Annotated in this window: 52 protein-coding genes (1 of these 52 only partly in view); 17 read left to right on the forward strand and 35 right to left on the reverse strand. The window is 65.3% G+C overall.

The genetic code is table 11. The features are described 5' to 3' along the window. The first annotated feature begins 741 nt into the window (after positions 1-741). Entirely contained in the window at positions 742-1065 is a 324-nt protein-coding gene (locus OSH10_RS13760; RefSeq protein ID WP_266332385.1) for a hypothetical protein, read from the forward strand. Between the two features lie 122 nt (positions 1066-1187). Here OSH10_RS13760 and OSH10_RS13765 read toward each other — a convergent pair whose 3' ends face one another. The 4 genes from OSH10_RS13765 to OSH10_RS13780 form a co-directional block, all read right to left on the reverse strand. Beyond that, entirely contained in the window at positions 1188-3467 is a 2280-nt protein-coding gene (locus OSH10_RS13765; protein WP_266332386.1) for a histidine kinase dimerization/phosphoacceptor domain -containing protein, read from the reverse strand. Positions 3468-3529: 62 nt separating this feature from the next. Next, complete coding sequence (locus tag OSH10_RS13770; RefSeq protein ID WP_266332387.1) at positions 3530-5101, reverse strand: glycosyltransferase; 1572 nt, start codon at positions 5099-5101, stop codon at positions 3530-3532. Then, positions 5098-6261: a glycosyltransferase family 4 protein gene (locus tag OSH10_RS13775; protein ID WP_266332388.1), complete on the reverse strand. Its 1164-nt coding sequence runs from the start codon at positions 6259-6261 to the stop codon at positions 5098-5100. The genes OSH10_RS13770 and OSH10_RS13775 overlap by 4 nt, the downstream gene beginning before the upstream one ends. Beyond that, entirely contained in the window at positions 6258-7199 is a 942-nt protein-coding gene (locus OSH10_RS13780; RefSeq protein ID WP_266332389.1) for a glycosyltransferase family 2 protein, read from the reverse strand. Before OSH10_RS13780 ends, OSH10_RS13775 begins: the two co-directional genes overlap by 4 nt. A 375-nt stretch (positions 7200-7574) precedes the next feature. On the opposite strand from OSH10_RS13780, the gene OSH10_RS13785 reads away from it, so the two are divergent. Beyond that, the gene (locus tag OSH10_RS13785; protein WP_266332390.1) at positions 7575-7778 is read left to right on the forward strand and encodes a hypothetical protein; all 204 of its coding nucleotides are present in this window, start codon (positions 7575-7577) and stop codon (positions 7776-7778) included. Positions 7779-7855: 77 nt separating this feature from the next. On the opposite strand, the gene OSH10_RS13790 is transcribed toward OSH10_RS13785, so the two are convergent. Continuing rightward, positions 7856-8062 (reverse strand): tautomerase family protein, encoded by a 207-nt coding sequence (locus tag OSH10_RS13790; protein WP_266332391.1) that lies wholly within the window; start codon positions 8060-8062, stop codon positions 7856-7858. Between the two features lie 303 nt (positions 8063-8365). Between OSH10_RS13790 and OSH10_RS13795 the strand changes: the two genes are divergently transcribed. Next, positions 8366-9499, forward strand: a complete 1134-nt coding sequence (locus OSH10_RS13795) for an MraY family glycosyltransferase (protein WP_266332393.1) — start codon at positions 8366-8368, stop codon at positions 9497-9499. Here the strand turns inward: OSH10_RS13795 and OSH10_RS13800 are convergent. Further along, on the reverse strand, positions 9463-10761 hold the full coding sequence (locus OSH10_RS13800; protein ID WP_266332394.1) for a glycosyltransferase family 4 protein: 1299 nt from the start codon (positions 10759-10761) through the stop codon (positions 9463-9465). The two genes, OSH10_RS13795 and OSH10_RS13800, sit on opposite strands and share 37 nt — an antisense overlap. A 239-nt stretch (positions 10762-11000) precedes the next feature. Here OSH10_RS13800 and gmd point away from each other — a divergent pair, with 239 nt between their 5' ends. Then, entirely contained in the window at positions 11001-12074 is a 1074-nt protein-coding gene (gene gmd / locus OSH10_RS13805) for a GDP-mannose 4,6-dehydratase (RefSeq protein ID WP_266332395.1), read from the forward strand. Further along, positions 12058-13029 carry a GDP-L-fucose synthase family protein gene (locus tag OSH10_RS13810; protein ID WP_266332396.1) on the forward strand — a complete coding sequence of 324 codons (972 nt, stop codon included), beginning with the start codon at positions 12058-12060 and terminating at the stop codon, positions 13027-13029. The genes gmd and OSH10_RS13810 overlap by 17 nt, the downstream gene beginning before the upstream one ends. A 186-nt stretch (positions 13030-13215) precedes the next feature. On the opposite strand, the gene OSH10_RS13815 is transcribed toward OSH10_RS13810, so the two are convergent. Beyond that, entirely contained in the window at positions 13216-14673 is a 1458-nt protein-coding gene (locus tag OSH10_RS13815) for a lipopolysaccharide biosynthesis protein (protein WP_266332397.1), read from the reverse strand. 277 nt (positions 14674-14950) lie between these two features. Between OSH10_RS13815 and OSH10_RS13820 the strand changes: the two genes are divergently transcribed. Both OSH10_RS13820 and OSH10_RS13825 read left to right on the forward strand, forming a co-directional pair. Beyond that, positions 14951-16015, forward strand: a complete 1065-nt coding sequence (locus OSH10_RS13820) for an NAD-dependent epimerase/dehydratase family protein (protein WP_266332864.1) — start codon at positions 14951-14953, stop codon at positions 16013-16015. A 50-nt stretch (positions 16016-16065) separates the two neighbouring features. Then, on the forward strand, positions 16066-17340 hold the full coding sequence (locus tag OSH10_RS13825) for a DUF4910 domain-containing protein (RefSeq protein WP_266332398.1): 1275 nt from the start codon (positions 16066-16068) through the stop codon (positions 17338-17340). Between the two features lie 12 nt (positions 17341-17352). Here OSH10_RS13825 and rfbC read toward each other — a convergent pair whose 3' ends face one another. After that, a complete protein-coding gene (gene rfbC, locus OSH10_RS13830; RefSeq protein WP_266332399.1) occupies positions 17353-17880 on the reverse strand; it encodes a dTDP-4-dehydrorhamnose 3,5-epimerase in 528 nt (175 codons plus the stop codon). A gap of 18 nt (positions 17881-17898) precedes the next feature. Then, positions 17899-18897 carry a glycosyltransferase family 2 protein gene (locus OSH10_RS13835; RefSeq protein WP_266332400.1) on the reverse strand — a complete coding sequence of 333 codons (999 nt, stop codon included), beginning with the start codon at positions 18895-18897 and terminating at the stop codon, positions 17899-17901. A gap of 322 nt (positions 18898-19219) precedes the next feature. Here OSH10_RS13835 and OSH10_RS13840 point away from each other — a divergent pair, with 322 nt between their 5' ends. The 7 genes from OSH10_RS13840 to OSH10_RS13870 are packed head-to-tail and all read left to right on the forward strand — an operon-like array spanning position 19220 to position 26781. Next, entirely contained in the window at positions 19220-20506 is a 1287-nt protein-coding gene (locus tag OSH10_RS13840) for a class I SAM-dependent methyltransferase (protein ID WP_266332401.1), read from the forward strand. Next, positions 20506-21318 (forward strand): sugar phosphate nucleotidyltransferase, encoded by an 813-nt coding sequence (locus tag OSH10_RS13845; protein ID WP_266332402.1) that lies wholly within the window; start codon positions 20506-20508, stop codon positions 21316-21318. The genes OSH10_RS13840 and OSH10_RS13845 overlap by 1 nt, the downstream gene beginning before the upstream one ends. Further along, on the forward strand, positions 21315-21968 hold the full coding sequence (locus OSH10_RS13850) for a PIG-L deacetylase family protein (protein WP_266332403.1): 654 nt from the start codon (positions 21315-21317) through the stop codon (positions 21966-21968). Before OSH10_RS13845 ends, OSH10_RS13850 begins: the two co-directional genes overlap by 4 nt. 29 nt (positions 21969-21997) lie before the next feature. After that, positions 21998-23329, forward strand: a complete 1332-nt coding sequence (locus OSH10_RS13855) for a glycosyltransferase family 4 protein (RefSeq protein WP_266332404.1) — start codon at positions 21998-22000, stop codon at positions 23327-23329. Then, a complete protein-coding gene (locus tag OSH10_RS13860) occupies positions 23326-24243 on the forward strand; it encodes a glycosyltransferase family 2 protein (protein ID WP_266332405.1) in 918 nt (305 codons plus the stop codon). The genes OSH10_RS13855 and OSH10_RS13860 overlap by 4 nt, the downstream gene beginning before the upstream one ends. 37 nt (positions 24244-24280) lie before the next feature. Then, complete coding sequence (locus OSH10_RS13865; protein WP_266332406.1) at positions 24281-25546, forward strand: hypothetical protein; 1266 nt, start codon at positions 24281-24283, stop codon at positions 25544-25546. Further along, the gene (locus tag OSH10_RS13870; RefSeq protein WP_266332408.1) at positions 25543-26781 is read left to right on the forward strand and encodes a glycosyltransferase; all 1239 of its coding nucleotides are present in this window, start codon (positions 25543-25545) and stop codon (positions 26779-26781) included. The genes OSH10_RS13865 and OSH10_RS13870 overlap by 4 nt, the downstream gene beginning before the upstream one ends. Before the next feature lie 2 nt (positions 26782-26783). On the opposite strand, the gene OSH10_RS13875 is transcribed toward OSH10_RS13870, so the two are convergent. From OSH10_RS13875 to OSH10_RS13915, 9 genes are all read right to left on the reverse strand, one after another. Further along, a complete protein-coding gene (locus tag OSH10_RS13875) occupies positions 26784-28079 on the reverse strand; it encodes a glycosyltransferase family 4 protein (RefSeq protein WP_266332410.1) in 1296 nt (431 codons plus the stop codon). Then, positions 28076-29326 (reverse strand): glycosyltransferase, encoded by a 1251-nt coding sequence (locus tag OSH10_RS13880; RefSeq protein ID WP_266332411.1) that lies wholly within the window; start codon positions 29324-29326, stop codon positions 28076-28078. Before OSH10_RS13880 ends, OSH10_RS13875 begins: the two co-directional genes overlap by 4 nt. 33 nt (positions 29327-29359) lie before the next feature. Next, positions 29360-30589, reverse strand: a complete 1230-nt coding sequence (locus tag OSH10_RS13885) for a polysaccharide biosynthesis/export family protein (protein ID WP_266332412.1) — start codon at positions 30587-30589, stop codon at positions 29360-29362. Continuing rightward, positions 30590-32854 carry a GumC family protein gene (locus tag OSH10_RS13890; RefSeq protein WP_266332413.1) on the reverse strand — a complete coding sequence of 755 codons (2265 nt, stop codon included), beginning with the start codon at positions 32852-32854 and terminating at the stop codon, positions 30590-30592. It lies immediately after the preceding gene. A 23-nt stretch (positions 32855-32877) separates the two neighbouring features. Beyond that, entirely contained in the window at positions 32878-33804 is a 927-nt protein-coding gene (locus tag OSH10_RS13895; protein ID WP_266332414.1) for a response regulator transcription factor, read from the reverse strand. 38 nt (positions 33805-33842) lie between these two features. Next, positions 33843-34445 (reverse strand): thermonuclease family protein, encoded by a 603-nt coding sequence (locus OSH10_RS22965; protein ID WP_407660714.1) that lies wholly within the window; start codon positions 34443-34445, stop codon positions 33843-33845. Between the two features lie 64 nt (positions 34446-34509). Next, positions 34510-34755, reverse strand: a complete 246-nt coding sequence (locus OSH10_RS13905; RefSeq protein ID WP_266332416.1) for a hypothetical protein — start codon at positions 34753-34755, stop codon at positions 34510-34512. A 151-nt stretch (positions 34756-34906) separates the two neighbouring features. Next, the gene (locus OSH10_RS13910) at positions 34907-35128 is read right to left on the reverse strand and encodes a hypothetical protein (protein WP_266332418.1); all 222 of its coding nucleotides are present in this window, start codon (positions 35126-35128) and stop codon (positions 34907-34909) included. Between the two features lie 116 nt (positions 35129-35244). Continuing rightward, positions 35245-35454, reverse strand: a complete 210-nt coding sequence (locus OSH10_RS13915) for a cold-shock protein (protein ID WP_018181610.1) — start codon at positions 35452-35454, stop codon at positions 35245-35247. A gap of 297 nt (positions 35455-35751) precedes the next feature. Here OSH10_RS13915 and mazG point away from each other — a divergent pair, with 297 nt between their 5' ends. Then, positions 35752-36579 (forward strand): nucleoside triphosphate pyrophosphohydrolase, encoded by an 828-nt coding sequence (mazG, locus tag OSH10_RS13920; RefSeq protein ID WP_266332420.1) that lies wholly within the window; start codon positions 35752-35754, stop codon positions 36577-36579. A gap of 42 nt (positions 36580-36621) precedes the next feature. On the opposite strand, the gene hflX is transcribed toward mazG, so the two are convergent. From hflX to dusB, 8 genes are all read right to left on the reverse strand, one after another. Continuing rightward, positions 36622-38076, reverse strand: coding sequence for a GTPase HflX (gene hflX, locus OSH10_RS13925; protein ID WP_407660715.1), 1455 nt, complete (start codon positions 38074-38076; stop codon positions 36622-36624). After that, a complete protein-coding gene (hfq, locus tag OSH10_RS13930; protein WP_018181607.1) occupies positions 38077-38331 on the reverse strand; it encodes an RNA chaperone Hfq in 255 nt (84 codons plus the stop codon). It lies immediately after the preceding gene. Positions 38332-38478: 147 nt separating this feature from the next. Then, the gene (locus OSH10_RS13935) at positions 38479-39357 is read right to left on the reverse strand and encodes a D-amino-acid transaminase (RefSeq protein WP_266332421.1); all 879 of its coding nucleotides are present in this window, start codon (positions 39355-39357) and stop codon (positions 38479-38481) included. Positions 39358-39438: 81 nt separating this feature from the next. Further along, the gene (gene ntrX, locus OSH10_RS13940; protein WP_266332422.1) at positions 39439-40803 is read right to left on the reverse strand and encodes a nitrogen assimilation response regulator NtrX; all 1365 of its coding nucleotides are present in this window, start codon (positions 40801-40803) and stop codon (positions 39439-39441) included. Positions 40804-40817: 14 nt separating this feature from the next. Continuing rightward, the gene (locus tag OSH10_RS13945; RefSeq protein WP_266332425.1) at positions 40818-43091 is read right to left on the reverse strand and encodes a sensor histidine kinase NtrY-like; all 2274 of its coding nucleotides are present in this window, start codon (positions 43089-43091) and stop codon (positions 40818-40820) included. Between the two features lie 134 nt (positions 43092-43225). Then, positions 43226-44668 carry a nitrogen regulation protein NR(I) gene (gene ntrC, locus OSH10_RS13950; protein ID WP_266332426.1) on the reverse strand — a complete coding sequence of 481 codons (1443 nt, stop codon included), beginning with the start codon at positions 44666-44668 and terminating at the stop codon, positions 43226-43228. Between the two features lies 1 nt (position 44669). Then, positions 44670-45794, reverse strand: a complete 1125-nt coding sequence (locus tag OSH10_RS13955) for a two-component system sensor histidine kinase NtrB (RefSeq protein ID WP_266332867.1) — start codon at positions 45792-45794, stop codon at positions 44670-44672. 8 nt (positions 45795-45802) lie between these two features. Further along, positions 45803-46855: a tRNA dihydrouridine synthase DusB gene (gene dusB, locus OSH10_RS13960; protein WP_407660720.1), complete on the reverse strand. Its 1053-nt coding sequence runs from the start codon at positions 46853-46855 to the stop codon at positions 45803-45805. Between the two features lie 135 nt (positions 46856-46990). Here dusB and OSH10_RS13965 point away from each other — a divergent pair, with 135 nt between their 5' ends. Both OSH10_RS13965 and OSH10_RS13970 read left to right on the forward strand, forming a co-directional pair. Then, positions 46991-48202 carry a bifunctional 2-C-methyl-D-erythritol 4-phosphate cytidylyltransferase/2-C-methyl-D-erythritol 2,4-cyclodiphosphate synthase gene (locus tag OSH10_RS13965; RefSeq protein ID WP_266332429.1) on the forward strand — a complete coding sequence of 404 codons (1212 nt, stop codon included), beginning with the start codon at positions 46991-46993 and terminating at the stop codon, positions 48200-48202. Beyond that, on the forward strand, positions 48199-48696 hold the full coding sequence (locus tag OSH10_RS13970; protein ID WP_266332430.1) for a CinA family protein: 498 nt from the start codon (positions 48199-48201) through the stop codon (positions 48694-48696). The genes OSH10_RS13965 and OSH10_RS13970 overlap by 4 nt, the downstream gene beginning before the upstream one ends. 8 nt (positions 48697-48704) lie before the next feature. Here the strand turns inward: OSH10_RS13970 and OSH10_RS13975 are convergent, their stop codons facing one another. The 9 genes from OSH10_RS13975 to OSH10_RS14015 form a co-directional block, all read right to left on the reverse strand. Further along, positions 48705-50894: an SLC26A/SulP transporter family protein gene (locus OSH10_RS13975; protein ID WP_266332431.1), complete on the reverse strand. Its 2190-nt coding sequence runs from the start codon at positions 50892-50894 to the stop codon at positions 48705-48707. Between the two features lie 123 nt (positions 50895-51017). Next, the gene (locus tag OSH10_RS13980; RefSeq protein ID WP_266332432.1) at positions 51018-51485 is read right to left on the reverse strand and encodes a type II toxin-antitoxin system RatA family toxin; all 468 of its coding nucleotides are present in this window, start codon (positions 51483-51485) and stop codon (positions 51018-51020) included. A gap of 7 nt (positions 51486-51492) precedes the next feature. Next, positions 51493-52455: a lipoyl synthase gene (lipA, locus tag OSH10_RS13985; RefSeq protein WP_266332433.1), complete on the reverse strand. Its 963-nt coding sequence runs from the start codon at positions 52453-52455 to the stop codon at positions 51493-51495. Between the two features lie 18 nt (positions 52456-52473). Beyond that, positions 52474-52722, reverse strand: coding sequence for a GlsB/YeaQ/YmgE family stress response membrane protein (locus OSH10_RS13990; RefSeq protein WP_266332434.1), 249 nt, complete (start codon positions 52720-52722; stop codon positions 52474-52476). Positions 52723-52801: 79 nt separating this feature from the next. Further along, positions 52802-53056 carry a GlsB/YeaQ/YmgE family stress response membrane protein gene (locus OSH10_RS13995; RefSeq protein ID WP_266332436.1) on the reverse strand — a complete coding sequence of 85 codons (255 nt, stop codon included), beginning with the start codon at positions 53054-53056 and terminating at the stop codon, positions 52802-52804. A gap of 13 nt (positions 53057-53069) precedes the next feature. Further along, on the reverse strand, positions 53070-54509 hold the full coding sequence (gene lpdA / locus OSH10_RS14000; protein WP_266332437.1) for a dihydrolipoyl dehydrogenase: 1440 nt from the start codon (positions 54507-54509) through the stop codon (positions 53070-53072). 75 nt (positions 54510-54584) lie between these two features. Beyond that, entirely contained in the window at positions 54585-55955 is a 1371-nt protein-coding gene (locus tag OSH10_RS14005; protein ID WP_266332438.1) for a pyruvate dehydrogenase complex dihydrolipoamide acetyltransferase, read from the reverse strand. A gap of 7 nt (positions 55956-55962) precedes the next feature. Continuing rightward, the gene (locus OSH10_RS14010) at positions 55963-56259 is read right to left on the reverse strand and encodes a DUF5076 domain-containing protein (protein WP_266332439.1); all 297 of its coding nucleotides are present in this window, start codon (positions 56257-56259) and stop codon (positions 55963-55965) included. 4 nt (positions 56260-56263) lie between these two features. Then, positions 56264-56784, reverse strand: partial view of a pyruvate dehydrogenase complex E1 component subunit beta gene (locus OSH10_RS14015; protein WP_266332440.1) — the 3' end only. 877 nt of this gene lie beyond the right edge of the window; 521 of the gene's 1398 nt are visible here — the last part of the coding sequence; its start codon lies off the right edge, out of view — the gene reads right to left on this strand; the stop codon is at positions 56264-56266.

Below are 56784 nucleotides of genomic sequence, written 5' to 3' on the forward strand. Positions count from 1 at the left end.
CACCTCCGCAGAGGCCAAGGGAATCACATTCGAGTGAATCCGCAAACCGCTGATTGAGTACGGAGCCTAGAGCGCCATAGCGTAGACATAGGGATTGTCTTGGTCGGCTTCGGCCCGCCATTCAAGTCCCTGAGCGCGCCCCATCTGAACGCCAGTTTTTCCGGTGGCCGCCTATAGCAACCAGGTCGCGGAACCCGCGACCTGGCCGTCGTCAGTGAGACGAGGACCCACACGCCGGCGCTCTACGAAGTCGCCGCCGGCCGCCCAGAGTCGGTCGGGTTGCCTTACGGAAGTGGGGGAGAAACTACGCCGGTAAACGCACCGTGCCTGTCACGCGGCGCCTTCCTGCGGCATCGGGGGCGGTCCGGCTTTCCTCCATCCACGAGGAGTGCACCTCGCCTTCCGGCGCACAAGCGATCGCCCTCGCAAATTGGAGGACGCAAAACGCCCGCACTCGGTCCCGCCCGCTCATAACTGCCTATCCCTCCCACCGTCGCGCCAGGAAGCGAGGCGGGCCCTCGATCGAACCGGCGCCCATGACAGTCATGCCCCAAACCCGATCGCGCCGGCAGGATCGCCAGAAAAAACGGCCAGGAAATGCAGGCGGAAGATGCGGAACCAATCGCCCAGAGTGAAGTTGTTTATTCGATATGTCTAGCAGAGCAATCAGCCTGATCGGCAGTTCAAGCCGACAGGTTTATCTAAGCGATAATCTGTGTCTATATTGAACCGGAGGAAGAAATGAACAGCTTCAAGCATATTCTTGCCGCCAGCGCGGTGGCTATTCTCGCTGCGTCGCCGGCTTTCGCGCAAGATGCTCCAAGTGCACCGACCACGCCGACCGCACCGGCCGCCAGTTCCAATCCGGGCGCCCAGACGAGCGGCACCGATTCCCAGGTCCAGATCAAGGACGAGGATGTCTTCGGCTATGACATCACCATGGGCGCTGCCAATCTGACGCCGGAGCAGTTGCAGGCCGCCAAGAACACCTGCAACCAGAACGTCACGGCGGAGCCGCTGCGCTACTCGGCTGCCGTCAAGTCTTTCTGCACGTCGATCCAATAACCGGCGATTGCCCGGATCTGCCTGCGAAGCCCTGCCCTTGGCAGGGCTTCGTCTTTTGGCGTCCCGATCGAAGAAGGCGATGGCGCTCGCGCTTCGCCCACAACCAACCGCACGCGGTCACGTCACGGCTTGGCTGTACCGGGCGCAATAACCGGCATCGACACGACGGCACGCAAACCCGGTGCATTGTCGACATAGGTGATGCGACCCTGTAGCTGATCGATCAGCGCACCCAGCATGCGGGATCCAAATCCCGTTCCCTTGGTGACAGGGCCCTTCCCTTCGCCGTGATCCGAGACGACGACCCGCAGCATGTCGCGGTGTTGCTCGATCGTGACCGTCAGCGGCCCCGGTGCGCCGCGATAGGCATACTTGGTCACGTTGGTGATGAGTTCATTGACGATCAGGCCGATGCTGATCGCGCGATCGGTGGTCACCAGCACCGGCGCGAGGTCGAGTGTAATGTGACTGGCCCACGTCTTGTCCATCGCCGTCAGGATCTCGGTACATAGCTCGCCCAGATAGCGCGAAAGGTCGATGATCGAGATGCTGTCCGCCTGGTAAAGCCGCCGATAGACGAGGCTTACCGCGGTCAGCCGGCGCTCCGCTTCCTCGAGCTGCGTCTTGACGTCGGCGCTGGCGCCGCGCCGCTGCATTCGAAGGAAGCTCGACACGAGGGACAAGCTGTTCTGAACCCGATGGTTGACCTCCTGCAACAGGAAGTCCTTCTGCGACAGCAGGCTCTCATTCTCGCGCAAGGTAGCCGTCAGTTCACGGTTCAGGCGCCGCACCCGCTGGTTGTTGCGGGTCTCGAGCAACTGGCGAACGATACGGGCGCAGGATTCGACTTCGGCCAGGCTCCACTCTCGAGAGCGCCCGCGCACGCTTTCCGCCCAAGCCTCGAAAGACGCGCGGGGCATCAGAGTCGCGCCTGGCGTCAGAGCCACGTTCGCGTGCGGATTGCCTGCCCATTTCACGGTCTGAAGCTGCTCGGCGCGGAACCACATCAGCACGATGGGCTCCTCCGAAGACATGACCGAGGCCAGGAGTCCGCTCGCCAGTTCACGATGGTTGCCGGCGGAGGGCAACTCCCGGCTCAGTTCATTGGTGACCCACGGACCGGGAACGCCGCGGCTGAGCGCCACCTTGGCGACGTCGTGCACATCGAGCGGATCGGGGCACTCACCGTGAACGAACAGGCTTGAGCCGCACAGCGCGGCGAAACCGTCGGCCTGCAGCAGCCTCGCCAGTTGGGCTCCGGATCGATCGAGGAAGTCAGACAGTCCATCCTCGCTTCCGAGCTCGGCGAGAATGACGTCCTCCTGGGAACGCAGTCGGATGCGCTCGCGATAGAGTTCATTCTCCTCGCGTGCCTTGATCTGGCGCGACAGGCCGGCTGCCAGAGCCTGGCAGGCCAGCCGGGTCGTAAGCGTCAGAGAGCGGGGCTCATGATGATGGCAGGCGACGAGCCCCCACAGCACGCCATCCATCACGATCGACATAGAGGCGGAAGCCGCGACCCCCATATTCTTGAGATACTGGATATGGATCGGCGAGACGCTGCGCAGCGTGGAGTCGCTGAGGTCGATCGTGGCGAGGCCCGGATCTATGCCGACGATCGGGACGGGGGTGTAGTTCACATCCGCGATGACACGGACGGGGTTGCGAACGTAAAGGGCCCTCGCCTGTCGCGGAATGTCCGAAGCAGGAAAATGGTGGTTCATGAAGCTCGAGGAAGGACCGGAGAGGCTCTCGCCGACCACGACCCCCGCATCATCATCGATGAAGCGATAGACCATCACGCGGCTGTAGCCCGTGAGCCCCTGAAACGCCCGCGCCGCCTGCTGACACAACTCGTTGAGCGACGAGGACCGCTCTAGCGCGCCCCCCACCGATTGCAGTTCGGCGAGGAACGATGCGTCCAGGCTCTGGCGGGTGCCCTTGTCGGTCACCTCGACCACGAGATGCTCGCCGCTGCGAAAGGCGACAGCATCCATCAGGGTCCCCGCGAAGGAAACATCGCCAATGACCTTGGCGCCGGTGGCGGGAAAAGGGCCCGATGAGACGTCTGTCCCGACATCGATCACGGCATCCAGGGAAAGGCCGACAACGCTGCTGTCGACGCGGTCCTCCCCTCGCGCGGCGTAACCCACGATCAATTTCGACGCAACATCCGCGATCAGCATGAAGCCCTGAGGCTGAATTGAACCCGGAATGTGAATCGGTTCCGCGTCGCAACTGACGATTTCGATAGTCAAATCCGGTGATGTCCCGCGCTTGAAGAATTTGAAACTTCCTTCAACAACGAAAATGGCGAAGAGAAGTTCAATTGAGACAAAATGGACTGCCGCACTCTTCGAAGTCATCGCCCGCTTGTCGAAAGCTGGGATGAAGACATTCATCCAAACGCCTATGACGCGCTCGTTCGACGCGGGACCGTCGGGTCACCGCGTCCTTCAATGCCTCAGTGATCGGCGTGACGGGTCTGCAGCTGCGGGAGGCCGACCAGCTCGACGCCGTGGTGGCGGGCGAGCGCCGCGAACGCTTCCGTCTCGATCAGGCGGCGATATGGCGTATCGGGAAAGACGATGCCCGCACGATGGATGTTGGCATCGACCAGAAGCATCGTGCCGCCGACTGAATCCAAGCGGACCCGCGGCAGATAGCGCAGGTCATGCATGTAGAGCCGAAGATGATGCGCGGGCGGTTGGTAGAGTCCGTCATGCACGTGCTTGATCCACTGGTGATCTTCCGGCTCGCGGACCGAGATCCACGCATTCTGATCAAAGCTCCGGCCATCCTTCTCGCGCACGGAATCCGGATGCACGACGCGGGCCCGCTCGGCCAGCATCCGCTTCAGGACATCCTTTGGGAAGTCGATGATATCGGCGTCGATCCACAGCACCCAATCTTCGGCCAGCAGCCCCTCGCGAAGCAGCAGGTTGCGGGCCCTGGCGATACGGCTGCGACGCTTCCGCTGAAGAGAGAGGCTCCAACGCGGCCCCTGCCCGCTCATGGGGAAATCGTGCTCCAGCAGCGTCGTGCGGGAAAAGCGGCTGCGATGGCGCTCCAGGAAAGCCTGGATCAGAGCAAGGCTGTCGTCGCTCGAATTGCCGACCAGAAAGGCGATGGCCAATCTCTCGGGCGGGAAATCGAGCGCAAGGATCCGCGCGAACAGCGCATCGAGCGTGCTGGCCGCATCCCGCACGGGAATGGCGATCAGGACAGAGCCATTGGCCGGCGCATGCCGGGCCAACGCAACGCGATCGACGGCATCCTCCCGCAGGGCCGGGCTCTCCGTCCCGCGCTCGCGCCATCGCAATCGCACCTTGCGCAGGGCGGTCTTGATCCGGACGCTGCGCGAGAGCGGCTGTTCCTCGGGGATCCAGCTGTGACACCAGTGATGCTGCGCCAGCGCCGGCACCGCATCGTTCCGATCGGCGCAGGGGCGGCCATATTTATCCTTCGGCGAAAACATGTAGCCCGGTATGACATCCGGCCGGATGCGGACGCTGGTCGCGTCGACGGCGCCGGTCAGCAGGAACGGGCCAGTCGCGTCGAGCGGATCGAGCGCATGCCGGCACAGCACCGCGAGATCGATCGCCACATCCCAGAAGGGATGACGGGCAGGCGAGACCATGACTGCGTTCGAGACGATCCGTGCCGTCAGGCCGCGCACGATCGCCGGCTTCTCCGCCAGATGGCTGCGCGGCTCCTCGGCAAAGAGCGGCCGGTCCTGCTGCAGCAGGACGTCGAAGGATCGCAGCGCCTCCGCATCGAGATCCGCATAGACGCCGCCTTGATGGTGCAGGACGAGATAGCGGCCGAGATCGGCGCGCTGGATGGCGCGCGGGTATCCGAAATACTGCTCCGCCAGATGCGGATATTCCTGCCGCACCAGCAAGGCCAGATCGTCATCCGTCCAGAGCCTTATCTCCCAACCGGGATGCAATCGCGGCCAGCTGGCGACGTAGCCTTGCAGGGATGGCGGGATGTTTCGATCGCGCCACGTCTGGTGGATGATCGTGGGTATCATCGCGCGGGCACGGCTTTCATCGCGTCGAGGACCGCTTGATCGATCCGTTCTGGTCCAAAGCGTTCCCATGCCGTGGCGTGAGCCTGGGTCCGAAGGGCCGCACGGCGGGCCGGATCCTGCCAGAGGGCGGTGATGAGACTGGCCAGTCCGTCGTCGCTTTCGGCAAGCAGAATGTCATGGCCGTCGCGCAGGCCGAGGCCCTCGGCCGCCAAGGGTGTCGCGACAACGGGAATGCCCCACGCCATCGCCTCGATGATCTTGAATCGTGTACCGCCGCCGCTCCGCAACGGCACGATTGCCATATGAGCGCCCCGCAGCAGGGGGGCCAGATCATCGGGATTGGCGACGACCCGCACATCAGCGCGCGCCAGGCGCCGGACCTTGCGGGCGGGGTCCCGTCCGGCCAGCGTGACGCGCGCCTGGCCCAAGCTGCGCCTCAGCCTCGGCAAGATCCGGCGGGCCAGCGACCTACAGGCCACGACGTTCGGGGTGTAGCCGAGATGGCCGATGAAGAGCAGTTCCGGTCCGTCGGCATCCGGCTGCAGAGGCAAGGAACGCGGCGCGACGCCGGCCCGCGGCAACCCGTTCGGAACGACGGAGACGGGGCCAAGTCCCCGCTTCGCCAGCCGGGCCGCATCTTCTTCGGAGCAGACCCAGACCGCATCGACCTCGGCCAGGACCTGCGCTTCGAGCGCGGCGACCGTCCGCTGTTCGCGGCGCCGCCTTGCGCCGAACCAATCGCGCTTCTGGCTTATTTGGCCGGCGAGATCGGATTCGACATTGTGCATGTCGAGAACCAGCCGCGCCCCGCACTGCCGCAGCATCGGCAGGAACGGGTGCAGGCCCAGATGCTCGATCACGACAAGGTCGGGCCGGAACTCCCGGACGACGCGCTCCAGAGCCTCGATTCTGCTGGGATCGATGACGAGATCGATGGACGCACTTCCTGGCGGCAGGCGGTACAACGCCTCTGCGTCGCTTCCGAGATGGCTCGTGGTCAGCCTCGCAACGCTGGTAACCCCCTCGGGGCCAGCGATCACGGAGACGAGCCGGGCCTCGCTGACCTGCGCCGCGGCGGAGGCATTCTGCCAGTTGCGCAGGTCCGCGCCCGTCACGGCCGGGAAGGCCGGATGGGCGGTGAGAAACAGACACCGCATCATGTTGGGACGCTGCCGCCGGATCGCCGCAGCAGCGCGAGCTTCAGCCGGAACCGCAGCCAGCGATAGGCATCGGCCAGCGTCTTCGGAGTCGTCCTTGCAACCGACAGAAAATGCGCCGCCTCCACCAGTTCGCCGCGCCGCATATGAATCCGCGCCACCCGGATCGCCATAAAGGCCTCTCGGCGCCGCAACGCCGCGCGAGAGATCCCAAGACTCTCGAGGGCGAGCAGACTTTCGCGCCATCGCTCGAAGCGGCTTCGCGATTCATGAACGAGCCGATCATCCGATCGCTGCAAGCTCACGTTATAGGTCATTACCGCAACGTCAATGATGGCCGTCCGGCAACTCGCCAGAAGGGTTGTCCAGAACAGCGTATCCTCGTCATAGGCCAGAGAATCGGGAAAGCGCCGGGTGTCCAGCGCGTCTCGCCGGATGAGACTGCTGCCCATGACGATGACGACGGCGCGATCCGCCAGATACCGTTCCGGCGACAGCCACTCGTGCCGGTGGCCGAAGCGGTCTCGGGCCCGGCCTTCCCGCTGGATGAAATAGGAACCAAGCACGAGTTCAGGTGCCAGAGGCCCCTCGCCGGTCGTCACCAGATCGCGGAGACCGCCCGCTTCATGGAGGTCGTCCGCATCCAGGAAATAGACCCATTTCCCCGAGGCGTGGGAAAGACCATGGTTGCGCGCGGCGCCTGGATCGAGGCAGCGAACGGACAGCAGCCGGACGGGGAAGCCAAACTCGACGGCGCAAGCCCGAACGACCGCCGCGGTCTCGTCAATCGACCCATCATCGACAACGATGCATTCGAGAATGGCGGATCGTTCACTGAGGAGCGAGGCAATCGTTTGGGTGATCGTCTTCGCTGCATTGTGAGCAGGTATGACGACACTAACACAACCAATGGTAAATTCGGGTAAGGAATTGGCAGGCATACGGTTTTTTAGTGCGCCAGAGCTCGGACTGAACGTCGCACTCATACCAAGTCGGTCCCGCTAGGGAAACAAGTCAGCGCCCGGTCGGGAGGGGAATCGGATGATTTTTGTCATCCGGCCCCGGGCGCGCATTGCCCTCGCGCGGGGCCGCGGCCCGCGCGAGCCTGCCAAGCCGATAGCGGCATTGCCAGGCTGGCCCGTACGGGCCCGGTGCAATCCGGCCTCGTCCAAGGCTATCGCTCGAGGTGCCCTTGACCCTGTTGGGGGGCACGCCTAAACGTCCGATCCGGAGGGTTCCGACGGATCGCACGCCGCCGGAGGAGCGCCGTCGAGCCATCGCGTCGATGGTCCGGCGCGCAGCATGAGGATCCTGCCTTGCCACGCGCTGACGAACTCCGGGCTGCTCTCCTCGCCGAAGGCATCGATCCGGCCATCGCCGAAGCCGCCGCCGGACTGCCACCCCTGAAAATCAGCACGCCGGAAGAAATCGCTGCCCGGCGCGCCGAGCGGCGGGAGCGCATCGCGCGCGAGAAGGCGGAAGGGAAGCGCAACGCCGACGGCTCGAAGATCGAGCCGTAAGCCTTTTGCGTGAGCGCGGCTGCACGAGCGAATGGCGGCCAGTCCTGCGTCGAACTCGTCGCCATGCCCGTATTGAATCAGAGTTTCCGCAGGGTCGCGACATCGGTTGGGCCGATAAACCAGTCCCGTGCAAGCACCTCCTCGAACACGATCCAGACATCGCTATCGGCCAGGCCGGTTGCTTCCGTGATCGCTTCGGTCACCTTGGCTGCGATCGCCGCCTTCTTTCCCTCGGGGTCGCTGGCGATGACTTCCTTGACGAGGCGGATGTTGACGAACGGCATGCTTCTCTCCCATGGCGGCAATATTGCCCAGGCGGCAAGGCATCCTTGAACGCGCCTCGTCCGCTCGACGCCAATCTGCAATCCCTTCCCGATCTTCGCCAGCCCCTCCTTGCAACAGGCCCTGTGCGAAGGACGTAGAAGATCCTAGTTCCTACACCCCTTGGTTGTAATTCTGGGCAAGAGGGCTGAATCGGCCATCGGAAACGCCGCGCCTATCGTGCTTCTGCCGTGGAGAGATCGTCCCTCGACATCAACTCGCGGCCTGCCTCGTTCCGCGCAGCATCCCGATGGAGGAGCCGGCTCATGTCGATCGGCGGCATCCCGCTTGCGTCCGCATTCCTGTTCTGTATCGCATTCGTCGCCATGCTGCGCGCAATGGCGCCGCGCCTTGGCCTAGTCGACGCTCCCACCGCGCGAAAAGTCCATCACGGAAATGTCCCGGTCTGCGGCGGCCTCGCGATGTTTGTCGCTCTGCTCGTCGCATTGGCCATCCGCCATGGCCTGCAGCCGCCGGGCCGGGCCGCGTTGACGGCCGGCGGCAGCCTCGAGCACAGCACCTTGCCGCTGGCCGTGACGCTGGGCATGCTGGTGGCAATCGGCGTCGTTGACGACCGCTGGGGAATGGGGCCTCTGACGAAACTCGCCCTCCAGGTGGTCGCGGCCTGCCTTCTCCTCGGCCTCGGCCGGGATACCTATGCCAGCGGCGGTTTGCTCCACCTTCCCGTCGCCATGCCGGGACGTGACGTGATCGCGCTCGTCGTCACGCTGCTGTTCATCGTCGGCCTGATCAACGCCTTCAACATGATCGACGGGCTCGACGGCCTCGCAGGGGGCCTGGCGGCCGTTACGCTGATCGGCCTGGCCGCGTCGGGCAGGCTGGCCGGTCAGGCGAGCCTCGTCGATGACAGCCTGCTCCTTATGGCCGTGGTACTGGGATTCCTGGTCTTCAACCTCCGCCGGCCCGGCCTGCGGCGTGCCATCGCCTTCATGGGAGATGCCGGCAGCATGATGCTGGGATGTGCCATCGCCGCGATCATCGTCGAGCTCTCGTCGCATACCGCTACCGTGGAAGGCAGTCTAGAACGGTTCCCTTCCCTGCTCTGGCTGGTCGCCATTCCGGTGATCGACACGGCCAGCCTCATGATCCGTCGGCCGCTTGCCGGTCGCAGCCCGATGGCGGCCGATCGCGAGCACCTGCATCATCTGCTGCTCGATGCCGGCCTGTCGCCGGCGCGGACGACCGTGGTTCTGGTTGGTGCCGCCATGGTCCTCGCAACGGTCGGGGTGGCGGGATGGGCGCTACAGGTGCCCCCCGTCTTGATGGTGGCCGGCCTGGCGGTTCCCGCGCTGAGCCACTGCGCACTGGTCTGGAACTGCTCGCAGCGGCGGAGAGGGACCGCTCAGGCGCTGCTGATATCGTCCGAACCCGCCGAGTAGGGAACCCCGGACGCACCGTGCGTCGTCGCGTCAGCGACCGCGATCGCCTTCAGCAGCGAAAGCCACGCCGACACGGCCCGCGACCGCAGGTGGTCCCTTTCGAAGACTTGCCGTGCACGTCGCCCCATCGCCTCGCACGCCGTGCGATCGCGCTGCATCTCCAGAATTTTGGCTGCCAACGCCCTGCTCTCGCCGATCGCGACGGTATGGCCGATCCCATGCGACCGCAGCACGGTCGCGACCTCTCCGTCGCCAGCCCCGACAAAGAGCACGGGCCGCGCCACGGCCATGATGCCGTAGAGCTTGCTCGGCACGACATAGGGTTCGAGCGATGGCCGCAGGGAGATTAGATGCACGTCGGCGACCGACAGGCTCTCCGCCAGCCTTTCACGCGGTTGCAGCGACTGCAGGCGGACATTGGCGAGACCGCGACGCTGGACGTGCTCCTCGACCTGTCTGCGACCATGGCCTCCGCCGACAAGCAGGAAGCGGATATGCGGATCGTCCCGCAGATGTTCGGCCGCCTCGAGCACGGTGGCGAACTCATGCGCGCGGCCGAAATTGCCGGAATAGCCGATCACAAAATCGGCCGCATTGCCGAAACCCCATTCGCGGCGCAGACCATTGTCGACCGGCGCTATGGGCCGGATCTCGTCTTCCTCCGACCAGTAGGGAATGAGCGCCACGGCGTCCCCGGCGATCCCGCGGTCGCGCAGGACGCCAGCCATCGCCGCAGTCGGCACGACGTTGCGAATGGCGCGTCTGAGCGACCAGTCCCGCATGGCCAGGCTCAAGCGGGCGAGACGCCCCGTTCGCGCGAGCAAGCCAAGTTCGATCGCGACCTCCGGAAAGACATCGTGCAGCCAGTTCACCAGCCGCCCACGCCGCAGCGCGGTTGGCGCGGCGACGGAAACGGACAGCAGCGGCGGGTCGGTACAGGCAATGACGATGTCGTTCTGTCGGACATGCATGAGGCACCAGAGCGCGGCTCTGGCGTGAAAGCTCGCATAATCCGCCGCGCGACCCGCCAGCCGCGCACGGCCAAAACCCGACGTGCCGATGCGATGGATCGTGACGCCGCCGATGGTCTCGGCGGCCGGCAGAGCGGCTGCCGGATCCTGGTGCCGGTATCGGCTGGTGACGATCTGGACGGGAACGCCGGCCTTGGCCAGGCCGAACGCCAGGCTGGAGACCATACGGCTGGTTGCCGATTCATCGGGGTGGAAGTAGCGATTGACCAGCACGACGCGCATCGCATCCATGTCTCCAGCGCCAGGGTCCGCCAGCGTTTCCCACGACCGGCCTTGCGACAAGGCAGGAGAAGGCGTCGACGCCGGCTCGTCCGGGCGAGGTGCCTGTCCGGATGACGTAGTCCGCCCTGCCCGTCTCGTCTGACTCGCGTCGATTGGTCAGGGATCGGGACTTCGTCCTGTCCCGATGGTCAGGCGGCGGCGGCTACCGTGTTTCGTATAGTTCCTGCAGGAAACGAACGGAGCAGGACATGGGCGCGAAGAAAGCTCTGATCGTCGGCGTGACCGGACAGGACGGGGCCTATCTGGCCGAGCTCCTTCTCGGCAAGGGCTATGAGGTGCATGGCATCAAGCGCCGCTCCTCGTCCTTCAACACCCAGCGGATCGATCACCTTTATCAGGACCCACATGGTCCGGAGCCTGTCCGGCTTCATCTGCATTTCGGCGAATTGACCGACGCGACGAACCTCTGCCGGATCATCCACGAGATCGAGCCGGACGAAATCTACAATCTCGGCGCGCAGAGCCACGTCCAGGTTTCGTTCGAGACTCCGGAATACACCGCCAACGCCGACGCGCTCGGCACGCTTCGCCTTCTCGAGGCCATGCGGATTGCCGGCATCGCCGGGCGCTGCCGGTTCTACCAGGCATCGACATCGGAGCTGTTTGGCGGCAGCCGGACGGCGCCGCAGCGTGAAACCACTCCCTTCGCGCCGCGCAGCCCCTATGCCGCTGCCAAGCTCTATGCCTACTGGATCACGGTGAACTACCGCGAGGCCTATGGCATTCACGCGTCGAACGGCATCCTGTTCAATCACGAGAGTCCGCTGCGCGGCGAGACCTTCGTTACCCGCAAGATCACGCGCGGGGTCGCCGCGATCGCGCATGGTCTGCAAAAGACGATCCATCTCGGAAATCTGGATGCGCGGCGCGACTGGGGCCACGCGCGCGACTATGTCGACGGCATGTGGCGCATCGTCCAGCAACCCGAGGCCGACGACTTCGTGCTGGCGACCGGCGAAACCCACACGGTACGCGAATTCGCCGAGCGGGCATTCGGCGAGATCGGCCGCGCGATCGACTGGAGCGGCGAAGGCGTGGCGGAGAAGGGTCGCGACGCCAGCAACGGCGCGACGCTGATCGAAATCGATCCGCGCTATTTTCGTCCGACCGAGGTCGACCTGCTGCTCGGCGACCCCGCCAAGGCACGGCAGCAACTGGGCTGGACCCATACGGCATCGTTCGAGGAGTTGATCGCCGACATGGTCCAATCGGACCTCCAGGCCGTGTTGCGCGAGGTTGGCCGCAATGACCGCTACGCATGAACCGGATTCCTTCGACCTCGCCGGCAAGCGAATCTGGGTAGCGGGCCATCGCGGCATGGTCGGGTCGGCGCTGCTTCGCCGGCTGCGGCGCGAACCCTGCGAGATCCTGACGGTCACGAGCGGCGAACTCGATCTCCGACGCCAATCCGCGACCGAAGCCTGGATTGACGCCAACGCGCCCGATGCGATCGTCATCGCGGCGGCGCGGGTTGGCGGTATCGTCGCCAATGCGACCCATCCGGCGCCGTTCATCTATGACAACCTTGCCATCGCCACCCACATCATCGAGGGCGCGCGACGGGCAGGCGTCGCGAAGCTGCTGTATCTCGGCTCCAGTTGCATGTACCCGCGCGAAGCGATCCAGCCCATGCGCGAGACGGCGCTGCTTTCCGGGCCGCTCGAGCCGACCAACGAACCCTATGCCGTCGCCAAGATCGCCGGGCTGAAACTCGCCGAGAGCTATCACCGCGAGTATGGGTGCCGGTTCATCACGGCCGTACCGCCCAATCTGTACGGTCCGAACGACAATTACGATCCCGACAGTGCGCATGTCCTCGCCGCGCTGATCCGCCGGTTCCATCTGGCCAAGCTGGACGGATCACCGAGCGTGACGATCTGGGGCACGGGGTTGCCAATGCGCGAGTTCCTGCATGTCGACGATCTCGCGGATGCCTGCGTCCTGTTGCTCAGGCGCTATGAAGCGCCGGAGCCCATCAATGTCGGCTCGGGCCAGGAAATCTCGATCCATGACCTTGCGACCCTGGTCGCCGACATCACCGGCTACTCCGGCACGATCCTCACCGATCTCGACAGGCCGGATGGTACGCCGCGCAAGCTGATGGACAGCAGCCGGCTAAACTCGCTGGGCTGGCGCCCCTCCATCGGTCTGCTGGAAGGCATCGAATCCAGCTATCGCGCCTGGCTCGACGGATCCGCGACGATGCGGGCGATCTAGAGCGGTTTACTCATTCCGGATCGCGCAGCCCTTCCTCGAAGGCGCGTCTCTCCGAGATCGCGCGGGTTGTCATCGACCTGAACCAGGGCCTGTCTGCGTGCGGCAACGGCTACGCAGGCGCGCGCGGCATCCTCCCAGGATAGACCGTCGACCGAGATCGCCAAGGTCGGGCGAGCGGTGCCTGGATCAGGAGGGAACGGTAACCTTGCGCAGGTCGCGGAACAGGTCGCGGTAAAACCCTCCCTGCCCCAGCACCAGCAGGATCATGATGCCGTAGACGGCGAGCATGAAGCCGCCGCCGAATACGAGTTCGACCAGCGGCGACTTGCCGGCCATCGTATAGCGGTCGACGACGATCCCCAGCGTGCCGGCGACGAGGCTGGCTAGAGCTGGCCTGCCGATCGACGGCAGCAGGTCGCGCACGCTGACCGGCGTCCCGTGCACGCACCAGATCATGTGTGGAACGAACCATGTCGCCATCGCCATCGAGTAGGCGGCCGCCACGCCCCGGGGGCCATAGGGCAGGCCGAGGACGCAGGCGACGATCACCAGCGGCGCGATCACCAGCGCCGTATGCAGGCAGCGCCTCTGTCGGCCGGTGGCGAACAGCAGCCAGCCGAACGGGTTGATGAGGCTGAAGATCAGGACGGTCGGCGTCATCAGTCGGAAGATCGCGGCCGCCTCCAGCCATTTCGGCCCGAACAGGACCAGAAAGATCTGGTCGGCGAAAAAGCCGAGAAACAGCGTCAGCGGCACCGTCATTGAGATAACCAGCGAATAGCCATGGATGAAATAGTGCCGCAGCCGGACGGGATCGTCCTGCAATCTTGCCAGGGCCGAGAAAGCGACCCCGCCAAACGCGCTGTTCAAATTGTCGATCGGAACCGAGATCAGTTGATAGGCGCGGCCGTAATTGCCGAGCGCTTCCGCCCCCCAGAAGCGGCCAAGCAGAATCTTCTCCAGATTGTACCCGACATAGGTGACGAGGGTGTTGAGCGTGATCGTACCGCCCACCCGGAGCAGCGGAAGGATGGTGCTGATGCGGCCGGGGCGCTCGGGAAGCCAGCGGGTCGTTATCCAGAGACCCGTCGTGACCCCGAACTGGGCGGCGAAGGTGGCACCGACCAGCGCCCAATAGCGAAACCCGGCCAGCGCGAGCGTGACGCCGGTGACCAGACCGAGCAATTGCCCAGCGGATTCGACCAGCGTCAGCGTCGCATAGCGCATGTCGCGCTGAAGGATCGCCAGATGCTGGACGCTGGCGGCGCTGAGCAGGAAGCCCGGCGCCAGAAGGATGGTGAGCCAAAAGAGCCTGGGTTCGTCATAGAAGCGGACGAGCGCCGGCGCGAGCGCACAGCATAGAATGGCGAAGACGACGCCAATCAGCATGTTGACCCAGAACAGCGTCGAAATCTGCTGGCCGCTGATCGAACGCGCCTGGACCGTCGCGGAAGACAGGCCCGCGGACGCAAACATGGCGAGCAGGCCGGTGATCGCGGTCGCCATGGCGACCAGCCCGAATTCGCGCGGATCGAGCAGGCGCGCCAGCACCACCATGAAGGCCAGCCGCATCAGCGCTCCGACGCCCTGCCCCATGAGCTTGGCCAGACCGCTGCGGATGGTCTTCTGCCGCAGATCCTGCATTGCCTTGCCTCTCGGTGCGACCCGCTCGTCCCTGGCTAGCCTATCGGAACAGAGTTCCGCCCTCTTCCTGGCCAACCGGAGCGACCGCTAAGTCTTGCGCCGGGCGCAGCCGGAAACCAGCGAACCGAAACCGCTCAAAAGGCTTAGTGCCCTGCCCCGAAGTGCAGGGCGTCAGGCCCCTGCGCTCGTCCTAGCCTGCCTGGGTGAAACCCGTGCGGCCGGCCGCGCTTCGCGGCGCCTTTGCACAAGCGGGAATACCTTGTCAGGGAGGATTCGGATGAAGGTTCTGGTCACCGGTCATCGAGGCTATATCGGTACGGTCATGACGCCGATGCTCCTGCGCGCCGGACACACCGTCGTCGGTTGCGACAGCGACCTCTATGCCGACGGCGCCTTCCCAGCCGGAGGGGCGATCGCCGACATCGTCGCGATGCAGGTGGACATACGGGATATCCCGCAATCGGCGCTGGTCGGTTTCGATGCGGTGATCCATCTCGCAGCGCTGTCGAACGACCCGCTCGGCGCGTTGAACCCGGATCTAACCTATGCCGTCAATCATCGCGCGAGCGTCCGGCTTGCTGAACTGGCCAAATCCGCCGGCGTGCGGCGCTTCCTCTTCGCGTCCTCCTGCAGCAATTACGGCCGCGCTGGCGACGCCATGGTAGACGAGGCCTCGGAACTGCGTCCCGTCACTGCCTATGGCAAGTCGAAGGTCCTGGCGGAGCGCGACATCGCACGCCTGGCCGACGAAACGTTCTGCCCCGTCTATTTTCGGCCCGCGACCGCTTATGGCGTGTCGCCGCGCCTGCGGCTGGACGTCGTGCTCAACGATCTGGTGGCCGGCGCGGCGACCCGAGGCGTCGTCCACATGCTGTCGGACGGAACCCCGTGGCGACCGATCGTCCATGTCGAGGACATTGCCCGCGCGTTCCGGTCCGGACTGACGGCACCGGAGGAGGTACTCCGGAACCAGGCCTTCAATGTCGGCCAGACGGAGCACAACTATCGCATCCGCGATCTCGCGCGGATCGTTTCCGATGCCGTCCCGGGCTGCCAGCTCACGGTCGCGCCCGACGCCGCGCCGGACAGCCGCTCCTATCGCGTCTCGTTCGAGAAAATCGGCCGGATGTTGCCAGGCTTCAGGCCTCGTTGGGATGCCCGGAGCGGCGCTCAGCAGCTCTACGCCGCGTATCGGGCCTCGGCCCTGACCGCCGAGACCGTCGAAGGCCCGCGCTATCAGCGGATCGGCCAGATACGCCGGCTGATAGCGGCAGGCGCGCTCGACGAGGACCTGCGGCCGCTGAACCCGGTCTGGTCGCGTGACCCCATGGCGGCGACATGAGATTCCCACCCGATCCGCCCGGCAGAGCCATTCCCGCATCGGATCGGGAGATGCCCGGCATCGGTGGCGACATCTATCGCCTACTGGTCGAAATCTTCCCGATCTGCCGTTCCGTCGCCGGCGAAGGCGTGCGCGAAACGCTCCGGCGGCTGCAGCACGAAATCGATCTCACGATTCACGAGGTGCCGAGCGGAACGCAGGTGTTCGACTGGACGATCCCGCCAGAATGGACGATCCGCGATGCCTATATCCGCAACGAGGCCGGCGAGCGCGTGGTCGATTTTCGGGACTGCAATTTGCATGTGCTGAACCACAGCGCGCCGATCCGGACGATCCTGCCGCTCTCCGAACTGAGGCAGCACATCTTCACCCTGCCCGACCAGCCGGACCGGATCCCGTATCGAAAATCCGCCTATGACGAGGCCTGGGGCTTCTGCATGGCGCATGACCGACTGACCGCCCTGCCGGACGGGCTCTATGAAGCGGTGATCGAGTCGAGTCTCACGGCCGGAAGCCTGTCCTATGGCGAGTATTATCACGCCGGCGCGAGCCAGGATGAGGTCCTGCTTTCGGCGCATATTTGCCATCCCTCGCTTGCCAACGATAATTGTTCGGGCCTTGCGCTGCTGACCTTGCTGGCAAGGGAGCTTTCCGGTCGAAGGACGCGCTACAGCTATCGCTTCCTCTTCGCGCCGGGCACGATCGGGGCTATCGCCTGGCTCGCCCGCAACGAAACGCAGGCGGCGCGAATCCGGCACGGGCTTGTCGTTTCGTGCGTCGGGGACGGCGGCGGCCCGACCTACAAGCGGTCTCGCCGCGGCGACGCTTTCATCGACCGTGCCGCCTGCCACGTGCTGCGCCACGCGGCCCCCGCGCCGGTGCTTCTCGACTTCAGCCCCTATGGCTATGACGAGCGCCAATACGGTTCGCCCGGCTTCAACCTGCCCGTCGGCCTGTTCCAGCGCAGCCTCTATGGCGCCTTCCCGCAATATCACACCTCGGCCGACAATCTGGATTTCGTCCGGCCAAGCCACCTCGCCACGTCCTATGCGATGATCCGGTCGATCCTGGATGTCATCGAGAACGACTTCACGCCACGTGGCACCGTGATGAAGGGCGAGCCACAGCTCGGCCGCCACGGCCTCTATGCAGGGGGCGATGGCTCGCCGACGACGGAGGCCGCCAATCTCGCGATGCTTTGGGTTCTCAATCTGGCCGATGGGCAACATACGCTGCTCGACATGGCCGAACGGGCCAATCTGCCTTTCGCGGATATGCTCCTGATGGCGCGGCGATTGCAGGCCCATGGTCTGCTGCAGCCCTGACGCAACGCTAGATCAGCCATAGTCCGGCCAGTCACGATCCCTTTGGGAGATCGCGGTAACCGAAAGAGGCCAGTCGATTCCAAAGGCCGGATCGTCATGGCGCACACCGCTCGCGGCTCCCTCCGCGTAGGCGGTCGAGATCATGTATCCGACCTCGACGTCGTCGGTCAGCGTCTGGAACCCGTGGGCAAAACCTTCGGGCACATAGAGCTGGTGGCGATTGTCTGATGACAGTTCAAAGCCCTGCCAGCATCGGAAGGTCGGCGACGCCACGCGCAGATCGAGGATGACGTCCCAGATCCGGCCGCGCAGGCATCGTACCAGCTTGATCTCGCCATGTGGCGCCTGTTGGAAATGCAGGCCGCGCAGCGTCCCCCTGGTCGACGACCAGGACTGGCTGTGCTGAACGAACACGGCGTGCAGGCCTGCCGCCTCGAACTCGCGGGTGCAGAAGCTACGTTCAAAACGGCCTCGTTCATCCGATAGGGGCATCGGCTCGATCCGGTATGCGCCTTCCAGTTCAGTCGACAGGAACTGCACGGCAATCCTCCCTGCCTCTCAGCCGGTCCGCTTGGCAAGGTGAAGCCGCTGCAAGCCATCCGCGAGCGCGACAGCGGCGCGCTCGAGCGCACGCTCGTGCCTAAACAGATAGTCGACCGGCGGGACGAACGCGGTCGACCGCGACCGTTCCACCGCATAGCGAAAAAGGCCGGAGGCATTGGCGAAATCGCCCCGGCAGAGATGGCTGACGCCCGACCAGTAGGCGCGGCTTGCCAGGCTGCGGCGCGCCAGGCGCTGCAGCGCGTCCGCATCCGGCAGGTGTCGGCCCTCATGCGCGAAGAATGACGTGAAGGCAGCCTCATATTTCCGGATCTGAAGGCTCCGGTTCCGCCGGACGACCACCGAGCGCGCTTCGTCATGCGAACGCAGGAACACCTGGGGTGTCCCCGTCTCGGCGATGCTGCCGTCGAGCATCGCCAATCGCATGAACAACTCGAAATCGTCGGTGTGGTCCAGGGAGGTCCTGTAATAGCCCACGCGCTTCTGCGCCGCCGTTCGGACCACCGCCGAGCAGCCGACCACACTGCACAGGGCGGTCCGGCAGAATCGATCGAGCAGGATCCGGCCAGGCATGACGTCCCATTTTGCGCCAACGTCGGTTCGCCGCGCGCCCGGCTGGGGCAGCGTCAGGGCCGCGCGGTTGGCAAAAGCGAGATTGATCGTCTTGTCCTGCTCCATTACCGAGAGCGCGCGCGACAGGGCCCCGGTGGTGAGAACGTCGTCGGCGCAGAGCAACAGAAAGCAGTCCGACTGCGCCCAGTCGATCGCCTCGTTGAAAGAGGCATGGTGCCCGAGATTGCGGCGATGACGCACAAGGCTGACCCGGCCATCTTCCGCCTCCAGCTGCTCCGCGACCTCGACGCTGTTATCGGTCGAGGCATTGTCGATGATGAGGACCCGAAGGTCCTCCACGCCCTGGCTCAGAACGCTCTGCACGCAATTCCGCAGATAGCGGCCGTATTGAAAATTCGGAATGGCGACGTCGATGCTGGCCATGTCTCGCAGTCATCCGTCTTTGCGATGGTTTCATCCCGTTGGAAGCAGATCCACTGATCCATTCAACGCGATCAGACGCCTGCGCGCGATGCCAACAAAGGGATGGGGGGCGCAGTTTTCCGGCCAGTTCTCCCTTCGATCATCAACCAAAGGGACTAGCCAGCCTAAGCAAACCCAAGCGTTCCTGCCCAAATTGCCGAGGAACGAAGCGCAGAGTTCATCTTCTGTTCTAAGAATTCCACTCTACTCTAGCGGAGGTTGAAGGATCTGCCGAGCGCGGTTGTACTGCGTCTCGCAGGGCTGAGCGGAAGGAAGTTTGCGGATGAGCGCGTCATTCCATGCCTCTTTGGCGGTAGACAAGTCCGTTCCAAGACCCTGCCGCCTATGCGGAACCGAACTTCGCCGGCGCTTTGCGGATCTGGGCATGTCCCCGCTTTGCGAGAGCTTTCTCACCGCAACGCAATGTGACCGCATGGAGCCTTATTTCCCGCTCCGGGCGATGGTCTGCGAGCAGTGCCACCTGGTGCAGCTGGCAGAATATGTCGCGCCCAGCGAGATCTTCAGCGACTACGCCTATTTCTCCTCCTATTCGCCGAGCTGGGTGGCGCATGCCAAAGCCTATTGCACGGCCATCACGAAACGGCTCGGCCTTGGTCCAGAGAGCGAGATCGTCGAGATCGCCAGCAATGACGGGTATCTGCTGCAGCATTTCTTGGCGCTGGGCATTCCCGCCCTCGGCATCGAGCCGGCCGCCAACGTGGCGGCCGTCGCGATCCGGAAGGGCATCGACACGCGGATCGACTTTTTCGGAACCCGTCTGGCGCGGACGCTGGTCGCCGACGGCCGACAGGCCGATCTGATCATTGGCAACAATGTTCTCGCCCAGGTCCCGGATCTCAACGACTTCACAGCCGGTCTTGCCATTCTGCTGAAGCCGGACGGCGTGGTCACGCTAGAGTTCCCGCATCTCCAGCGGCTTATTTCGGAGACCCAGTTCGACACGATCTATCACGAGCATTTCTCCTATTTCTCGTTGCTGACGATCGAGCGGCTCGCGGCGCGACATGATCTGAAGATCATCGACGTCGAGGCGTTGCCGACGCATGGCGGATCGCTGCGCGTCTATCTGGCGCGCGCCAGTTCCGTTCGCCCGCAGGAATCTGCCGTCTCGAAACTGTTGCACGAAGAGCGCCGCTTCGGCCTGGAACGGATGGAAACCTATTCCGCCTTCGCCGCAAGGATCCGCCGCACCAAACGCGATCTGCTCGCGCTGCTGATCGGGCTGCGCAACTCTGGCAAGTCCATCTGCGCCTACGGGGCCCCCGGCAAGGGCAACACGCTGCTCAACTATTGCGGCATCGGCCCCGACTTCCTCGATTTCACCGTCGATCGCAATCCGCACAAGCACGGCCGCTTCACGCCGGGCATGCACATCCCGATCCTGCCGGTGTCGGCGATCGATGCAGCCCGGCCCGATTTCGTACTGATCCTGCCATGGAACCTTCAGGCGGAGATCACGCGGCAAATGAGGCACATCGCCGGTTGGGGTGGCCGTTTCATCGTGCCGATTCCCACGCCACGCATCGTCGAGCCAGAGGATATCCGGTGATGAAGGTCATCCTGTTTTGCGGCGGTCTCGGCACGCGCATCCGAGAATATCCGGAGAGTATTCCCAAGCCGATGATCCCGATCGGCCACCAGCCGATCCTCTGGCACCTGATGAACTATTACAGCCAACGGGGGCACAACGAGTTCATCCTCTGTACCGGCTACAAGGCCAATGTCATCAAGGACTTCTTCCTCAACTACCGTCCGCAGGCCTATGCCGATTGCATCGTCTCCGGCTTCGGCACCAAGGTCGAGCTGCTCGGAAAGCCCGAGCAGGACTGGCGCGTTGCACTGATCGACACCGGCATCTGGCGCAATATCGGCGAACGGCTGCTGGCGGTTCGCGAACATGTCTGCGACGAGGAGATCTTCCTCGCCAACTATAGCGACGGGCTCAGCGACGTCGACCTCGACGACATGATCGAGCGTTTCCGAAACAGCAACAAACTCGCCTGCTTCCTGGCGGTTCGGCCGCATCTGAGCTTCCATTTCGCCGATATCCAGCCGAATGGCGCGATGCGAGGGTTCCGCACGGCCGATCGCTCCGATCTCTGGATCAATGGCGGCTTCTTCCTGTTCCGTCCCGGCATCTTCGACTTCATTCGCCCCGGCGAAGAGCTTGTTCAAGAACCCTTCACGCGCCTCATCGAAGCGGACGCGCTGATGGCCTATAAATACGAGGGATTCTGGCGCGCCATGGATACGCTGAAGGACCGCCAGATCCTGGAGGACATGGTCGAGCAGGGCGCGATGCCATGGCGTCTGGCGGATGCGGGCGGCGGTCGTCCAGCGCGTGCAGTCACGGGATCATGAAGACGCTGCCGCTCGTGCGCCCCGGCGAAGCGCTGTCGGTACTATGCCTCGGGGCGCATGCCGACGATATCGAGATCGGCGCGGGGGGGCTGCTGCTCCACTGGCTCGCCACCGGCATCCGGCTCGATGTGCGCTGGTGCGTCCTCAGTGCCGCCGGTATCCGCTCGACGGAAGCCGAAAGGTCCGCGCACGCCTTTTTGAGGGGCGCGGCGCTCGCCGATCTCAAGCTCGCCCGTTTCGAGGACGGCCTGTTTCCACAGCAGGAAGCAACCCTGAAGCGCTGGATGGAAGAGCTGAAGGACGGGCCGCCTCCCGACGTGATCCTGACGCACCGGCGCGACGACGCGCATCAGGATCATCGCGCCGTCTCGCGCCTGACCTGGAACACGTTCCGCAACCACATGATCCTCGAATACGAGATCCCGAAATGGGATGGCGATCTTGGCCGTCCCAACGCCTATGCGGCATTCGACGAAGAGATCCTCGCGCGCAAGATCGACCTGCTGCTGACGCATTTCACCAGCCAGCGCACGAAAGACTGGTTTGACGCCGAAACATTTCGCGGCCTGGCCCGGCTCCGCGGGATGGAGTGCCGCTCGCCTGGGCGCTACGCCGAAGCGTTCATCCTGCGCAAAGCTTGGATCGCCTGAGCGTGCGCGGGCGGCCTCGCCGGCACGGCATGACGGCGGCGCTTGGGAACCGCCTGACCGGAGAGATGAAGCACCCTGCCCAAGTAGCCAGGATGGATCGCCAGACGCCACGCCCTAGGCTGAACGCGCCGGCCTTTTGCATCGGACTTCAGGAGGAAGAGATGAAATTCGCCTTCTTCGGATATCCGCATCTGGGAGGCACCTTCACCGTATTCCGCCATTTGCGCGCCGGCCTGGCGCCCATGGGCGTCACGGTCGAATGGCTCGGCGTAGGCCCGGCCGCCCACGCCGCGGCGCGGGATCCGGATTGGCGTGCGGAAAGGGCGACGGGCCAGGCCTGTGGAACGACGACGGACACCGAACCGGCGCAGGCAAAGTCCATGCTCGTTCATCTTGCCGAGCAGGATTTCGATGGTGTCTTCGTGAGCGTCCACGCCGACCGGGTGCAGACCAACCTTGCGCGGTATCTGCCATCGACGATGCTCCGGGTAATGATCGTCCATAACATAACGCCGGCTACCTATGCCGCCGCGCGGGCGATCCGCGATCATGTTCATGCAACCGCCTGTGTCTCGCGTCGCATTCGCGACGACCTGCTGATGCACTTTCGTTTCGACCCGAAGACTACCCACGAGATCCCTAATGCCGTCGACTTCCCCGCACCGCCGCCCCGCCTTCGACGCACGATCGGTCAGCCGCTCCGGCTGCTGTCGCTCGGACGGATCGAGGACCAGGCCAAGGGCGTGCTGTGGCTGCCCCAGATCCTCGCCCAACTGCCGGAAGACGTCACGCTGACCATCGCCGGCGACGGGCCGGATCTCGCCCGCCTCCGGCGCTCCATGGCCCCGATTGGCAGCCGCGCGCAGTTCCTCGGGCGAATCTCGCCCGCCCAAATCCCGGCGCTGATGGCCGGGCATGACATCTTTGTCGCGCCGTCTCGTTTCGAGGGCTTCATGATCACGCTCACCGAGGCGATGGCGACTGGATGCGTGCCGGTCGCCTCGATGATCCGGGGAGTCACCGACACCGTCGTCGACGATGGCGTAACCGGCCTGCTGTTTCCCGTCGGCGATGTCGGGGCGGCAGCGGAGACAATCCGCCATCTCCGCCGCGATCCAGCCCATTGGCACGCCATGGCCTGCCATGGGCCGATCGCGATGCACGAGCGCTTCAGCGTCTCCCGCATGGCGGAACATTATGGTGGGCTGCTCACCGGGCTGCGCGAGCGGCCTCCCCCGATCGCGCCGCCGCTTCCGATAGAGCGCTGGCATCTCCCACGGGGACTGCGGGATGGGCTGCGATCCCACTTGCCGACGCCGCTCAAGAACCTGCTGAGAACCATCCGGGAGCGCGCGGCATGAGCCTGGAACCGATGATACTCGGCAAGGACCCAGGATCCGGGAGTTCCCCGTCCAGCGTGGCGCCGCCGGGCATTCCGAGCGCCAACGTCTCCGTGCTCATCCTGACGCTGGACGAGGAACTCAACCTGCCGGCGTGCCTCGCCTCGGTCAGTTGGAGCGACGACATAGTCGTGCTCGATTCCTTCAGCCAGGACCGGACGGTCGAGATCGCCCGGAACTTTGGCGCCCGCGTGTATCAGCGCCGCTTCGATAGCGAACCATCCCAGCGGAGCTTCGGGCTCAACGAGATCGCCTACAAGAACCGCTTCGTCTACCTCCCGGACGCGGACGAGGTGACGCCCCCTGCACTACGGGACGAGATTCTGGCGATCGCTGCGGAACCTAGCTGTCCCGAGGTCGCTTTCCATGTTCGGTCCCGCACCATATTCATGGGACGCTGGCTGCGATGGAGCGGGCTCTACCCCACTTGGTTCGTCCGTCTGGTCGAGCCGGGGCGCGTCCGCTTCGAGCGAGAGATCAATCTGCGAACCGTAGCCAATGGGCCGGAAGGCCGGCTCGACGGCCATCTGCTGCACTATACCTTCAACAAGGGCCTCAACGCTTGGTTCGACAAGCATAATCGCTATTCGTGGCACGAGGCGCGGGAGTCGCTCAAAAGCCTGGCCGCGGAGCGGGTCGACTGGCGCGCATTGCTCTTCGCGACCGGCGCGGAACGGCGGCGAGCGCTCAAAACACTATCCTTCCGGCTGCCCTGCAGGCCGCTGCTGCGCTTCCTCTACATGTATCTGCTGCGTGGCGGCTTCCTCGATGGCCGGGCCGGCTTTGTCTATTGCCGGCTGCTGATGACCTACGAAACGATGATCGTCACCAAGATGATCGAGATCCAGAGGCGGGAAAAAGGGTTGCCGCTGTGAGCCGCCAGGCGGCGAGCCTAGCAAGGGAGCGCAGCCCATGGGCATGCCCCTGATCGGCGCGTTGATCGCCATCTCCGCGTTCTGGGTGATCTTTGGCCTTCGGCGCCCCGAAGGGGTCTATCAATATCCCTTCTTGGCTGGCGCAACCTTTCTCGGCTTCATCGCACCGCAATTTCCGGCCATGGCGGACGACCCGTTTCTGCCAGGGGGGGCCGTGACGCGGGCCGCGTTCTTCGCAATCCTCTGCATCATGGCCTGTGGCCTGGGTTGGCAGCTGACGCTGCCACGCGTCGCCGGCCAACGCTGGCGTTTCGACGAAAAGAAGCTGCTGATCGTATCCGCGGTCCTGTCTCTGACCGGTGCCTATTTCTATTTCAAGGTCTCGCATCTGCCGCCCGAGATCAAATACTCGATCTATACGGGCATGCCCGTGGTCTATCTGTTTTTCGCCAAGCTGCTGAATTACGGCTTTGCCATTGCGCTTATCTGTGGGGCGCGGCGCATGAGCATCGCGGCGCTGTCCATCATTGCCTTCGACACGCTCTTCTATGCCGAAAGAATCCTGCTGCTGGGCCGACGCAGCGAGACGGCCGAGTTCGTCTTCCTGATCGGGCTGGCCTGGTGGTTCCAGCGGCGCCGCGCCGCCCCCCGTCTCATGACGGCGGGCCTCGTCATGTTCGGCGCCATCGCGATGAACAGCGCGGGAGACTATCGCGCGATCACGACCGAAAGCGAGAATTCCGGCTGGTCCGATCTTCTCAAGATCGATGTGCTCGCCAATTTCGCGGAGGTTGTCGCCCATGGCGGGCCGGAGGTGCGAAATGCCGTGCTGCGCCTGGAATCCGCCAGCGACACGCAATCCTTCGACTTCGGACTGTTTCACTGGAACACGCTGGTTTTCAACTATGTCCCGGCGCAACTGGTCGGGCCGGCTCTCAAGGAGAGCCTGACCCTGTCATTCGACGATCAGATCGCGCGCGACTACGCTCCGCCAATCGGCTCCACGGAAACCGGACTTGCCGACGCCTTCGCTTCGTTCGGCTATCTCGGCGCGCTCAAGTTCTTCCTGATCGGCTTCGGGATGCGGCGGATCTACGACGCGGCGGTTTCCGGAAGCACGGGGTGGCAGATCGCCTATCCGCTGATCCTGGCGCCGGCGATGCTGGCGATCACGCATCACACGCAGTGGCCGATCTCCGCGCTGGTGCACATGGCGCTGTTCCTGCTGCCGGCCCTGCTTCTCGCGCGGATCCGGCAACCCTCGCCGTCCTGGGTGGCGGGCGCCGCAGGATCTTCGTCATGACCGAGACTACCGGGACGTTGGGCGCCAATCCTGCCCATCCGCGCGTCGCGGTCCTGTTCCACCGCTTCGGTCCCTATCATGTCAGCCGGATGCAGGCGGCCGCCCGGCATATGGCGGTGACCGGCATCGAGTTCAGCGGCACGGACAGGACCTATGCATGGAGCGCGTCCGATACTTTCCCGTTCTCTCGCATCGTCGTCTCTCCCGACAGCGACGCGGAGCGTGTGCCAGCGCTGATCCGCAAGATGACCGCGGCGCTCGACCGGGCCGCGCCAGAGGCAGTGGCGATCGCCGGCTGGTCGAACCCGGCCGCGCTGGCAGCCCTGCTGTGGTGCACACGCCGGCGGGTTCCGGCCATCGTGATGTCGGATAGCACGGAGATCGACGAAGTCCGGAAACCCTGGCGGGAGGCTGTCAAGCGGCGGGTCGTGTCTCTGTTCAGCGCCGGATTGGTCGCCGGAGGGCCGCAGCGACGCTACCTGGCGGGGCTCGGCATGAATGACAGGCTGATCCGCGAAGGATTCGACGTCGTCGACAATGAGCATTTCGCCATCGGCGCGGTCGCCGCCCGAAGAGACGCCGAGGCGCTCCGCCGGCAACTCGCATTGCCGCCGCGCTATTTCCTCGCCTCCTGTCGCTTCGTCGCCAAGAAGAACCTGTTTGTCTTGCTGGAGGCCTATCAGGGCTATCGTGGCGTAGCCGGCGCGCCGGCATGGAACTTGGTCCTGCTGGGCGGAGGCCCGCTGGAACCCGAACTGCGGGCTGCGATCGCGGCGCGCGGCTTGGTCGGCTCTGTCCATCTGCCGGGTTTTCGGCAGTATCCAGAACTCCCGGCCTATTACGGGCTGGCGGAGGCCTTCATTCTGCCGAGCACGACGGAGCAATGGGGCCTGGTCGTCAACGAGGCGATGGCCGCGGGTCTGCCCGTCCTGGTGTCGGAGCGCTGCGGTTGCAGCGAGGATCTGGTCCGTCCCGGGGTGAATGGATTTCGCTTCAACCCTTTCGCTCCCCGCGAACTCATGGCCCAGATGCTGACCATCGCCAGCAAGGACTGCGACCGGATGGCGATGGCGCAAGCGGGACAGGCGATCATCGCCGAATGGTCGCCGGACCGTTTCGGTCGTGCGTTGCGTCAGTCGGTGGACCTGGCACGGAACGCGCCGCGTATGCCGGATCCGATCGGCCACTGGCTCGCGCTCGCCCTGCTCTGCCGCCGCGAGCGCACTGACGGTTGACGCTATTCCGGCAATGGACGCGTGCCGTCCCCGGCCGACATCACCCGCTGCAGCAGATCCCGCCAGGCCTCCCCGTAACGGCCGACCGTCAGATCTTCGACACGCCGGCGGGCGGAGGTTCCCATGCGCAAGCGGAGATCCTCGTCTTGCACCAGCCGATCGATCGCTTGCGCCATCCCGGACAGGTCCTCGCAAGCAACGACGAAGCCGTCCTCCCCGTCACGCACCGGCGTGCCGCTGTTCGGTGTCGTCACGATGGGAAGACCGGTTGCCATGGCCTCCATCACCGCGCCGGCGGAGCCCTCACAGACAGACGGAAACAGGAAGAGGTCAAACGACTCAAGCCAGGCGCGCACCTCGCCACGCGGTACCGCACCGATCACTGCCACGGATCCGCGCTGGCGCTCGATCAGCGCCGGATCGGCGGCAATCGGGCCGACCAGAACAAAACGCACTTTCGCCGGGTCGAACGCCCGGGCAATTTCAAAGAGGGCGGGGGCTCCCTTGCGCAGCGAAACCGCACCCACGAAGCCGACGACGACAGGACCCGTGCGCTGCCCGCGGTTGCAGAACGCATAGGCCGACGCATCCACGGGATAGGGAATGACCGAGATCTGCCACGGCCTCAGCCCAGCCGCCAGCAAGCCATCGCCGACATAGGTCGAGGCGCAGGTGATGTGGCTGGCCGAGGCCCAACTCCGTTGCTCGACGTCCTGCATGATGGCAGAGCCCGAATCCTGCGGGGTCTGCCAGTCCGGCCAGAGTTCCGCCTGGCGCGCCTCCTCGCGTATCTGAACCGCGATCGGCGCGATCATCTGGTCAAGGACCACGGAGAGCCCGGCCCGGCGCGCCGCCTCGCAAAGGGGTGGGTCTATGTTGCGGACGAAGCCCGCCAGACTGTTGGCGCCCCGCCATCCGTCCGCCAGTATCTGCCGCGTCATGGCCTGCGAGCGGCGGACGAAATTCTGCTCCGGCAGATCGGTACGATCTTCCCGGAGCCGAGCGAGCAGCGTCGTCCACCCGGTAGCGACCACGCGACTGTCATCGAGGCCGGCACAGCGCCGGGAGGCCAGCCTGCGACCGGTTGCGCCGCCAATCCGGGACATGACCAGAGCAGCGGCCGCCGCCGGCGATCCGGGGCGCACGAACCAGTCGGTGTGGACCGTCTCCAGGACGCCCGCCAGCTTCAGGCCGAGCGGGAGACCGTAATGCAGACGGGAGCCATCCTGCACCACCGTCACCCTGGGCTTGGCCGAGGAAGCCCGTTCGGCACGGTGATCGTCGACGGCCGCACTCATGCGAGATCTACCGTGTCCGGCCGGTCGCCACGGCCGAGCATCCATCGATAGACGGCCTCCATACTCTCCGCTGCGTTTGGCCAGGAGAAGCGCTCTGCCACCAGTGTCGCGCCCCGCTCACCGATCCGCCGTCGTTGCGCGGGCGTCAGCGAAGCCAGCTTGCGAAGTCCTTCGGCGATACTTCCGGGCTCCGGTTCGATTTGCAGCGCCGCGCCCTGCTCGAAGCCGATAGGGAGGTTGCAGCGCGGCGTCATCAGGACCGGCAGACAAGCGGCCCAAGCCTCCAGAACCGCGATCGGCAGGCCCTCGCTGATGGATGGCAGCACGAACGCATCGGCAGCCGCGAAGCTCCGCTGCTTCTCCTCGCCGAATTGCGGTCCGACGAAATGGACGACCGGGTCCAGCCCCAGTTCGGTCGCCAGTCGCTGCAGGTTCGTGCGGTAGGCATCCTCGCCCCAGCCGGCGATCACCAGTTGCCACTTCGGCACCGTCGATCCACCGGTAGAACCCTTGAGATAACGGACAAAGCCCAGCAGAAGATCGGGAATGCCCTTCTGCGGCGCGATCCGGCCCAGAAAGAGCAGGATCGCGGCGCGTCCCGGGATTCGCGCCCGCCAAAGCGGTGGCGGCGCGACGGATAGCGCTGTATCGAGCTCGACACCGTTCGGAATGACACAGACGGGATTGCGCAAGCCGGCATCGCGGATCGCCGCCAGTTCGGAGATGCAAAGCGCATGCAGGCAGGCCGCTCCGCGAAGATGCCGCGTCTCGAAGATAAGCCCGGCAAGCCGCTTCTTCCAGCGGCGGTTGGCCAGCGCCCATCGGTCGAGCATGCCGTGCGGCGTCACCACATAGGGCATCCCTCGCCCTGACCAGCCCATGGCGGCGACAGAGGGATACATCCAGAGACCATGCACATGCACAAGATCGGCGCGCGCCCGTCGCAGCGCCTTGCCGAGGCCGGGGGCATATCCGAACGATGCCGGGCCTCGTACCGGAAAGGCCTCCGTCGCGACACCGCACTGCCGCAGCATGTCATGCGCTGGCGCCGGATGCGCCAGCCCATATACGCCGAGCTCCATACCAGCTCGCGCATCCAGCGCCGGCGCCAGGCCGCGTACAGCCTCGAAGACGCCGCCGGACTTTTGCGACAGATGGGCCATCACCATCGCGACGCGGATCGCCCGCATCGGATCGGCAGAACCCTGGGAGACTTGGCACGCCGGCGCGAGGGTGTCTGCAGGCATCAGGACGCTCCTGTTCATCCGGGTGAAGCGGATTCAGCGGATGGCCGCCCGAGCCGCCATGTCCGGCTCGGCGAGATGGCGATCGACCTCAAGGATGTCGCCGGGTCGTAACCGGTCATGCTCGCCGACAGCGATCTGGTTTGCGCCCGCGTTCGTGCTGCGCACGACGGCATAGGTCGCCGCCGGGATCTGCCGCAGGCTCCCTGTCTCGAGATCGTCACTGGCCGCTTCCATGCTGGCCGCAAGCGACGCGATCCTCTGCTCTGTTCGTACGATCGCCAGTTCGGCCGCGCGCAGCGCCGCTGCATTCTCCGCCGCGCGCGCCTCGAGAAACGCCGCCGCGCGCTGGTCCACATCCAGCCGGTTCTGCCGCGCCCGGGCCAGGAAACCGATCACCTCGAGCCGGTCGCGCTTCAGGGCCGATTGCTGGCGCTGGCTGTCACGCAGCCGCGAATGGGCTGTCAGTCCCTGATCGGCCAGTTGCTGGGTAGCGCTGACATCCTGTTGGATCAGTTCCAGGTCGCGGTCATGCAGGCGGAGGCTTTCCTGAAGCGCCGCGATCTCCTGGTCGAGTGTCCGGCGCTGGGCGTCGGCGGCTTCGGCCTGCGCCGCCAACGCGTCCGTTCTGACCTTGTACAGCGCGACTTCGGCCGCGACCATATCAGCCGGCGCGTCGGCGGCCAGCAGGTCCCTGCCGTCAAACGCAACACCCCTTATCTCGGCTTCCAGTCGGATGCGCTCGATGCGTTGCGACCATCGAATCAGCTTCTGGTCGGCGGAATCCTGGCGGAGCGTCAGGAGCTGGAGGGCGGCACCGGTCACCGGCGACGCCGGCCGACGCAGCCCGCCCCCCAGCGCGACCAGTTCCAGAACGATCATTCCGGGTCGATACTCGTAGCGTCCGGGCGTCTGTACGTCGCCGGTCACGAAAACGGGCGCGTGGCTGAGCACATCGATGGTCACGGTGTGATCGGCCGGAATTCGCCCGGCCAACCCCTCGGCAATGCGCTGCGACGCCTCTTCCGGCATCAGGCCCAGCATCATGACCCGGCCGAGCCTCGGATAGCGGATGGCGCCGTCCGATCCGATCGCGAACCGGCCGCTCAGGTCCGGTTGCCCGAAGACCGAGACCTGCAGCACGTCGCCAACACCGAACCGGTAGACTTCCTGTCCAAAGACGGCGACGCCGAGGGCGCAAAGCAGGACGGTCGCCTGGAGGAGACGGGCCGTGCAGCGCCGCAGGCTCTGATACGCGAGACCCATCTAGCCCTCCCGCTTCCGGGCGAACGATGGCTCCGCACCGTCGTCGAACCGCGCGTTGGCGGACCTCCAAAGGCTGGGGTGGCGCAACGTCCGGGGCCCTTCATAGCTCTGATGCGCACGCCGCTCGACTCGGTTCAGCACCAGAACCGGGGCATCCAGTCCGCAAAGCGCCAGTTTCTGCAGGCCCGAGAGAACGGCCTCATGGGTGGTGTAGGCCCAGCGCGTCACGAACAGGATGGCGTCGACAAGACTGCCGATCTGGGCCGCATCCGATGTCGTGAGGACCGGTGGCGCGTCGAGGATCACGATATCGAAGCGTTCACGCAGTCCATCCATCAGCAGAGTCATGCGCGCGCTGCCGAGGCGCTCCTGGGCATCGTCGCCAGGCGCGGGAGCGGCGATGATCCACAGGGGCGAGGCCGGGTCCCGCGACAGAACCTCGTCGAGGCCCGCATCGCCGCTCAGGAACGCACCCAGCCCGGCCGGAGGCGGATCGCCCGCGCTTCCCGAACGTGCCATCCGCCCCAGGCTCTGGCGATGCAGATCGGCGTCGACCAGCACCACGGAGCGTCCCGCGGTCGCCATCGATCGCGCGAGCGCCAGCGCCACGGTGGTCTTGCCCTCCTTCGGCAAGGCCGAGGTCACCATGAAAGTCGCGGCGGGTCGCGTCGCGGGCGAAAGCCGCAACATCCATTGCAGGCTCGCCAGCGCTTCGGCGAAGGGCGCGCCCCCGCTCCGCCCCTTCTCCCAGTCCAGCTTGCGGCGGCGACGCCATGGCACGTCGGGTATCGTCGCCAGGACCGGCAGTCGCGTCACCGCCTCGATGGCCTGGCGCGACCGGACGCGATCATCCAGCCGCTCCAGGATCAGGACGAGCCCCAGGCCCGCGGCGCCGCCGCCGATCAGGCCCATCAGCAAGGCGGGCAGAAGACGCAGGCCGAACCGATGGCTTGGGGCTGTCGCCTCCGAGATCAGGCGGACGCCCGGATCGACCAGCCCGTTCTGGTCCACGATCTGCTTCGAGCGCCCCAGGAGGCTCTCATAGACCGCCCGGTCGGCATTGGCCTCGCGAACCAGGGCATCGAGCTTCACGCGCGCCATGTCCGACGCGCCATAATTGGCCTGTGCCGCGTGCAGTTCCTCCTCCAGCGAGGTGACGCGTCGTGCTGCGGAGTCGATCTCGTTGCGCAGGCTGACGAGGATGAGCCCGACCTCCTGAGCAATCTGCTGGCGGACAGCCTCGAGTTCCGAAGTCAGCGACGGAATTTCGGCGCTTTGGGCAGCGCCGGTATCCTTGAGCACGCGCAGCCTTCGTTCCATCTGCGCCTGGCTGGCGCGCAATTGCTGGATGATCGGCGAGCCGAGCACCTCGGTGAAGCTGTCGAGGCCGTTCTGGTCGGCGGCAAGCCGGGCGGCGGTCTTCTCCCGCGCTTCAGCGGTCGAATGGGCGGCGCGAGCCGCCATCAGTTCGGTGTTCAGCGCAGCGAGGCGCTGGGCCGCCAGCGTGACACCGTCAATCTCCAGCAGCCCGGACGAGGCCCGGAAGCGCTCGGCGTCCTGCTCCGCCTGCTCCAGCCGGGCCGCCAGCACCTTGAGCCGGTTGGACAGCCAGTCGCCGACCCGGCGGGTGGCGTCGATCTGTACATCGTCCTGATAGGCGAGATAGGCCCGCGCATAGGCATTGGCGACCCGGGCGGCAAGGTCGGGATCTCCGGCCGTATAGGCGATATAGATCGTGTAGGAGCGGCCATCATTGACCACCTTGAGACCGGCGCGCAAACGATCCTCGCGAAGCGCGGCCGCGTCCCCGGCCCTTGCGGATCGCGCCGGGGTCGGGCCGGCTTGCGCCATGTCCGGGTCGCCGTCCGGAGGGTCCGCAGCCGCCACGGGCGGATCCGACGCAAGCCCCTCGCCAACATCAGCATCCGCGCCGAACGGATGAATACCCTCGGCCGCGAGTTTGGCGAGCACGCGCTGCGCCATCAAGCGCGATCCGATCCGGTCGAGCTCGGTGCGCAGAACCGGGTTCTCCTGCGGCAAGGGCGCAACGACCTGGTCGATCGGCATGCCCTGGATCCGGCGGACGTCGAGCGCCATCACGGCCTCGGCCCGATAGAGGCGCGGCTGATGGGCATAATAGGCGGCACCCGCGCCCAGCCCGGCCATCGCGAACAGCACCAGCAGGCCGGTCCGGCGACGCAGGATGACGGTAACGTCGCGCAGCACCGAAGGCTCGCGCGCCGGAGGCGAGGATTGGATCACCATGAGGTCCTCGGGACCGATTGAGACTAGCGGTAGGCCGCGGATTGCGGCGGCTGCGTCGACGCCAGGCGAACCCCGGGCGGCTTATCACGATAGGCTGGCAGGCTGAGCAGGCGTGCCGTCGATCGTCGCGCGGCGACGAGCGCGCTGAGCTTGAAGGCAACCTCGGTGCGGTTATGCGCGTGAAGCTTGCGCATGATGGCGCGGATATGAACCTTGACGGTGCTTTCGCTCAAATCGAGCTCATAGGCGATGATCTTGTTCGCCTTGCCCTGGCGAAGCGCCTCCGCCACGGCCGCCTGGCGCGGCGTCAGCAGCGCATCGAGAGGATCGGCCTCCTCCTCGATTTCCGGCGCCAGAATGTCAGCGCGGCAGGCGGTCAGGCTGCTGGCGGGCACATAGGTCCCGCCCGCCCGGACGAGATTGACGACCTCGACGACGACACGCAGCCCGCTGCTCGAGGCGATATAGCCCCGGGCGCCACGATCCAACGCCATCAGGACGTCGCTCGCCGCCTCGCTATCGGCCAGGACGATCGTCGGAATGCCGGGAAAGCCGCGCTCCAGATTGCCGAGCGCCGCGGCCACCGCCGCATCGCCGGGATTCTGTCCGCCGATGCTGAGCAGGACAGCGCACGCGTCCTGCTGCCGCGTCCCCGCCGCCTCCCACGCCTCGACGGAGCCAAACGCGCGGACTTCCAGATTGGGCTGGCTGGCCAGCAATGCCTTCGTCAGGCATTCCCGATCGAGGGCGCGACGATCAATGAGCGCGATCGTCACCGTCGAACGCTGCGCCGCTGCGCTTGGGGAGTCGGCCCCCGCTACCTGCACGGATTCGCAATTCCACATGCCCGGCTCCATTCGGATTACCAGAGGAAGGTTTGCATCGGCACCACGGTATGCAGAAAGACATACAACCAGATCACCCCGATTGCAACCTGTAATCGGGAACAAATCGTGATTATCTGCATATAGGTTGTAAATTGCGCCGGCTAACTTTCTTTCAGGATCGAAAGGCGTCCGTTGCCCCTTGGGTGATTTCGCCGCCATTCGGCCGGCGGGGTGAAACGCCCCTGCCAGATTCCGCGCCTTTCGCGACGGGCGGCGCTTTCCGCAGCCGCATAGCTCGACCCGCCGCGATCTGCGAAATCGATCGCCATGCCCTGCCGGACCATGGCTTCGCCAAGATCCCGTTCGCCGAGACCAGGTGCGCCAAGGCCTGGGTCGCCCTTGACCCGGCAGGTCGCGACCGTGCGGCCGAAGCGGTCGCGCGCCTGTGGCTGGCAGCGGAGATCTCCCGCGGACACCAGGTTTCGCAGGGCGGATTTCGCCGCTTCACCGCAACGCCAGGGCCTTCCGTTCCCATCTTCACAGGACTGGCCGAGTTCGGGCGCGTCGATGCCAAAGATCCGGAATTCAGTCCCGTCGATGGCGAGCGAATCGCCGTCTCGGACCAGGACCACGGCGCCGTCGGCCGCCCGGATTTCCTGGCGCTGCTGATCGACATAGCCGATGAGAAGCAGCCCGAAGACCAGCAGGACCAGAAAGATTAGGGGCGGCGACTTGCGGCGGCGGCGTCTCGGGGCGTGCATCATGGCGTGCCAGCCGGATGGTCTTCAAACCGTGGCGGTCATGTCGGGAAGCGCCTGCGTTCCGGCGCTAGGCGCGCGGCTTCGGCTTGGGCGTGGCCTTCTTCTTGACGACGGCCACCTTGGGCTCGGCGTCTTCCGCCGCTTCCTTGGCAAGGCGCAGCTGGCGCAACTTGGCCGTCTTCGCGCCCTGGGCGGCGACGCGGTCGCGCTCACCGGCCATGACGGCCGCCTCGCCGCTACGAAGCTTCTCGGCTTTCTTGAAACGCTCTTCGGCGCGGGCCTTCGCGGCATCCTTCGTATCGCTTGGAGACATTGCCATCCTTTCCTGCCGCTGGGCGGCTCTCGACAACTGGATCGTCAATCCGGGAACGAGACGAACAGGCTGAGCGGCGACGTCGACGGATTCGTCGGGCAAGTCACTCTATCAGCTTTGGTCGGATGGTGTGCCTTACGCCGCGAAAACGTTACTTCTTCGAGCGACGAAGCGAGTCGATCACGGGCGCCGGGTTGCCCGACTTCTCGGCGATCAACCGGTCCTGCGCCTCGATCTCGGTACGGGCCGGCTCGTCGCCGTCGAGACCGCCAAGGATTTCGCCCGGCACGCGACGGTTGGAGCGCTGGGTGCCGTCTTCATAGAACACGTCGAACAGGACAACCTCGCTGCGGGCGGCGGGTTTCTTGGCCATGGGACAACTCCGTACAGGCATCGCCGGATTCAGGGGACCGCAATCCCCGGGACCGACGTCAAAACAAAAAGGGTCCGGCGTCGAAACGCCGGACCCCGTAACGCGAACTGATGAGTTCAAGCGTTCTGAAGGTTCGCTGCAGCCGACTTGCCGCTGCGACGGTCGGCTTCGATGTCGAAGCTCAGCTTCTGGCCTTCGACCAGGCCGCGCATGCCAGCACGCTCGACAGCGCTGATGTGAACAAACACGTCCGGTCCGCCGCCGTCCTGCTGAATGAAACCGAAGCCCTTTTGGCCATTGAAAAACTTAACGGTGCCGGTAGCCATGTCTCGTGTCCTTTGTGCATTGCTTGGCTATGGCCGCGCGACTCCCGCGTCAGCCAATCCGAGTTCCAGCGATGTCTTGGGACGCGCCGCGCGGGCATATATCAAGGCAGAGCTAAATATCGAATTCGGTCTATATAAGTCCAAAAGATCAAAACAACAAACCCATGATTTGACCGCCCGCCAAATCGTCGTGGACCAACCGGTTCCGGCGCGCTGGCGACCCCTTACTTCGCCGGTGGAAGCGCTGTCTTTCCGATTGCGCCCGGCAGCAATTCTGGCCCACACGAGGATCACCCCATGCAGCCGTCCCGAAATATTGAGCGCCTGATCGAAATCATGGTGGCGCTGCGCGATCCGGCGACCGGCTGTTCCTGGGACAAGGTCCAGGATTTCCATTCGATCGCTCCCTACACGATCGAAGAGGCCTATGAGGTGGCCGATGCCATCGAGCGCGGCGATCTCGTCGACCTCGAGGAAGAACTGGGCGATCTGCTGCTGCAGGTGGTCTACCACGCCCGCATGGCCGAGGAGATCGGCGCCTTCGCCTTTGGCGACGTCGTGATGGCGATCACCTCGAAGATGATCCGGCGTCATCCGCACGTCTTCGGCAGCGAGGAGGCGCGCAACGCGGGCGCCGCCAAGGGCTTCTGGGAGGCGGTGAAGGCAGAGGAGAAGCGGATCCGCGCCGCGAAGCGGCTTCAGGCGGGCCAATCCGACGCCGAGGCCCGGAGCCTGCTGGACGATGTGCCCGCCGGGATGACGACGCTCGCCCGCGCCGTCAAGTTGCAGCAGAAGGCCGGCACGGTCGGCTTCGACTGGAACGATCCGCGCGCCGTGCTCGCCAAGATCAAGGAGGAGATCGCGGAGATCGAGCATGAACTCGACCAGCCTGCCATTTCGAAGGAACGGGTTCAGGACGAGATCGGCGACCTGCTGTTTGCCGTGGCGAACCTGGCGCGCCATGCCGAGATCGACCCGGATGCCGCCCTGCGCGGCACCAGCGAGAAGTTCCGGAACCGCTTTCGCCATATCGAAACGAGCCTGGCGACGAAGGGCCGAAGCCCCGCGGAAGCCAGTCTCGAGGAGATGGAAGAACTGTGGGTCGAGGCGAAGTCCCGCCTTTGAGGCCGACGGGTGGATGTTCCGCGCCGCTTCGGGCGCGGAACATCAGGTCTTCTTGATGGGATCCCAGGGCTGGGCGTCGGCTTCCGGCTTGGCCTTTTCGGTAGCGACCAGCAGACGCGCGCCGGGAAACTCCCGATGGAAGATGGGCTCGTTCTTCTCGGGCACGCGGATCCGCGCGACCGTGGTGCCGTCTTCCTGATCGTCTCGCGACAGCACTTCGCCGAGATCATAGAGGCGGTGCAGCCGGGCCAGCGCGTCGCCATGCAGCGAAAGCGTGAAGACCGGCCGGTCCTCGTTCAGCCGCTGTTCGACGAGATCGAGCAGGGTGTCGACGCCCTCCCCGGTCAAGGCCGAGATCGGCACGATCGCCGGCTTGCCCTTTTCGCTATGGATCCGGCCCGCCGGGCGCGCATCGGGCGGCATCAGGTCGATCTTGTTCCAGACCTCGATCAGGCGATCCGTCTTGCCCACCTCGACGCCCAATTGCTCGAGCACGGTCATGACGTCCTGCGCCTGCGCCTCGCTGTCCTCATGCGCGATGTCGCGCACATGCAGGATGAGCGTCGCCTCGATCACCTCTTCCAGGGTTGCCCGGAAAGCGGCGACCAGATGGGTCGGCAGGTCGGAGATGAAGCCCACCGTATCCGACAGGATCGCCTCGGTGCCGTGCGGCAGCTTGAGCCGGCGCAAGGTCGGGTCGAGGGTCGCGAACAGCAGGTCCTTGGCGAAGATGTCGGACTGGGTCAGCGTGTTGAACAGCGTCGACTTGCCGGCATTGGTGTAGCCGACGAGCGCCACGATCGGATGCGGGATCTTGCGGCGGTTCTCCCGCTGCAGGCGCCGCGTCCGGACGACGGTTTCGAGCTCGTGCTCGATGCGCGAGATGCGCTCCTGCAGCGCGCGCTTGTCCGCCTCGATCTGGGTTTCGCCGGGGCCGCCGAGGAAGCCGAAGCCGCCGCGCTGGCGTTCAAGGTGGGTCCAGCTGCGGACCAGCCGGCTCTTCTGATAGTTCAGATGCGCCAGTTCGACCTGCAGCGTGCCTTCCTTGGTCTGCGCCCGCTCGCCGAAGATCTCGAGGATCAATCCGGTTCGGTCGATAACCTTGGTGCCCCAGGCTTCTTCCAGATTCTGCTGCTGCACCGGTGTCAGCGCGTGATCGACGATCACGAGGCCGACATGATCGGCCTTCACACGCTCCGCGATCTCAAGAACCTTGCCGGAGCCGAACAGCGTCGCCGGCTTGAACATCGGCAAAGGCACGGGAATGCCTTCGACAACATCGAGCTCGATGGCGCGCGCCAGACCGATCGCCTCCTCGACACGGGCTGCCGTGCTGCGGACTGCGCCGCGAGGATCGCCTTCGACACGCCGTCGCGTCCGCGCCGGACGAACCGGCACGAGCACGAGGGCGCGTTCGGGCACGCGCTTTGTTTCGATGTGAGAATCGGTTGCCTCGGGCCCTTCGGCGCCTTCCGGCAGATCAGAATTTTCGGTCAATCAGGCTCCCGGCCGCTCGCCCTCTTCGCCCGGCTCGAAGAGCTGGACGGGTGCGCCCGGCATGATGGTGGAGATGGCATGCTTGTAGACGAGCTGGGAATGGCCATCCCGGCGCAACAGCACGCAGAAATTATCGAACCAGGTGACGATGCCCTGCAACTTGACGCCATTCACCAGAAAAATCGTAAGGGGGATCTTGCTCTTCCGGACATGGTTGAGAAACGTGTCCTGAAGATTTTGTGCGCGTTCTGCCATTCTTATCTCTCACGCTTGACCTTGTTGGGGACCGTGGTCCCGATGGCCGGATGTCCTCCCAGCCTTGCCGTCACTCTGCCCGGATAATCGCTTCGCGTCATCCAAGAAATTCCGTCCCTCTCCAAACCTGTGCGGATTGCGGGGCCGCTACCCACCCCGCGAACGGGCGGGCGCCTGGGCCGCGAACTCGTGGAAACGACGGCGCAATTCCGTCGCTACCGTGCCCGGCGAGCCGTTTCCGACCGGCTGCCCGTCGATCTCGACAACCGGCGTCACGATCGCCGTCGCGGCACTGATGAAGGCCTCCCGCGCCGCCTTCGCCTCATCGAGACTGAAGGCGCGCTCCTCGATCCGCAGCCCCGCCGCCTTGGCGACCTCGAACAGCACGGTGCGCGTGATTCCGCGCAGGATGCCGCTTTCCGCCGGACGGGTGACGATTCCGCCATCCATCGTCACGATCCACGCATTGGTCGAGGATCCTTCGGTCACCTTGCCGTCGGCATCCACGAACCAGGCCTCGTAAGCGCCGGCTTCCTTCGCCGCCTGCTTGGCCAGGACGTTGGGCAACAGCGAGGTCGTCTTGATGTCGACCCGGTCCCACCGGTTCTCCGGCACCGTGATGACGCTGACGCCCTTTTCCGCGCGCAGATCGCCGGCGCTGCGGGGGCTCGATTTCGCCGTCACGACGATCGACGGCGGCGTCCCCTCGGCGGGGAAAGCATGGTTGCGTGGCGCTACCCCGCGCGTGATCTGCAGATAGACAAGTCCGTCCTGCACGCGGTTGCGCCGCACGACCTCACGCAGCACGACGCCAAGCGCGACAAGGCTCATCGGCTGCGCGATGCGCAGTTCCTTCAGCGAGCGTTCCAGCCGCGCCATGTGGAGGGCTTCGTCGATCAGCCTTCCGTCGCGAATCTCGCAGACTTCATAGACGCCATCGGCAAACTGATAGCCGCGATCCTCCACATGAACGACCGCCTCCGGGTGGCGGAGATAGAGACCGTTCACATAGGCGAAGCGCGACATGGAATTCCTGCAAGGCTTTCGAATCAGACGTCGTTCAAGGGCTGGAAAGACGCCGCATGGGACAATGCGACGCCCGCAGCGTCAACCGACGCCAAGCGATTTCAACTTCCGATGCAGCGCCGACCGCTCCATGCCGACAAACTCGGCCGTGCGGGAGATGTTGCCGCCGAAGCGGTTGACCTGCGCCGTCAGATATTCGCGCTCGAAGATCTCGCGCGCGTCGCGCAGCGGCAGCGACATTAGATGCTCGCCGCCGCGATTGGGCGTGGTCGGCAGCATCTCGCCGATCTCCGGCGGCAGCATGTCGGCCGAAATCGCCTGGCTCTCGTCGCCGCGCGCCAGGATCAGCAGGCGTTCGACATTGTTGCGAAGCTGGCGGATGTTTCCGGGCCAGTCATGCGCCTGGAGCACGGCGAGCGCATCGGAGCCGACCGTGCGGATCGGCAGGCCGGTGGAGCGTGAAATCTGTTCGATGAAGTGACTGACAAGTTCCGGCACATCGTCACGCCGCTCCGCCAGAGCGGGAACGCGCAGCGGCACCACCGAAAGACGGTGGAACAGATCCTCGCGAAAGCTCCCTTCGGCGATCTCATGCTCGAGGTCCCGCGCGGTCGACGAGATGATGCGCACGTCGACATTGACCTTGGTGGTGCCGTTGACGCGCTGGAAGCTCTGGTCGATCAGCACGCGCAGGATCTTGCCCTGCGTCTCGCGCGGCATGTCGGCGATCTCGTCGAGATAGAGCGTGCCGCCATGGGCCTCCTCCAGCGCGCCGACATTGCGCGCCGAGCCGGTACCGTTCTCGGTGCCGAACAGCTCATGTTCCATGCGGTCGGGCGTGATCGCGGCGGCGTTGAGGACGACGAAGGGGCCGTCCATGCGCAGCGACGATTCATGGATTGCGCGGGCAACCAGTTCCTTGCCCGAGCCGGACGGGCCCGAGATCATGATCCGGCTGTTGGTCGGCGCGACGCGCTCGATCGTCTGCTTGAGATGGCTCATCGCGATCGAGGAGCCGACCAGGCGACCGGTGTCGCCGGCCCGCTCGCGCAGATCGCGCACTTCACGGCGAAGCTTGGAGGCCTCCAGCGCGCGCTCGGCGATCATCAGCAGGCGGTCGGCCTTGAACGGCTTCTCGATATAGTCGTAGGCGCCGCGGCGAATGGCGGACACGGCGGTTTCGATGTTGCCATGGCCGGAGATCATCACCACCGGCAGGTCGGGATGCTGACCCTTGATGATGTCGAGCAACGTCAGGCCATCGATCCGGCTGCCGGTCAGCCAGATGTCGAGGAAGATCAGCGTTGGACGCCGCTTCTCGATTTCGGCCAGGGCGGTGTCGGTATCGCCTGCGGTACGGGTGCCATGGCCCTCGTCTTCGAGGATTCCGGCAACGAGCCCGCGGATGTCAGCTTCATCATCGATGATCAGAATATCGGACGGCATGATCTCTATCTTCGTCAGGCGTCTACGGGATTGGTCGTGCGGTCTACGGCAGCGCTGCCATCGCTGCCGTCGTGTTGGGGCCTTGGCAGCGTGATCCGCACCATGGCCCCGCGCCCCCCTGTGGCGACGGCGGGCGAATCGAGCAGATCGAGCTGCCCGCCATGTTCCTCGATAATCTTGCTGACGATCGCGAGGCCGAGGCCGGTGCCCTTCTCGCGCGTCGTCATGTACGGCTCCAGCAGGCGATGCCGGTTTTCATGCGGCAGGCCGATGCCGGTGTCGATGAATTCGACGACGTTGAAGTCACCCTCGACGCGGCCGCGCACCGTGATCCTAGCACCGGCCGCCTCTTCCGGCGGCAGCGCCTCGATCGCCTCGGTCGCGTTCTTCACCAGATTGGTGAAGGCCTGCGAGATCAGGCGCGGGTCGAAGCGGCCAACCAAGGGCTCCTCGGGAAGCTGCATCTCGAAGGTGATCTCGGGATGGCTGACTTCCATCAGGAAAACCGCCTCGCGCGCGGCTTCGCCCAGATTGCGCTCCTCGAAGGTCGGCTTCGGCATCCGTGCGAAGGACGAGAACTCGTCCACCATGCGGCCGATATCGCCGACCTGGCGAATGATCGTCTCGGTGCACTGGTCGAAGATCTCGCGGCCTTCGACGATGTGCTTGCCGAAGCGGCGCTTGAGGCGCTCGGCCGAAAGCTGGATCGGCGTCAGCGGATTCTTGATCTCATGCGCGATACGGCGCGCGATGTCGGCCCAGGCGGCGCTGCGCTGGGCGGAGACGAGATCCGTGATGTCATCGAGCGTGATGACATAGCCATGCTCGGTCGTATCGGATTCCTCGGTCGTCACGCGCACATTGATGGTGCGCTCGCGGCCGTCGCGAACCACGGAAACCTGGTCGCGGTGTTCCGCGCGGTGCGGCTCGTTCAGCGACGCCTCGACCACATTCTTGAGTTCCGGCACGACCTCGGTCACGGACTGGCCAATGGGCACGCTGTCATTCAGGCCGAGGAGACGCATCGCGCCACGGTTGGCGATGGTGACGAGGCCCCGGGCGTCGGTGCCGACGACGCCGGCGCTGACGCCGGCCAGAACGGCTTCCGTGAAGCGGCGGCGGCTGTCGATCTGCTCGCTGGCGGCGACGAGCTCGTGCCGCTGGTTGCGCAGCTCGGTCGTCATCGTGTTGAACGTCTGCCCGAGCGCGCCCAGATCGCCATCGGCGCTGCGGAAAGGCACATGCACCTCGAGATTGCCGCGGCCAATTTCATCGGCCGCATCGATCAGGCGGCGGATCGGCGAAACCAGCCGGTTGGCGAAACCGATGCCGAGCCACACCGCCGAAAGCAGGACGACGAGCGCCAGGCCGAGATAGAGCAGCCCGAAAGCAATCTGCACGCCCCAGCGGGTCGCTTCGAGGTTCTTGTACTCGTTGACGCTCGCCGTCGTCTCGGCGATGTAGCGGATGACCTTCGGGTCGATCTCGCGCGTGATGTAGAGGAAGACGTCCGTGTAGTTCGTGAGGCGGGCTATGGCGCCGACGACGTTCGTCGCGCCAGGCGCGATCAGGATCGGTTCGGAGCCGGACTTGGCGGCGCGGGCCAGCGCATCGGCCGGCGGCGGCAGGTAGCCCGTCGAAAACTGGAAATTCGCCTGGGCGATCAGCGAACCGTCGGGCTTGACCAGGAAGACGCCGGGAATGCCGCGAAGCGCCGCCATGGAGTTCATGAAGGCCTGGAACCGATCGGGATTCTGTTCCAGCAGGGTCTGCGCCCGCTCGAAATCCGACTTCAGCCCGAGAATGTCGACCTTGAGCGTGCGGGCATGCTCCTCCGCATAGGCCTGGGCGATCGACAGCGAGGTCTCGACGATGGCGCGCGTGCGCTCGGAGAACCAGTGATCGAGCCCGCGATTGAGCGTGATCGAGGCGACGACGGCGATCAGGATCGCCGGCACGACCGCCACGATGCTGAACAGGCCGACGATGCGGATATGTAGCCGCGCCGCGGCGCGCCCCCGCCGCCGGGCGCGGATGAGGAGCGCGACTTCGAGGCATAGTTCGATGACCAGCAGGCCGGTCAGCACGCCATTGACGGCAAGTGCCCAGAACACGACCTGCTCGGTCGGCTGGATCGGCGTCAGGCCCATCAGCAGGAAGAAGCTGAAGCAGGCGCAGGTCAACGCAAGTATGACGGTGATGTAGCCGGCGGCACGCACGGTGATCCGCCGCCTGCGGCGTTCGAAATCCTGGGAAACAGGCGCAGCCGGTTCGAGGGTCGCGATCACGTCGCGCTTCCTTCGAGTCGATATGCCGATCCGATTCTAAAACAGCAGTCTGAGCCCTTCATGGGCCGGACCGTGGGACCGAATTGCAACAGCAATGTGGCGAGCGGGCAACAGGGTGCCCGCCACGCCCGTTTTCAACGCGAGTTGCGGATCACCTGGACATCGAGATCGCGGATCTTCTTTCGCAGCGTGTTGCGATTGACGCCGAGAAGCTCGGCCGCCTTGATCTGGTTGCCCCGCGTCGCCGCCAGGGCCGTGCTGATCAGCGGATATTCGACGTCGCGCAAAATGCGGTGATAAAGGCCCGGCGGCGGCAGGCCATCGCCAAAACCGTGGAAATAGGTCGACAGATGGCGCTCGACCGAACTCATCAGCGTGTCTTCCATCTCCGAACCATTGGTGGCGAGCGCTGCTGCCGGCTGGTCCAGTTCCGCGTCGATGATGTTCTCGGTGATGGTGTCCTGGGGATAGAGCGCGGCCAGGCGGCGGATCAGGTTCTCCAGTTCGCGGACATTGCCCGGCCAGCGATAGCGCTTCAGCCGCTCGACCGCCGCCGTCTCGATCTGCTTGTGCGGCAGGCCCTCCTTCTCGACGAGCGCGAAGAAGTGCCGGACCAGGTCGGGAATATCCTCGGAACGCTCGCGCAACGCCGGCAGGCGGATCGGCACGACGTTCAGGCGGAAGAACAGGTCCTCGCGGAACAGGCCCTGGTTGATCAGGATCCGCAGGTCCTTGTTGGTGGCGGCGACGATGCGGACATCGGTCTTGATCGGCGTGCGCCCGCCGACGGTCGTGTATTCGCCCTGCTGCAGCACGCGGAGAAGCCGGGTTTGCGCCTCCATCGGCATGTCGCCGATTTCGTCGAGGAACAGCGTGCCACCCTCGGCCTGTTCGAAGCGGCCGGCCGAGCGGGCCTGCGCGCCGGTGAAGGCGCCCTTCTCGTGACCGAACAATTCGCTCTCGATCAGGTCGCGCGGGATGGCGGCCATGTTGATGGCGACGAACGGACCGGTGCGCCGTTTGCCGTAATCATGCAGGGCGCGAGCGACCAGTTCCTTGCCGGTGCCGGATTCGCCGGCGATCATCACCGTCAGGTCGGTCTGCATCAGCCGCGCGAGCACCCGGTAGATGTCCTGCATGGCGGGCGAACGGCCGACCAGCGGAATGTTCTCGCTGCCATCATCGATCCGCGCATCCTTGCTGCGCAGCTTCGGCTCGGCCAGTGCGCGGCCGACGATCGAGATCAGTTCCTTGAGGTCGAACGGCTTCGGCAGATATTCGTAGGCGCCTCGTTCCGAGGCGCGGATCGCCGTCATGAAGGTGTTCTGCGCGCTCATGACGATCACGGGCAGCTCCGGCCGCGCGCGCTTCACGCGCGGCAGCAGGTCGAACGCGTTTTCGTCCGGCATCACCACATCGGTGATGACCAGGTCGCCCTCGCCCTGACTGACCCAGCGCCAGAGCGTCGCGGCGTTGGAGGTGAGCCGGACTTCATAGCCAGCGCGCGACAGGGCCTGATTGAGAACCGTGCGGATCGCCGCATCGTCATCGGCCACGAGGATGGTGCCGCTCGCCATATCAATCATCCTTGTCTGCGGGCATCGCGCCCGGGAAAGCCGGCATCAAAACCCGGAAGGTGGTGCGGTTCTGCTGGGAGTCACATTCGATCACGCCGCCATGATCCCCGATGATCTTGGCCACGAGCGCGAGCCCGAGGCCGGTGCCGTTGGTCTTGGTGGTGACGAACGGGTCGAAGAGATGCGGCAGCATGTCGGCCGGCACGCCCGGGCCATTGTCGCGCACCGAGAATTCCAGCGGCAGCGTGACGCGATTGGTCGAGCCCGGCACCGAAAGGCGGATACCCGGCTTGAAGGCGGTCGAAAGCAGGATCTCGCCGTCATCGTCATTGCCGATCGCCTCGGCCGCGTTCTTGACGAGGTTCAGGAACACCTGAATGAGCTGGTCGCGATTGGCATAGACCGGCGGCAGCGACGGGTCATATTCCTCCACGATCCGGATGTTGCGGGCGAAGCCGGATTGCGCCAGCCGCTTCACATGCTCCAGCACGACATGGATGTTGACCGGCGCGCGCTCGACAGGCCGTTCGTCGGAGAACACCTCCATGCGGTCGACCAGCTTCACGATCCGGTCCGTCTCGTCGCAGATCAGCCGCGTCAGCGCGCGGTCGTCGTCATCGACGGAGGTTTCCAGCAGCTGCGCCGCGCCACGAATGCCGGAAAGCGGGTTCTTGATCTCATGCGCCAGCATGGCGGCGAGCCCCGTGACTGAACGCGCCGCGCCGCGATGGGTCAGCTGGCGGTCGATCTTCTCGGCCATCGTCTTTTCCTGCAGCAGGACGACGACGGAATTGGGCCGCTCGGGCACCGGCGAGGCGTAGATGTCGACGATCCGGTCGCTGCCATTGCGCGGCGTCCCGACATCGACGCGGTATTCGTTGACGGCGGCGCCGCGCGAGCGCACCTGCTCGATCAGCGCCAGCAGCGGACTGCCGAACGGTACGAAATGCTCGATCGGCTGCCGGCGGAGCACGGCGATCGAGGCCTGGAAGAAGTCCTGCGCCGCGCTGTTGGCTTCGGCGACATGGCCCGCGCCGTCGATCATGATGATCGGATGCGGGAGCGCGTCGAGCAGGATCGACGCCGATCCATTGGCGTTCGCGATGCCGGCGTCGATGGGCGCCAAGTTCTTGTTCACGCGGCTCTCCTCAGTTCGGCTTCGCCGAGATGCTTGCGCAGAAGCGAGACCACGCGTTCCGGCTGATGTTCCGTCATGATGGCGAGGCGAGCCGACGGCTCGATGACATCCGAGCCGAGCGCCTCCAGCGTCCAGCTCAGATGCTTGCGCGCATTGCGCACGCCCAGAATCGGGCCGTAGAGCTGGATCATCTCCTCGAAATGACCGACGACCAGATCGATCAGCGCGTCGCCGCGCGGCGGCTCGGGCATGACGCCGGTCGCCGCATAGCGCGCGAGATGGCCCGGCAGCCACGGACGCCCATAGGCGCCGCGCCCGACCATGACGCCATCGGCGCCCGACTGGTTCAGCATCGGCGCCAGGCTTTCGGGGCTCAGGCAGTCGCCATTGGCAATCAGCGGGATCGTGATCTCGGCCTTTACGGCGGCAATCGCCGCCCAGTCGGCGGTGCCCTTGTAGAACTGGCAGCGCGTGCGGCCATGCACGGTGATCATCGACACGCCGGCATTTTCCGCGCGGCGCGCGAGTTCCGGCGCGTTGATCGTCCTGTCATCCCAGCCAAGCCGCATCTTCAGCGTGACCGGCACAGGACTGGCGCCGACCGTCGCCTCGACCAGCGTCAGCGCGTGATCGAGATCGCGCATCAGCGCCGACCCGGAATAGCCCGTCGTCACGCGCTTGGCCGGGCAGCCCATGTTGATGTCGATGATATCGGCGCCGGCATCGGCCGCGGCGCGCGCGCCCTCGGCCATCCAGTGCGCCTCGCGACCGGCAAGCTGCACGACATGCAGCCCGTCGCCCGTCGCCTCGGCGCGCATCGCGGTTTCGGCATTGCCATTGGCCAGTTCTTCACTGGCGACCATTTCGGAGATCACCAGCCCGGCCCCGAACGACGCCGCGACCCGCCGGAACGGCCGATCGGACACACCGGACATCGGCGCGAGCAGAACGCGGTTGGAGATCGTCACGCCTCCAATGCGGAGAGGCTCGGCAAGGCGGGCAGTTGGGTTGGGCACGTCAGGCAATTGATTACCGAATAGGCATAGGATCAGTTGCCCACATATTAGTCACGGATCGGCTGACGGCAAGAGACTTGTTGCGTTGCGAAGTGGAATCTCCGATCCATGCGGACCAAGTCGTGCCGGGACCAGACCCCTCCCGAGAACAGCCAGGATCCCCGTCGCATGAGCGAAAACGTGCCTCTTCCCCGTGTCGCAGCCCTGATCGTGGCGGCCGGGCGCGGCATTCGCGCCGGCGGCGAGGTGCCCAAGCAATATCGCAAACTGGCGGGACAGGCGATTCTGCGGCGGACGGCGGCGCGCTTTTTGTCACATGCGCGCGTCGACGACGTCCTGGTCGTCATTCACGCCGACGATGTGCCGCTTTACCAAGCGGCAATGGAAGGCCAGGACGGCCTGCTGCCCTTCGTCACGGGCGGCGCGACGCGACAGGAATCGGTACGGCGCGGGCTCGAGGCGCTGGCCGAACGCGGCGTCACCCATGTGCTGATCCATGACGCCGTCCGGCCCTTTGCGTCCCCTGCCCTGATCGACCGTGTCATCGATGCGCTTTCCGAGGCAGATGCCGTGCTCGCCGCCTCGCCGGTCACCGATACGCTGAAACGTGCCGATGCGGCGCGCATCGTTGGCGATACCGTGCCACGCGAAGACCTCTTCGCCGCCGAGACGCCGCAGGCCTTCCGCCTCGCCACCATCCTCGAGGCGCATCGCCGCGCCGCGGATGCGCCGGAACCCTTCACGGACGACGCCGGCATCGCCGAATGGGCCGGCATCCCGGTCCAGATCGTGCTGGGCGAGCGCTCCAACATCAAGCTGACCCTGCCGGAGGACATCGAGATGGCCGATACGCGCCTGCGCATGGAAGAAAGCCTGACACTCGGCGAGACCCGCGTCGGCACGGGCTACGACGTGCATTCTTTCACCGAGGGGACCGGCGTGTGGCTGGGCGGCATCGAGATCCCGCACGACCGCAAGCTGTCGGGCCACTCCGACGCCGACGTCGCGCTGCATGCGCTGACCGATGCCGTGCTTGGCGCGATGGCCGACGGCGATATCGGCGATCACTTCCCGCCCTCCGATCCGCAATGGCGCGGCGCCTCGTCCGACCGGTTCCTGGCCTTCGCGGTCGAGCGCGTCCGCGCCCGCGGCGGCGTCATCGTCCATCTGGACCTCGCCATCATCGCCGAGGAGCCCAGGATCGGACCGCATCGCGACGCCATGCGTGCCCGGATCGCCACGATTGCCGGCATCCGCCCCGGCCGGGTCGGCGTCAAGGCGACGACGAACGAGAAGATGGGATTTGTCGGGCGGGGCGAAGGCATCGCGGCGATCGCGACGGCAACGATCCGCCTGCCCTTCACGGAGGAAGACGCATGACCGACCTCACGCCGCTGCAAAGCCAGGCCCAGGCGCTGATCGAACTCTGCACCGCGCGCGGCCTGAAGATCGCCACCGCCGAATCCTGCACCGGCGGGCTGATTGCCGGTGTGCTCACCGAGATCTCCGGCTCGTCCGCCGTGGTCGATCGCGGCTTCGTCACCTATTCGAACGCGGCCAAGGCCGACATGCTCGGCGTCCCGAAGGCGTTGATCGAGCGCGTCGGCGCCGTCAGCCAGGAGGTCGCGCTCGCCATGGCGGCCGGCGCGCTGGCGAAGTCGGGCGCGGACCTTGTCGTCGCCGTCACCGGCGTCGCCGGCCCGACCGGCGGCTCGGCGGAGAAGCCGGTCGGCATGGTCCATTTCGGCGTGATGCGGCGCGGCATGCCGGCGCGCCACGTGGTGCATGTCTTTGCAGGGCGCGACCGCTCCGGCGTACGGTTTGCCACGGTCGCTGAGGCGCTGAAGCTCCTGCGCGAGACAGTGGAGGCCTGAGCGGCCGCCTAGTTGGCGAGGAAGCCGACCAGCCGGTTGGTCACCGCCAGCCGCCGGGATAAGAGCGCCGCCATGGCCGTGTGGAAGCCGACGGCGGCCTCCGGCAGGTCGGCGGCCAGTCGCTCGAGATCATCACGCGAGAAGCACCACACGACGAGGGCCTCGCGTGCGACGATCGAAGCCGAGCGACGCTCGCGCAGGTAGAACGAGATCTCGCCGACCGCGTCGCCGGGGCCGACGGTTGCCAGGGCAACCGGCGTGCCGCCCCCTCCCGCCATCTCGACAGTCGCGGTGCCGGATTCGATGAAGAACATATCGCTCGATGCGCCGCCCTGGACGATCAGAGGATCTCCCGGCGCGATATCCAGCCTCTGGCAATAGGACGCGACGGTATTGGCCAGCGTCTCCTGCTTCAGGAAAGCCTGCAGCAGGCTGTGCAGGGTCCAGCCATTGGCAGGCCCCAGCCCCGCACCCAGTTGCGACAGCAGGGAATCCTCGCACCAGCGCAGGCCCCGCTCCAGATCGGGCTCGATCCGGACGGGACTGCCCTCGCCGATCTTCAGGCCGTTGCGGATCAGGGCCTGCCGCGGACGCTCCGCGAGACCCGTCAGGATGACGGTGAATTCGCGCTTGGCCGCGACCTGGCTGAGACGGATGAAGCTCTGGACCGCCGAGGAATCCATACCCGAGACACGCTGGAAATCGATCAGCAGAAAGCGGCCTCCGCCTTCCATCCGATCCTGGACCCGCTTGCGCAAGCGGTCGGCCGTGCCGAAGAACAGGAAGCCCTGCAGGCGGACGATCACGATGCCCGCGCCGTGCTGGCGCAGCAGTTCGTGTCGCTCGCCGGAGACGTCGCCGCTCGTGTGCCAATCAGCGCCCGTCAGCTCGTGGCGGACGATATCGACCCGACCATACTGGAAGGCGAACAGGAAGATCGCGGCTATCAGCCCGACCAGGATGCCGATCGGGAAGCTGACCAGCACGATGACAAGCGCGATCAGCAGGATCACGCCATATTCGAACGGATCGAGCCGGCGGCGTGCGCGGACCAGCCAGTCATACATCAGCGAGCCGCCGACCCAGACCAGGACGGCACCGAGCAGGATGGCGGGAACGGCATCCAGCAACACGCTGCCCAGGAACAGGGCGGAGATCGTCATCGCCACCACGATGACGCCGACCCAGCGGCTGTTCGCATGCAACTGGTGGATGATCAGCGTCAGCGACACGGCGGAATAGCCTGGCAGGCCGCCGCCGGCGCCGACCAGCAGGTTCATCAGGCCGTTGGAGCGCATCTCCTGGTTGAGGTCCAGGTCCCGATCAGCATGCAGCTCGATCCCGGTCGTGTTCATCAGGAGCGCGACGATGGTGATGACGATCACGATGGGCAAGGTCAGCATGCCACGGGCAACCGCGCTCCAGTCGACCGACGTCAGGGCCGATAGCTCGACGGGAGGCCAGAACTTGCCCGCCTCCGGCATGCGGATCAGCCAGCCGCCCGCGCGGAACGGCTCATAGCCATTCCCCTGGATCCAGACAGCGAGATTGAACGCGACGAGAACCGCGAGCAGGACGGCGGGGACGGCGAACGGCGTCTTGAACATCCGCTCGGTCGCGAACAGCACGGCGACGAGCGCGACCATCAGCCCGACCTGCAGCATCAAGGGCGCATGCAGCAGTTGCGGCAGCAACGCGAAGGACGGCGTCTGGTTGGTGGTGACGCTGATGCCGCCCAGCAGAATCAGCCATCCGGTGCCGGTCAGGAAGCCGGCAATGACGGGATACGGCGTGAAGCGGATCAGACCACCCAGCCGGCAATAGCCGAGAATGAGCGTCACGAGCGCGGTGGCCATCGTCGTCACCGCGACGGCCGCGAAGATCGTCGCCGCGCGCGCCTCGACCGGAAGGGAGGGATCGATCGCCGCCGCCACGGCCGAGACGATCGAAACCATGGCGACGATCGGGATTTCCTGAGCGATCGGGATGATGTCGCTCTTCGAGCCTCCAAGTACGGCGAAGATCGTCATCACGGTCGTGGAGAAAAGCGCCAGACCGAGCGCGGCCGGCATCAGACCCTGCAGGTCACCCGAAAATAACAGGCTGCCATGGCCGATCGTGACCACGACCGACAGAAACCCACAAACAATTCCGGCGACAAGCACCGAGATAAAGCGGCCGGAAGATGTCTGGTGCATTTGTTTTCAGGCAGGAGGAAACATGCGGGAGAACTTCTCCGGCACAACCCTGCCCAAGTCAATGACGTAAACGTCAACTCGCGCACAAGTGGTAGGCAGTAGCGGAAGGGAAAACGGCTCGCGCTAAGCCGGCGGAAGCACCGCCACGCCATAGACCGCATCGGCGCGCTTCTCGAAAGCGTCGGCGAATTTGCGGAACGCCTTGTCGAAGACCGTGCCCATCAGCGCCGATAGCGTGCGCGAGCGGAATTCGTAGTCGATCGCGAAATTCACGGTGCTGTGGCCGCCATCGACGGCCTGGAACGTCCAGACATTGTCGAGGTGCTTGAACGGGCCGTCGAGATATTCGGCGCGGATGGTGCCGGCCTTGCGGTCGAGCACGACCTTGGTGGTGAAGGTCTCGCGGATGAACTTGTAGGCGACCGTCATGTCGGCGATCAGCACTTCGCGATCGCCATCCGGCTTGCGGCCGCGAATGACCAGCCGCTCGCAGAGCGGTACGAAGAGCGGATATTTCTCGACGTCCGACACCAGGGCGAACATCTCCTCGGCCGTATGGCCGACGCGACGCTCGGTCGTGAAACTGGGCATGTCCGTATCAGCCCTGGTGCTGGGCCTGGCGGGCCGAACGCAGGCGATCGAAATCCTCGCCGGCGTGATGCGACGAGCGCGTCAGCGGGCTGGACGAAACCATCAGGAAGCCCTTGGCATAGGCGATCGTCTCGAACGACTTGAACTCTTCCGGCGTGACGAAGCGCAGAACCGGGTGGTGCTTGCGGCTCGGCTGCAGGTACTGGCCGATGGTCATGAAGTCGACCTCGGCGACGCGAAGATCGTCCATCAGCTGCAGGATCTCGTTCCGCTCCTCGCCAAGTCCGACCATGATGCCGGACTTGGTGAACATGTTGGGATCCAGTTCCTTCACCCGCTGCAGCAGGCGCAGCGAGTGGAAGTAGCGGGCGCCGGGGCGCACCTTCAGGTACTTGGAGGGAACCGTCTCGAGATTGTGGTTGAAGACGTCGGGCCGAGCCTCGACGACGACCTCGAGCGCACCGGGCTTGCGCAGGAAATCCGGCGTCAGGATCTCGATGGTCGTGCCGGGCGCGGCGCGACGGATCGCGTAAATGACGTCGGCAAAGTGCCTGGCGCCGCCATCGGCCAGATCGTCACGATCGACCGAGGTGATGACGACGTGCTGCAGACCGAGCTTGGCGACGGCTTCCGCGACCTTTTCCGGCTCCGCCATGTCCAGTGCTTCCGGCATGCCGGTGCGGACGTTGCAGAAGGCGCAGGCGCGGGTGCAGGTGTCGCCCATGATCATGAAGGTGGCGTGCTTCTTCGACCAGCACTCGCCGATATTCGGGCAGCCGGCCTCCTCGCAAACCGTGACGAGGCCGTTCTTCTTCACGATCTCCTGCGTCTCGCGATAGACGGGCGAGCCCGGCGCGCGCACGCGGATCCAGTCCGGCTTGCGCAGCAGCGGCGTCTCGGGGCGGTTCACCTTTTCCGGGTGCCGGGGCCGAAGGTCCTTGCCGGGGCGCGTATCGAGAACGACGACCATGGAAACTCCGATCTTGCCTTACGGGCGGCGCAGGAGGCTGAGCAGGAACAGCAGAACGATCGCGCCGACGGTCGACACCACCAGGCTGCCGACGAACCCGGCAAAATGGACGTTGAAGGCGGCGGCGAGCGCCGCGCCGATCCATGCGCCGATCAGGCCGACGATCAGGTTGATGAGAAGGCCGTGGCGGCGCTCCATGACGCGGGAGGCAATCCAGCCGGCAAGGATGCCGATGAGGATCGTCGCGAAAATGCCGACACCGTTCATGTTGAGCCCTGCCCGTTCCTGTTTCAGCACATATGGTGGAAGAGCCTGCGCAACACCAGCTTTGTGTTGCGCATGGCCGTTATGCGATTACCCGCGCCAGCGACACGACGATGACGGCGCCGATCGCCGCGATGACGACCTGGTTGACGAAATCATAGCCGAAATCGATCGGCACGTTGAAGTAGCGGACCAGGAACCCGCCCACCACGGCGCCGATCAGCCCCGTGATGATGTTGCGGAACAATCCGCCGCCGCCGACCACGATGCTGGCAAGCCAGCCCGCGATCAGGCCGATGGCCACCCAGATCAGGATCGCCTTGAGTTGCGGGTCCATCGCGACGTCCGCCCTAGATGTGGATCGCGCGGCCGTAGGCCGAGAGCACGCTCTCATGCATCGTCTCGGACAGGGTCGGATGCGGGAAGACCGTGTTGATCAGCTCTTCCTCCGTCGTCTCCAGGTTCATGGAGATGACGAAGCCCTGGATCAGTTCGGTCACTTCCGCACCGACGAGATGGGCGCCGAGCAACTGGCCGGTCTTCTTGTCGAACACCGTCTTGACCAGGCCCTCGGGCTCGCCGAGCGCGATCGCCTTGCCGTTGCCGATGAAGGGGAACTTGCCGACGCGCACGTCGTAGCCGGCTTCCTTCGCTTTCTTCTCCGTCAGGCCGACCGAGGCGATCTGCGGGTTGCAATAGGTGCAGCCCGGGATCTTCGCCTTGTCCATGAAATGCGGGTGCAGGCCGGCGATCGCCTCGACGGCGATGACGCCCTCATGTTCGGCCTTGTGCGCCAGCATCGGCGGGCCGGCGACATCGCCGATCGCCCAGATGCCGGGAACATTGGTCTTGCCGACGCCATCGATGACGACGCAGCCGCGATCCGTCTTGACGCCGAGCTTCTCCAGCCCGAGGCCCTCGATATTGCCGACGACGCCAACCGCCGAGATCAGCTTCTCGGCCGAGATTTCCTGGGACTTGCCGTCCGCCGTCTCGATCGTCGCCGTGACCGAATTGTCCGCCTTGACGACCTTGGTCACCTTAGCGCCGGTCAGGATCTTGATGCCCTGCTTCTCGAAGCGCTTGCGGGCATGCGCCGCGATCTCTTCGTCCTCGACGGGCAGGATCTGCGGCAGGACTTCCACGACCGTGACCTCGGAGCCCATCGTCCGATAGAACGAGGCGAACTCGATGCCGATCGCGCCGGAGCCCATGACCAGCAGGGTCTTCGGCAGCGTCTCGGGGATCATGGCCTCGAAATAGGTCAGGATCAGCTTCTTGTCCGGCTCGATGCCGGGCAGCGCGCGCGGGCGGGCGCCGGTCGCGATGATGATGTTCTTCGCTTCGTAGTCGCCGGCGCCAAGCGCATTCTTCGGCGCAGGATTGGGCTTGCCATAGGCCTCTTCCGGCGCCGGCTTGACGACCACCTTGCCGGGCGCTGCGATCTCGGCGACGCCCCAGATCACATCGACCTTGTTCTTCTTCAACAGGCCGGTGACACCCTGGTTCAGCTGGGCCGCAACACCACGCGAGCGCTTGGTGATCGCGGCCATGTCGGCGCTGAATTTCTCCACCGACAGACCGTAATCCTTGGCGTGGTCCATATAGTGGTAGACCTCGGCCGAACGCAGCAGCGCCTTGGTGGGGATGCAGCCCCAGTTCAGGCAGATGCCGCCGAGATGGGCCTTCTCGACCACGGCGACCTTGAGGCCGAGCTGGGCGGCGCGGATCGCGGCGACATAGCCGCCCGGGCCGGAGCCGATGATGATGACGTCGTAGGGTGCGGCCATGTTCGTCTCGCTGCGCGTTGAAGGTCTTGCGGCCCCCTCCCCACGGGGAGGAGGGAGCCGGAACGAGCGTGCTGGTTACACCAGCATCGCCATCGGCTTCTCGATATAGCCCTTGAAGGCCTGGAGAAGCTCGGCGCCCAGCGCGCCGTCGACGACGCGGTGATCGGTCGAGAGCGTCACCGACATGATCGTCGCGATCTTGATCTCGCCGCCGCGCACGACCGGCTGCTGGATGCCCGCGCCAACGGCCAGGATCGTCGCATGGGGCGGGTTGATGATCGCCGCGAAGTCCTTGACGCCGAACATGCCGAGGTTGGAGACCGAGGTCGTCCCGCCCTGGTATTCTTCCGGCTTCAGCTTGCGATCCCGCGCCCGCTTGGCGAGGTCCTTCATCTCGTTCGAGATGGTGGACAGCGACTTGGCATCGGCGTTGCGCACGACCGGCGTGATCAGTCCGCCGGGGATCGAGACGGCGACGCCGACATCGACGACCTTGTGGACGAGCATGCCGCCATCGGTCCAGGAAGCGTTGGCCCCCGGAACCTTCTTGAGCGCCAGCGCCATCGCCTTGATGACCATGTCGTTGACCGAGATCTTGTAGGCGGGCTTGCCGTCCGCATCCTTCGGCGCCGAGCCGTTGATCTGCTCGCGAAGCGCCAGCAGCGCATCGAGATCGGTATCGACGGTGACGTAGAAGTGCGGAACGTTCTGCTTCGATTCGGTCAGGCGGCGCGCGATCGTCTTGCGCATGTTGTCATGCGGCACGAGCTCATAGGAGCCTTCGGCGAACAGCTTGAGCGTCTGCGCGTCGGTCGGGCCGGCATGCGCGGGAGCAGCGGCTGCGGGAGTCGGCGTGGCAGCGGCAGGGGCCGGTGCAGCCTTGGCGGCGCCACCCTTCTTCGCGGCCTCGACGTCGGCCTGCACGATACGGCCATTCGGGCCGGAACCAGCCACCTTGGCAATATCGATGCCGGCTTCCTTGGCAATGCGGCGCGCCAGCGGCGAGGCGAACACGCGCTCGCCCGACGACGCGGCAGGAGCCGCCGCCGGAGCCGACGGCGCAGGTGCAGCCGCGGGCGCGACGGCAGCCGGTGCGGGTGCAGCCGCCGGGGCCGAAGCGGCGGGTGCCGCTGCGGCGGCCGGAGCCGCTTCCGGTGCCGGCGCAGCCTCGGCAGGCGCGGCGCCGATGGCGCTCGCATCCTCGCCATCCGCCAGAAGAACGGCGATCAGCGCATTGACCTTCACGCCCTGCGCGCCTTCCGGCACCAGCAGCTGGCCAACGGTGCCTTCATCGATGGATTCGACTTCCATCGTCGCCTTGTCGGTCTCGATCTCGGCGATGACATCGCCCGACTTGACCTTGTCGCCAACCTTCACGTTCCACTTGGCGAGGTTGCCCTCTTCCATGGTCGGCGAAAGCGCGGGCATCAGGATATTGATCGGCATAAAGCACCTATTGGCGTGTGTCTGTCGTGCCCAGATCGGTCGGACGATCCCACTCGGCGTCGAACATGGCCTTGATCTGCTCCAGCGCCTGCTCTTCCGAGCAGACGCCGTCGCTGGCAAAGCCACGCGCGACATGGCGAGCTATGTCGACCAGCAGGATGCCCCAAGTGGACGGGCTGTCAAAGGCCGTCCGGAAGCTGACATCGAGTCCCTTGTCGACGATCCAGGCGCGGAACACCTCCGCGGCCTCATCCGATTCCAGGGCGCCGGGCGGAATTTCAAGCTCGCGTTTGTGTCCGGCCATGGCGCTACCGATACGTTACGGCTTTTACGGCCGCGACGACTTCGCTGACATTCGGCAGAGCGAGCTTTTCGAGGTTGGCGGCGTAGGGCATCGGAACGTCCTTGCCCGTCACCTTCAGGACCGGCGCGTCGAGGAAATCGAACGCCTTCTCCATCAGCTCGGACGCGATGTGCGAACCGATCGAATTCTGCGGCCAGCCCTCTTCCACCGTCACGCAGCGGCCGGTCTTCTTGACCGACTCGATGACCGTGTCGATGTCGAGCGGACGCAGCGTGCGCAGGTCGATCAGCTCAGCGTCGATGCCCTGCTCGGCCAGTTCCGCCACGGCCTTGGTCGCATAGGTCATGCCGATGCCGAACGAGACGATGGTGACGTCCTTGCCGACCTTGTGGATGCGCGCCTTGCCGATCGGCAGGACGAAGTCATCCAGCTGCGGAACGTCGAAGGAGTGGCCGTAGAGGATCTCGTTCTCGAGGAAGATCACCGGATTGGGATCGCGGATCGCTGCCTTGAGCAGGCCCTTGG

The organism is Kaistia defluvii (assembly GCF_026343955.1).
Lineage (GTDB): Bacteria > Pseudomonadota > Alphaproteobacteria > Rhizobiales > Kaistiaceae > Kaistia > Kaistia defluvii.

Excerpts from the sequence above, each read along its gene's own strand:
- OSH10_RS13760 (WP_266332385.1), top strand. The coding sequence starts at position 742 with ATGAACAGCTTCAAGCATATTCTTGCCGCCAGCGCGGTGGCTATTCTC.
- OSH10_RS13765 (WP_266332386.1), bottom strand. The coding sequence starts at position 3,467 with ATGAATGTCTTCATCCCAGCTTTCGACAAGCGGGCGATGACTTCGAAG.
- OSH10_RS13770 (WP_266332387.1), bottom strand. The coding sequence starts at position 5,101 with ATGATACCCACGATCATCCACCAGACGTGGCGCGATCGAAACATCCCG.
- OSH10_RS13775 (WP_266332388.1), bottom strand. The coding sequence starts at position 6,261 with ATGATGCGGTGTCTGTTTCTCACCGCCCATCCGGCCTTCCCGGCCGTG.
- OSH10_RS13780 (WP_266332389.1), bottom strand. The coding sequence starts at position 7,199 with ATGCCTGCCAATTCCTTACCCGAATTTACCATTGGTTGTGTTAGTGTC.
- OSH10_RS13790 (WP_266332391.1), bottom strand. The coding sequence starts at position 8,062 with ATGCCGTTCGTCAACATCCGCCTCGTCAAGGAAGTCATCGCCAGCGAC.
- OSH10_RS13795 (WP_266332393.1), top strand. The coding sequence starts at position 8,366 with ATGTCGATCGGCGGCATCCCGCTTGCGTCCGCATTCCTGTTCTGTATC.
- OSH10_RS13800 (WP_266332394.1), bottom strand. The coding sequence starts at position 10,761 with ATGGATGCGATGCGCGTCGTGCTGGTCAATCGCTACTTCCACCCCGAT.
- gmd (WP_266332395.1), top strand. The coding sequence starts at position 11,001 with ATGGGCGCGAAGAAAGCTCTGATCGTCGGCGTGACCGGACAGGACGGG.
- OSH10_RS13810 (WP_266332396.1), top strand. The coding sequence starts at position 12,058 with ATGACCGCTACGCATGAACCGGATTCCTTCGACCTCGCCGGCAAGCGA.
- OSH10_RS13815 (WP_266332397.1), bottom strand. The coding sequence starts at position 14,673 with ATGCAGGATCTGCGGCAGAAGACCATCCGCAGCGGTCTGGCCAAGCTC.
- OSH10_RS13820 (WP_266332864.1), top strand. The coding sequence starts at position 14,951 with ATGAAGGTTCTGGTCACCGGTCATCGAGGCTATATCGGTACGGTCATG.
- OSH10_RS13825 (WP_266332398.1), top strand. The coding sequence starts at position 16,066 with ATGCCCGGCATCGGTGGCGACATCTATCGCCTACTGGTCGAAATCTTC.
- OSH10_RS13835 (WP_266332400.1), bottom strand. The coding sequence starts at position 18,897 with ATGGCCAGCATCGACGTCGCCATTCCGAATTTTCAATACGGCCGCTAT.
- OSH10_RS13840 (WP_266332401.1), top strand. The coding sequence starts at position 19,220 with ATGAGCGCGTCATTCCATGCCTCTTTGGCGGTAGACAAGTCCGTTCCA.
- OSH10_RS13845 (WP_266332402.1), top strand. The coding sequence starts at position 20,506 with ATGAAGGTCATCCTGTTTTGCGGCGGTCTCGGCACGCGCATCCGAGAA.
- OSH10_RS13850 (WP_266332403.1), top strand. The coding sequence starts at position 21,315 with ATGAAGACGCTGCCGCTCGTGCGCCCCGGCGAAGCGCTGTCGGTACTA.
- OSH10_RS13855 (WP_266332404.1), top strand. The coding sequence starts at position 21,998 with ATGACGGCGGCGCTTGGGAACCGCCTGACCGGAGAGATGAAGCACCCT.
- OSH10_RS13860 (WP_266332405.1), top strand. The coding sequence starts at position 23,326 with ATGAGCCTGGAACCGATGATACTCGGCAAGGACCCAGGATCCGGGAGT.
- OSH10_RS13865 (WP_266332406.1), top strand. The coding sequence starts at position 24,281 with ATGGGCATGCCCCTGATCGGCGCGTTGATCGCCATCTCCGCGTTCTGG.
- OSH10_RS13870 (WP_266332408.1), top strand. The coding sequence starts at position 25,543 with ATGACCGAGACTACCGGGACGTTGGGCGCCAATCCTGCCCATCCGCGC.
- OSH10_RS13875 (WP_266332410.1), bottom strand. The coding sequence starts at position 28,079 with ATGAGTGCGGCCGTCGACGATCACCGTGCCGAACGGGCTTCCTCGGCC.
- OSH10_RS13880 (WP_266332411.1), bottom strand. The coding sequence starts at position 29,326 with ATGCCTGCAGACACCCTCGCGCCGGCGTGCCAAGTCTCCCAGGGTTCT.
- OSH10_RS13885 (WP_266332412.1), bottom strand. The coding sequence starts at position 30,589 with ATGGGTCTCGCGTATCAGAGCCTGCGGCGCTGCACGGCCCGTCTCCTC.
- OSH10_RS13890 (WP_266332413.1), bottom strand. The coding sequence starts at position 32,854 with ATGGTGATCCAATCCTCGCCTCCGGCGCGCGAGCCTTCGGTGCTGCGC.
- OSH10_RS22965 (WP_407660714.1), bottom strand. The coding sequence starts at position 34,445 with ATGATGCACGCCCCGAGACGCCGCCGCCGCAAGTCGCCGCCCCTAATC.
- OSH10_RS13905 (WP_266332416.1), bottom strand. The coding sequence starts at position 34,755 with ATGTCTCCAAGCGATACGAAGGATGCCGCGAAGGCCCGCGCCGAAGAG.
- OSH10_RS13910 (WP_266332418.1), bottom strand. The coding sequence starts at position 35,128 with ATGGCCAAGAAACCCGCCGCCCGCAGCGAGGTTGTCCTGTTCGACGTG.
- OSH10_RS13915 (WP_018181610.1), bottom strand. The coding sequence starts at position 35,454 with ATGGCTACCGGCACCGTTAAGTTTTTCAATGGCCAAAAGGGCTTCGGT.
- mazG (WP_266332420.1), top strand. The coding sequence starts at position 35,752 with ATGCAGCCGTCCCGAAATATTGAGCGCCTGATCGAAATCATGGTGGCG.
- hfq (WP_018181607.1), bottom strand. The coding sequence starts at position 38,331 with ATGGCAGAACGCGCACAAAATCTTCAGGACACGTTTCTCAACCATGTC.
- OSH10_RS13935 (WP_266332421.1), bottom strand. The coding sequence starts at position 39,357 with ATGTCGCGCTTCGCCTATGTGAACGGTCTCTATCTCCGCCACCCGGAG.
- ntrX (WP_266332422.1), bottom strand. The coding sequence starts at position 40,803 with ATGCCGTCCGATATTCTGATCATCGATGATGAAGCTGACATCCGCGGG.
- ntrC (WP_266332426.1), bottom strand. The coding sequence starts at position 44,668 with ATGGCGAGCGGCACCATCCTCGTGGCCGATGACGATGCGGCGATCCGC.
- OSH10_RS13965 (WP_266332429.1), top strand. The coding sequence starts at position 46,991 with ATGAGCGAAAACGTGCCTCTTCCCCGTGTCGCAGCCCTGATCGTGGCG.
- OSH10_RS13970 (WP_266332430.1), top strand. The coding sequence starts at position 48,199 with ATGACCGACCTCACGCCGCTGCAAAGCCAGGCCCAGGCGCTGATCGAA.
- OSH10_RS13975 (WP_266332431.1), bottom strand. The coding sequence starts at position 50,894 with ATGCACCAGACATCTTCCGGCCGCTTTATCTCGGTGCTTGTCGCCGGA.
- OSH10_RS13980 (WP_266332432.1), bottom strand. The coding sequence starts at position 51,485 with ATGCCCAGTTTCACGACCGAGCGTCGCGTCGGCCATACGGCCGAGGAG.
- lipA (WP_266332433.1), bottom strand. The coding sequence starts at position 52,455 with ATGGTCGTCGTTCTCGATACGCGCCCCGGCAAGGACCTTCGGCCCCGG.
- OSH10_RS13990 (WP_266332434.1), bottom strand. The coding sequence starts at position 52,722 with ATGAACGGTGTCGGCATTTTCGCGACGATCCTCATCGGCATCCTTGCC.
- OSH10_RS13995 (WP_266332436.1), bottom strand. The coding sequence starts at position 53,056 with ATGGACCCGCAACTCAAGGCGATCCTGATCTGGGTGGCCATCGGCCTG.
- lpdA (WP_266332437.1), bottom strand. The coding sequence starts at position 54,509 with ATGGCCGCACCCTACGACGTCATCATCATCGGCTCCGGCCCGGGCGGC.
- OSH10_RS14005 (WP_266332438.1), bottom strand. The coding sequence starts at position 55,955 with ATGCCGATCAATATCCTGATGCCCGCGCTTTCGCCGACCATGGAAGAG.
- OSH10_RS14010 (WP_266332439.1), bottom strand. The coding sequence starts at position 56,259 with ATGGCCGGACACAAACGCGAGCTTGAAATTCCGCCCGGCGCCCTGGAA.